Source organism: Flavobacterium sp. PS2 (genome assembly GCF_046250155.1).
Classification (GTDB): domain Bacteria; phylum Bacteroidota; class Bacteroidia; order Flavobacteriales; family Flavobacteriaceae; genus Flavobacterium.
Genome location: NZ_CP176426.1, coordinates 1,211,101 through 1,268,771, shown reverse-complemented (window position 1 = coordinate 1,268,771; position 57,671 = coordinate 1,211,101). Strand labels below are relative to the sequence as shown.

The window sequence follows — 57,671 nt, the reverse complement described above, 5'->3', positions numbered from 1 at the left end:
GAAAAGAACCCAAATATCAAAATTTGGGGAATAGATACATATGGTTCAGTTTTTAAAAAATACCATGAAACAGGTATTTTTGATGAAAACGAAATTTATTCATACATCACCGAAGGAATTGGAGAAGATATTTTACCTAAAAATGTTGACTTTTCATTGATAGATGGATTTACAAAAGTAACCGATAAAGATGCAGCTGTTTACACAAGAAAAATTGCACTCGAAGAAGGAATTTTTGTAGGGAATTCAGCAGGAGCTTGTATAAAAGGATTGTTGCAACTAAAAGAACATTTTACAAAAGATGATGTCGTTGTAGTGCTTTTTCATGACTCAGGAAGCCGTTATGTAGGTAAAATGTTTAATGATGATTGGATGCGTGAGCGTGGTTTTCTAGAAGAGAATGTTACAAAAGCTGAAGATGTTATAAAAGACCATTTAGACAAGCAATTAATAGTTGTACGTACCGAAGAATTGGTTTCGCACGCTATTGAAAGAATGCGTAAATATAAAATTTCGCAAATTCCTGTAGTAGATATTACTGGATTTGTAGGTTCGGTAGATGAGACAGACTTGTTTAGAAGCTATGTAGCCGATAAAAATGTAGCCGAAAAACCGATTAAAGAAGTAATGGGAAAACCATTCCCTATTGTGAAACTAGGGACTCCGATAGAAGAAGTTTCGAAATTGTTTACAAAAGAAAATGATGCAGTTTTAGTAGATTTAGAAAACGGAAACCATCATATTATAACAAAATACGATATTATAGGTTCTATAAAATAGAACATAATTCAAAACAAATTAAAATGCCACAAATCTAGCGAGAAAGCTCGTTGAGTTTGTGGCATTTTTAGCTTATAAATTTAGTATAATGACTTTTACCGCCATAGATTTTGAAACAGCTACAGGGTATCATCCTTGTTCAGTAGGTATAGTTACTGTAGAGAATGGAGTTATTGTAGACGAGTTTGTTACTTTAATCAAGCCGCCTAATAACGAATATTCACCATTTACAATTAGAGTGCATGGTATTTATCCTAGAGATACAGTAAATGCAAAATCATTTGCTCAAGTATATCCGGAAATCAAGAAACGTTTAGAAAATAGAATCGTTGTTGCCCATAATGAAAGCTTTGATCGCAATGTTTTAGCAAAGTCTATGGAATTATGCGGACTAAGCTATGAAGATTTAAATATCGCTTCACGCTGGGAATGCACAGTTAAGATATATAAAGCCAAAGGGCTAAAACCTGCCAAATTGAGCGATTGCTGTCGCAAAATGAAAATTCAGCTCAACCATCACGAAGCATTATCTGATGCTCGGGCATGTGCTAAATTATATTTATTGAAGTAATTTTCTTTCATTTTTAACTTTTTTTGAATTACATTAGTCAATCTTTAAATGGCTAAAAAAATGAAAGAAGATTTTTTGCATTACCTATGGAAGTATAAAAAGTTTGATACTTTAAATCTAAGAACGTATAATAATGAAGAACTTACCATTATTAATGTAGGACAGTATCTGGAATTGGCTGGTCCCGATTTTTTTAATGCCCAAGTTATAATAGGAAATCAAAAATGGGCAGGAAATATTGAAATACACCTAAAATCTTCTGATTGGTATTTGCATCATCATGAAAAAGATAAAGCGTACGAAAATGTAATTCTTCATGTAGTTTGGGAGCATGATAGTGAAATTTTTAATAGAAACAATCTAGAAATCCCTGTCTTGATTTTAAAAAACTACGTTTCAGAAGAAATTATTAAAAGCTATAAAACCTTAATTGCGCCTAAATCTTGGATTTTTTGCGAAAAAGAAATTAAAGATATTGATAGTTTTTCATTCATAAATTGGCAAGAACGTTTGTTTTTTGAAAGATTAGAGCGTAAATCACAGCCTATTTATGATTTGCTGGAATTAACAAATAATGATTGGGAAGCAGTAATGTTTTGCTTTTTAGCTAAAAACTTTGGCTTAAATATCAACGGAAACTCCTTTTTAGAGATAGCCCTATCTATTCCCTTTACAATAATCAGAAAAGAAAGCTTTGAAGTTGAAAATTTAGAAGCCTTGCTTTTTGGAAATGCAGGTTTGTTAGATGTTGAAAAAGAGGATAATTATTTTAAAGATTTAAAATTCAGATATTTTTATCTGTTACATAAATACCAACTAGAGAAAAATTACATTGAGCCTGTGCAGTTTTTTAAACTCAGACCAGATAATTTTCCAACGATTCGCCTTTCGCAATTAGCTAATTTATATCATAAACATCAGAATTTATTTTCTAAGATTATTACTTTAAAATCGGTTAAAGAAATTTATGATTTACTATTAGTTTCCGTTGCGCCATATTGGCAAAACCACTATCAGTTTGATAAAATAAGCCCTGTAAAGACGAAGAAAACGGCACAAACATTTGTTGATTTACTTATCGTAAATACAATTATTCCGATGCAATTTGCTTATGCTAAAAAACAAGGAGAGGCCGTTTCAGAAGACTTAATTGCACTTTTAAACGAAATTAAACCAGAAAAAAACACTGTTATAGATAAGTTTAAATTGTTTAAAATTAATGCTCAAAATGCTTTTGAAACTCAATCATTATTACAACTAAAAAATGAATACTGTAATAAAAGCAGATGTCTTGATTGTGTTGTAGGGATGGAATTGCTAAAGGGTAATTAGAAAGTTAGAGAATGAGATAATTGTAAAATTAGGTAATTGTTTTATTTTGTACTTTTGTCAATCAATTATCAAATATATGTCAGCAATTATTAAGCTTAAATTCTTTTTTGAAAAATACGGCTTTCATGTTTCTTCTAGGCTAGCCGATAAATTAGGAATGCGAGTTACAAGTGTTCGTTTGTTTTTTATATACATATCCTTTGTTACTGCTGGATTGTGGTTTGGAGTATATTTAACACTAGCATTCTGGATTAGATTAAAAGATTTAGTTCGTGCTAAAAGAACTTCTGTTTTTGATTTGTAAATTCATTTTATTCCATAAAAAAAGGGATTATAAAGTAACTTACTTTATAATCCCTTTTTTTGTATTGAGAGATATATTATTTATCAGGATTGTTTAATTTACTGTTTTTCTTACCGTAAGTAAAGTAAATAACAACACCTAGTGCCATCCAGATAACAAGTCTTATCCAGCTTTCATTTGGTAAAGAATACATCAATGCCAAACAAATTACAATTCCGGCAATTGGTACAAAAGGAACTAATGGAGTTCTGAAAGATCTAGGAGCATCCGGTAATTTTTTACGCATTACCATAACGCCAATACATACTAATACAAAGGCCAATAAAGTACCAATACTTACCATATGACCCAAGTCACTTACAGGAACAAATCCAGCAAATAAACTTACAAATACTAAGAAGAAAAGATTAGTTTTCCAAGGAGTACGGAATTTAGAGTGAATTTCACTAAAGAATTTAGGTAACAATCCGTCTTTGCTCATAGTATAAAACACACGGCTTTGTCCCATTAACATAACCAATATTACCGAAGTATATCCAGCTAAAATCGCAATGATTAAACCAGTTTGTAAAAAAGTATATCCCGTTTTTGCAAATGCAGTTGCAGCAGGTTTAGCATCACCAGCAAACTCATAATAAGGCACAAGACCAGTCATTACGTGAGCAAATAAAACATATAGTACAGTACAGATTACCAAAGAACCTAAAATACCAATTGGCATTCCTTTTTGAGGATTTTTAGCTTCTTGAGCAGCAGTAGATACAGCGTCAAAACCAATAAAAGCAAAAAATACAGTTCCAGCTCCAGCAGCAATACCAGACCAGCCAAATTCACCAAAAACACCAGTGTTTTTAGGGATATATGGAGTATAGTTAGCATTGTCAATAAAGCTCCATCCTAATACGATGAAAACAATTACAACCGCTACTTTTAAAATAACTAAGAAATTGTTTATAGATGCCGATTCTTTAGTACCTCTTATTAATAATAAAGAAAGTAATGAAACGATAATAATAGCAGGAAGGTTAATTATTCCTCCTTCAATAATAGTTCCGTCACTTAGTTTTAATGTTTCCCAGGGAGAACAAATTAAATTATGCGGAAGATGAATATTATATTTATTAAGTAATTCGAGTAAATAACGCGACCAACTTACACCGACCGTTGCGGCTCCTAATGCATATTCTAAAACTAAATCCCAACCTATAATCCATGCCATAAATTCACCCATAGTTGCATAAGAGTAAGTGTAAGCACTACCTGCAACAGGTATCATTGAAGCAAATTCTGCGTAACAAAGACCTGCAAAAGCACATCCTATAGCAGCTAGAATGAAGGATAATGTAACTGCTGGTCCAGCGTGTTCAGCTGCAGCAATTCCAGTTAATGAAAATAATCCGGCTCCAATAATTGCACCTACTCCTAGCGCCACTAATGACCCTGAAGATAAGGTTCTTTTTAAGCCTTTTTCAGATTCGGAAGCTTCATTAAGCAATACCGAAAGTGGTTTAGTTTTCCAAATTGACATATATTATTTTGGTTAATTGTTATTAAGCTCCAAATGTATTCTTTTTTATAAAAAATAAAAACAATTAGTGCATTTTAAGTTATAAAATAATTAAAACTCTGCGAAATTGTTTGTTAATCGGATATTTTGCTTTGCAAGATATTTAAATTGTTTTGTATTTGGCGATAAAATTTTAAATATTTTCCTACGAAAATAAAGTTTTTTGATATAACTTACAGCCCCAAGTTAAATTAAGCTTTAATCAAAAATGAATTCTAGAAAAATTGCTCCTTACTTTAAGTTTAGTCGAGAACAACGAATCGGTATTTTTTTTCTATTTGCAATCATCATCATTTTGCAGTTAGTTTACTTTTTTGCAGATTTTAGCTCCCCATCACAGTTTTTTCCCGAAAAAGAAAAATGGATGTCTTTACAAAGCGAAATAGATTCGATTAAAACTGCAGATAATAATAGAGAAGAAAAAGTTTATTTATTCAATCCTAATTTTATTACAGATTACAAAGGATATAAACTAGGCATGTCAGTAGAGGAAATAGATAGATTATTAGCTTTTCGTAAAGAGAATAAATATGTTAATTCTCCCAAGGAGTTTCAGGATGTAACAAAAATTTCAGATTCATTATTAAATGTAATGACTCCGTATTTTAAATTTCCAGATTGGGTAAACAATAAGAAAGAAACAAAAGAATATAAAAATTACCCCAATCAGAAGATATTCCCTAAAAAGGAAAAAATTATTCAGGTAGATATTAATAGTGCTACTCAAGAAGATTTGATTAAAGTCTCAGGGATAGGAGAAGTTCTTTCTTTGCGAATTTTAAAACAGAAAGAAAGTTATGGTTATTTTGTCTCTATGGAACAACTTGATGATATTTGGGGACTTTCGCCAGAAGTTATTTCAAATTTAAATAGTCATTTTAAAATTTCAGAACTCACTAATTTCAAGAAAATAGCCATAAATGATGCGTCTTTAAAAGAGCTGGCGCTCTTTCCTTATTTCCGATATGCGCTGGCAAAACAAATCGTCACCTATCGAAGTATGAACGGAAATATAAAGAATATTGAGGATTTGATAAAAATTAAGGGCTTTCCTGTTGAAAAAGCAAAAATAATTGGTTTATATTTGGAGTTCTAAAAATATACTAATGAATTTTGATTATAACGAAACGCAGTCTATGATTGCTCAGTCCATAAAAGAATTTGCTGAAAAAAACATCCGTCCATATATAATGGAGTGGGATGAAGCGCAAACATTTCCAATCTCCCTATTCAAAGAATTAGGAGCAATGGGTTTTATGGGAGTTCTGGTTCCAGAAGAATATGGAGGGTCAGGATTAGGTTATCATGAATATATAACCATTATTGAAGAAATTTCAAAAGTTGATCCATCTATAGGATTATCGGTTGCTGCTCATAATTCATTATGTACAAATCATATCTTGACATTTGGTAACGAAGAACAAAAGAAAAAATGGCTTCCTAAATTAGCCACAGCAGAACATATTGGTGCTTGGGGGTTAACTGAGCATAATACAGGTTCAGATGCTGGAGGAATGAATACAACTGCGGTAAAAGATGGAGATCATTGGGTAGTAAATGGAGCGAAGAACTTCATTACCCATGGTAAATCAGGAGATATTGCAGTAGTAATTGTACGTACAGGCGAAAAAGGAGATTCTCGCGGAATGACAGCTTTTGTATTCGAGAAAGGAATGCCAGGATTTACATCAGGAAAAAAAGAAAATAAATTAGGAATGCGTGCCAGCGAAACGGCAGAATTGGTTTTTGATAATTGCCGAATTCCAGACGCAAACCGTTTAGGAAATGTTGGAGAAGGATTTATACAATCTATGAAAATCCTTGACGGAGGACGAATCTCAATTGGAGCATTATCCCTAGGAATTGCAAAAGGGGCATATGAAGCAGCTTTAAAATATTCAAAAGAAAGATACCAGTTTGGGCAACCGATTAGTAGTTTTCAGGGAATTTCGTTTAAGTTGGCAGATATGGTAACCGAAATCGAAGCTTCAGAATTGTTATTGCACAAAGCAGCATTTTTAAAGCAACAACATAGACCAGTAACCACAATGGGAGCAATGGCTAAAATGTATGCTTCAGAGGTATGTGTGAAAGTGGCTAATGAAGCGGTTCAAATTCATGGAGGTTACGGATATACAAAAGATTTTCCAGTAGAGAAATTCTACAGAGATTCAAAGTTGTGTACTATCGGAGAAGGAACTACCGAAATTCAGAAATTAGTTATTTCAAGAAATATTCTAAAAGACTAATTATATAATATGGGCGTGCCCACAAAAAAAGAAGCCATTCACTTTACGTTGAGTGGCTTCTTTTTTTGAGGTCGGGCTTTCCGCTATAATCTTTTTTGTTCTAAAAGAAAGAACAAAAAAGGATTTCCGCTGCAATCCCTCACGCAACTCTCCATTGCGATTAAGATACGTAAAAAGAGATACGTAAAAAGAGATACGTAAAAAGAGATACGTGAAAAGAGATATGTGAAAAGAGATATGTGAAAAGGGATTCGTAAAATGTGAAAAGATTAAATTAAAGAATTGTATTGATGTTGTTACTCACGTCTTAATATGTTTCACGTTTTAGATTTTACATCTCGCTTCTCTCAATAAACATATTGTAAAAAAATAATTCGTAATTTATAACTCGTAATTGGAAATAATGTTTACTTTTGCACACTTAACGAAAGGGGGTGTCAATATTATGTTAATTATACCAATTAAAGACGGAGAAAATATCGATAGAGCATTAAAGCGCTATAAAAGAAAATTTGATAAAACAGGAACTGTTCGTCAGTTAAGAGCACGTACTGCTTTTATTAAGCCATCTGTAAAAAATAGAATCAAAATTCAAAAAGCTGCTTACATTCAAAACATGAAAGACAACTTGGAGAGTTAGATAAAATCTGTATTCAAATAAATGCCGTTAGTCATCAAAATTTTATAACTTTGATGCTAACGGTTTTTTTTATTTTATGAAAACAAATAAACAAGCATTTCAGGAATATCTTCAGTTGGAGAAAAAATACTCTCCGCATACCCTGAATGCTTATATGAACGATATCGTTTCTTTTGAGTCGTTTAATAAGCTTCATTTTGAACAGGAAAATATTGATCAGGTAAATTATAGTCAGATTAGGTCTTGGATTGTTTCGCTTGTAGATAGTAATGTGTCTAATGTTTCTGTTAATCGCAAAATGGCTTCTTTAAAAGCGTTTTATAAATTTCTTTTAAAAATCAAACAAATAGAAGTTAATCCAATGCTGAAACATAAAGCGTTGAAAACTCCTAAAACAATACAGATTCCTTTTTCTGAAAAAGAATTGATTGATTTGATGAGTCAAATGGGGAATTCTGTAGGTTTTGAAGAAGTGAGGAATAAATTGATAGTCGATTTGTTTTATACTACAGGTATACGTAGGGCAGAATTAATCGGGTTGCAGGTAAATAATGTCGATTCGTCGGCTTGTACTATTAAAGTGTTGGGTAAGCGTAATAAAGAGCGTGTTATTCCTGTTTTGCCTGTAATTACCGAACAGTTTTTGTTGTATGTAAAAGAGCGCGAAAGTGTTGAAAATATTATTGATAAAGATTATTTTTTTATTACTAAAAAAGGGTTAAAATTAAATGAAACCTTTGTGTATCGATTAATAAATTCATACTTTAGTAAAGTCTCCGAAAAAGTGAAAAAAAGTCCTCATGTTCTCCGCCATACATTTGCGACTCACTTATTAAATAACGGGGCCGATTTAAATTCAGTCAAGGAATTGTTAGGACATTCAAGTTTGGCATCTACACAAGTGTATACTCATAGCAGTTTAACTGCTCTTAAAAAAGTATATACCGATGCACATCCTAGGAATAAATAAGAATTCTGAAATGTTTAATTCTAAAATAATTATTATGAAGGTAGATGTTCATGCGGTTAACTTTACTGTTGACAGAAAATTAGTAGATTTCGTTCAAGAGAGAATGGATAAGTTAGAAAAGTATTACGACAGGGTAGTGTCGGCAGATGTTTTTTTAAAAGTTGAAAAAACCAGTGATAAAGAGAATAAAATTGCTGAGATAAAAATCAATGTTCCTGGTGATGATTTTTTGGTAAAAAAACAGTGTAAAACTTTTGAAGAGGCTGTTGAGCTTTCGGCGGAATCACTTGAACGATTGTTAGTAAAAAGGAAAGAAAAGGTAAGAACACATATTTAATGTAAATTTTTTTCAAAAAAAGTTTTGATACAAAGATAAAATAGCTACATTTGCAGTCCGTTAGAAATAGCGGACTTTTTTATTGAAATTGCCAGCGTAGCTCAGTTGGCTAGAGCAGCTGATTTGTAATCAGCAGGTCGTGGGTTCGAGTCCCTCCGCCGGCTCAAAATGTTTCAAATGCGATTTGAAATAGGTCATGCAAATGTTGATAAAAAAAATGGGGAGATACTCAAGCGGCCAACGAGGGCAGACTGTAAATCTGCTGTGTGAACTTCGCAGGTTCGAATCCTGCTCTCCCCACAATTTTGATTTCAGATTAATGATTTCAGAATTTAGATTTCTGAAAGAGAAAATGAATTTGATTCAGTTTTTGTTTTTAATCTAAAATCAAGAGTCTAAAATTAAAAATTGAAACTCTGCCGGTGTAGCTCAGGGGTAGAGTGCTTCCTTGGTAAGGAAGAGGTCTCGGGTTCAATTCCCGACATTGGCTCAAGTAAGTAGGAAATTGAAAATTAATATATAACTAAGATTAAAAATTAAGTAAAATGGCAAAGGAGAATTTTAATCGTTCCAAACCGCACTTAAACATAGGTACAATTGGACACGTGGATCACGGAAAAACTACATTAACTGCAGCAATCACTAAAGTATTGTCTGATGCAGGTTACTGTCAAGCAAAATCGTTTGATCAAATCGACAACGCTCCAGAGGAGAAAGAAAGAGGTATTACAATTAATACATCACACGTTGAGTACGAAACTGCTAACCGTCACTACGCTCACGTTGACTGTCCTGGTCACGCGGATTACGTAAAGAACATGGTTACTGGAGCTGCTCAAATGGATGGTGCTATTCTTGTTGTTGCTGCTACAGATGGTCCAATGCCACAAACTCGTGAGCATATCTTATTAGGTCGTCAGGTTGGTATTCCAAGAATCGTTGTTTTCATGAACAAAGTGGATATGGTTGATGATGCTGAGTTGTTAGAGCTAGTTGAAATGGAAATTAGAGATTTATTATCTTTCTACGAGTATGATGGAGATAATGGTCCTGTTGTTCAAGGTTCTGCTTTAGGAGGATTGAATAATGATCCTGCTTGGGTTCCTAAAATTCTTGAATTGATGGAAGCTGTTGATGCTTGGATCGAAGAGCCAATCAGAGACGTTGCAAAACCTTTCTTGATGCCAGTTGAAGATGTATTCTCTATTACAGGTCGTGGAACTGTTGCTACAGGTCGTATCGAAACTGGAGTTGCTAATACAGGAGATCCTGTTGAAATCATTGGTATGGGAGCTGAAAAATTAACTTCTACTATTACAGGAGTTGAGATGTTCCGTAAAATCCTTGATAGAGGTGAAGCTGGAGATAACGTAGGTATTCTTTTAAGAGGTATTCAAAAAGAAGACATCAAAAGAGGAATGGTTATTTGTAAGCCAGGTTCAGTTAAACCACACGCTAAATTTAAAGCTGAGGTTTATATCTTGAAAAAAGAAGAAGGTGGTCGTCACACACCATTCCACAATAACTACCGTCCACAATTTTATGTTCGTACAACAGATGTAACTGGAGTTATTATGTTGCCAACGGGTGTAGAGATGGTTATGCCAGGAGACAACTTAACTATTGATGTTACTTTGTTAAGCCCAATCGCATTAAACGTAGGTTTACGTTTTGCTATCCGTGAAGGTGGTAGAACTGTAGGTGCAGGTCAGGTAACTGAGATTGTAGAGTAATTCTATAAAACAAATATAAAACCAGTAGCGGCTTCGCTGCTACTGGTTTTTTTAAATAAACGGGCGTAGTTCAAGGGTAGAATAGCGGTCTCCAAAACCGTTGATGGGGGTTCGAATCCCTCCGCCCGTGCAATAATAAATATATCATGACAAAAGTTGTTAATTACATATCAGAAGCATTCGAGGAATTGAAGTCAAATGTGACTTGGCCAGCTTGGGCAGAAGTACAACGATTGACAATTGTAGTAGCTGTATTTTCAGTTTTATTCGCTTTGGCAACTTGGGGAGTAGATGAATTTTTTGCAAAAGCATTGGCTGGATTTTTTAACTGGATAAAAGCGTAATTTTTTTGTAATGGCAGATAATAATGTGAAAAAGTGGTATGTCGTTCGAGCAGTAAGCGGACAAGAGAATAAAGTCAAAGCTTACATCGAAACTGAAATTGCCAGATTAGGTATGGGTGATTATGTCTCTCAGGTTTTAGTTCCTACTGAAAAAGTTGTAACTGTAAAAGAGGGAAAAAAAATAGCTAAGGATAAAGTATATTTTCCTGGATATGTTATGATCGAAGCCAATTTAGTTGGTGAAATACCTCATATTATTAAATCAATAACTAGTGTAATTGGTTTTTTAGGCGAAATTAAAGGTGGTGAGCCTGTTCCGCTTAGATTATCAGAGGTAAATAGAATGTTAGGTAAGGTAGATGAGCTGGCTGTTAATACAGATACACGTTCAATTCCTTTTAACCTAGGAGAAACAATTAAGGTAATTGATGGACCTTTCAACGGTTTCAATGGAACAGTTGAAAAAATCAATGAAGAAAAGCGTAAACTAGAAGTAATGGTTAAGATTTTCGGAAGAAAAACTCCATTAGAGTTAAGTTTTATGCAAGTAGAAAAAGTATAATTTTTGTTACATCTATAATAACCACTACAATTGCTTCCAATAATTGCAGTGTTAAATTTTTTAAAAAATGGCTAAAGAAATTAGTAAGGTAGTTAAACTACAAGTTAAGGGAGGTGCTGCGAATCCGTCGCCACCGGTTGGACCTGCTTTAGGAGCTGCTGGGGTTAATATCATGGAGTTCTGTAAGCAATTTAATGCTAGAACACAAGATAAACCTGGCAAAATATGCCCAGTACAAATTACTGTGTATAAAGACAAATCATTTGATTTTGTTGTAAAAACTCCTCCAGCAGCAGTTCAGTTAATGGAAGCTGCAAAGCTAAAATCTGGTTCAGGAGAGCCTAATCGTAAAAAAGTAGCTAGTGTTACTTGGGAACAAATTAGAGCTATTGCTGAAGACAAGATGCCAGACTTAAATGCATTCACTATGGAGTCTGCAATGAGTATGGTCGCTGGAACAGCTAGATCTATGGGTATAACTGTATCAGGAGATTCTCCTTTTTAATTAAGAGAAAGACATGGCAAAATTGACAAAAAAGCAAAAAGAGGCTGCTTCAAAAATTGAAAAGAACAAACTATACTCTTTGAAAGATGCAGCTGCATTAATTAAAGTTATAGCTTCTGCAAAATTTGATGAGTCTGTTGATATCGCAGTGCGTTTGGGTGTAGATCCAAGAAAAGCGAATCAAATGGTTAGAGGTGTAGTAACATTACCTCACGGAACTGGTAAAGATGTAAAAGTATTAGCATTAGTTACTCCAGACAAAGAAGCGGAAGCTTTAGCAGCAGGAGCAGACTATGTAGGTCTTGATGATTATTTACAAAAAATAAAAGATGGTTGGACAGATGTTGATGTTATCATCACTATGCCAGCTGTAATGGGAAAATTAGGTCCATTAGGTCGTATTTTAGGACCTAGAGGTTTAATGCCAAACCCTAAAACAGGTACTGTAACTATGGATGTTGCAAAAGCTGTTCAAGAGGTTAAAGCTGGTAAAATTGACTTTAAAGTTGATAAAACTGGTATCGTGCACGCAGGAATTGGTAAAGTTTCTTTTGGAGCTGAACAAATTTATGACAACGCACACGAAATTATTCAAACATTAATCAAACTTAAACCAACTGCTGCTAAAGGTACCTACATTAAAGGTATTCACCTTACAAGCACTATGAGTCCTGCAATTGCATTGGACCCTAAAGCAGTATAATTGGTAGTTAATAATTTTTAGTATGACTAGAGAAGAAAAATCAATCGCGATTGAAGATTTAACTGCACAGTTAGCTGGTACAAATATTATTTATGTATCTGATATTTCTGGATTAAACGCAGAAACAACTTCAAACTTGAGAAGAGCTTGTTTTAAAGCAGGTATTAAATTAGAAGTTGTTAAAAATACTTTGCTTGCAAAAGCAATGGAAGCTTCTGCGAATGACTATGGTGATTTACCTTCAGTATTGACAGGAAATAGCGCTATATTTATTTCAGATGTTGCAAATGCACCTGGAAAAATTATCAAAGATTTCCGTAAGAAATCTGATAAACCAGTTTTAAAAGGAGCGTATATTAATTCAGAAGTTTACATTGGAGATGATCAATTAGATGCGTTAGCAACTATCAAATCTAAAGAAGAACTTCTTGGAGAACTTATTGGATTACTTCAATCTCCAGCTCAAAGAGTTATCTCTGCTTTACAAAACCAATTCGCAAACAGCGAAGAGGCAGAAGCATAATAACTATAAATGCGAGGGAGCTTATTTCCTTGCTGCTTAAATAGCGCACAATAAATAATTATATTTTACAAATCATTTTAAACGATAGAAAAAATGGCAGATTTGAAACAATTCGCAGAACAATTAGTTAACCTAACAGTTAAAGAAGTTAACGAATTAGCAACAATATTAAAAGACGAGTATGGTATTGAGCCTGCTGCTGCAGCTGTTGTAGTTGCTGCTGGTGGTGATGTAGCTGCTGAAGAAGCACAAACTGAATTTACAGTTGTATTAAAAGAAGCTGGTGCTTCTAAATTAGCTGTAGTTAAATTGGTAAAAGAACTTACAGGTTTAGGTCTTAAAGAAGCTAAAGATGTAGTTGATAGTGCTCCAAGTAACGTTAAAGAAGGTGTTTCTAAAGAAGAGGCTGAAGGTCTTAAAAAATCATTAGAAGAAGCTGGAGCTGTAGTTGAGCTTAAATAATTCAACTCAGTTTTAAGAACTAGGTTTAGGTCTTGAGTTATCTCAATGGCCTAAACCATTTTTCGTATAATAAAATATAACAAGTTTTATTATCAAATAGTTTAAAATACGAAAAAGTTTTTGATCAATACGAAGAAAAAAAATTAAACAGAATTGTGTCAGTTTATTTTTAAAGATGTATTGATTATAATAAGAAAGTATAGATTAAACAGTGTGTTTTTACACAAAAAATTACTTTTTTTTAATCAAAATTTTGTCCATTGATGATAACAAATCAGACTGAAAGATTGAATTTTGCCTCTACAAAAAATATTCCTGTATATCCAGATTTCCTAGATGTTCAGGTTAAATCTTTTAAAGATTTTTTTCAATTAGAAACTAAATCTGACGAAAGAGGCAACGAAGGGTTGTACAACACCTTCATGGAAAACTTTCCAATCACAGATACAAGAAATAACTTTGTATTGGAGTTCCTAGATTATTTTGTTGATCCACCACGTTATACAATTCAAGAATGTATAGAGAGAGGTCTTACTTATAGTGTGCCCTTAAAAGCTAGGTTAAAACTATATTGTACTGATCCAGAACACGAAGATTTTGAAACTATTGTACAAGATGTTTATCTTGGAACAATACCTTATATGACTCCAAGCGGTACTTTTGTTATCAATGGTGCTGAGCGTGTAGTAGTATCTCAATTACACCGTTCTCCAGGGGTTTTCTTTGGTCAATCATTCCACGCAAATGGAACAAAACTTTATTCTGCCAGAGTAATTCCTTTTAAAGGTTCTTGGATAGAATTTTCTACAGATATTAATAGCGTAATGTACGCTTATATCGATAGAAAGAAAAAATTACCTGTTACAACTTTATTCCGTGCAATTGGATTCGAAAGAGATAAGGATATCCTTGAAATTTTCGACCTTGCTGAAGAAATTAAAGTTTCTAAAACAGGAATTAAAAAATATATTGGAAGAAGACTTGCTGCACGTGTATTAAACACTTGGCACGAGGATTTCGTAGATGAAGATACTGGTGAGGTAGTTTCTATCGAACGTAACGAAATCATCCTTGATAGAGATACTATTATCGACAAAGATAATGTTGAAGAAATCATCGATTCTAACGTTAAATCTATTTTGTTACATAAAGAGGATAATAATCAAGCAGATTATGCTATTATCCACAATACATTACAAAAAGATCCAACAAACTCTGAAAAAGAAGCTGTTGAGCACATTTACCGTCAGTTGCGTAACGCAGAACCGCCTGATGAGGAAACTGCTCGTGGTATTATAGATAAATTGTTCTTCTCTGATCAACGTTATAACTTAGGTGAAGTTGGTCGTTATAGAATGAACAAAAAACTTGGTTTAGATATCCCAATGGAAAAGCAAGTGCTTACCAAAGAAGATATCATTACCATTGTAAAATATTTGATCGAGTTAATCAACTCTAAAGCAGAGATTGATGATATTGATCACTTATCAAACCGTCGTGTTAGAACAGTTGGAGAACAATTGTCTCAACAATTCGGTGTTGGTTTAGCGCGTATGGCTAGAACTATTCGTGAGAGAATGAACGTTAGAGATAACGAGGTGTTTACACCAATTGATTTGATTAATGCTAAAACATTATCATCAGTTATTAACTCTTTCTTTGGTACTAACCAGTTATCTCAATTTATGGATCAAACGAATCCACTAGCTGAGATTACGCACAAGAGAAGATTATCTGCACTTGGACCTGGTGGACTTTCTAGAGAAAGAGCTGGTTTTGAGGTACGTGACGTTCACTATACGCATTACGGACGTTTATGTCCAATTGAAACTCCAGAGGGACCAAACATTGGTTTGATTTCATCTCTTGGTGTCTATGCTAAAGTTAACGGAATGGGTTTCATCGAAACACCTTACCGTAAAGTAACTAACGGTGTTGTAGATCTTGAAACTACTCCTGTATATTTAAGTGCTGAAGAAGAAGAAGGAATGATGATTGCACAAGCAAACATCGAAATGGATGCAACAGGAAAAATTATTGCTGATAACGTAATTGCGCGTCAGGAAGGTGATTTCCCAGTAATCGAACCAACTCAGGTAGATTATACAGACGTTGCTCCAAATCAAATTGCTTCTATTTCTGCATCTTTGATTCCTTTCTTAGAGCATGATGATGCGAATAGAGCCTTGATGGGATCAAACATGATGCGTCAGGCAGTACCTTTAATTCGCCCTGAAGCTCCTATTGTAGGAACAGGTTTAGAGCGTCAGGTTGCGTCTGATTCTAGAGTATTGATTAATGCTGAAGGTGATGGAACAGTAGAATATGTTGATGCAAACATCATTACTATTAAATACGATCGTTCTGAAGAAGAAAGAATGGTTAGTTTTGAGTCTGATGAAAAAACATATAATCTAATTAAATTTAGAAAAACCAATCAAGGAACAAGTATTAACTTGAAACCAATCGTTAAGAAAGGTGATAGAGTTGCACTTGGTCAAGTATTGTCAGAAGGATATGCTACACAAAATGGAGAATTAGCTTTAGGTCGTAACCTAAAAGTTGCGTTCATGCCATGGAAAGGATATAACTTTGAGGATGCGATTGTAATTTCTGAAAAAGTAGTTCGTGATGATATCTTTACGTCAATTCACGTAGATGATTATTCATTAGAAGTTAGAGATACAAAATTAGGTAACGAAGAGTTAACTAATGATATTCCTAACGTTTCTGAAGAAGCTACTAAAGATTTAGATGAAAACGGTATGATTAGAATTGGAGCAGAGGTTAAACCTGGCGACATTCTTATCGGAAAAATTACTCCAAAAGGAGAATCAGATCCTACTCCTGAAGAGAAATTGCTTCGTGCAATCTTCGGTGATAAAGCAGGTGATGTTAAAGATGCTTCATTAAAAGCTTCTCCTTCTTTACATGGTGTAGTTCTTGACAAAAAATTATTTGCAAGAGCCGTAAAAGATAAACGTAAACGTACACAAGATAAAGATGCTTTAGGCGCTTTAGAAATGGAATTTGAAACTAAATTTGTTGAATTAAAAGACAGATTGGTTGAAAAATTATTCTTGATCGTTAACGGTAAAACATCTCAAGGTGTAATGAATGATTTGGGTGAAGAAGTTTTACCAAAAGGTAAAAAATATACTCAAAAAATGCTTTATGCTGTAGAAGATTTTGCTCACTTAAGTAAAGGTCAATGGGTTGCTGATGATGCTACTAATAAAATGGTTAATGATTTAATTCATAACTATAAAATTAAGCTGAATGACTTACAAGGATCTTTAAGAAGAGAGAAATTCACTATTACTGTTGGAGATGAATTACCAGCTGGAATCTTGAAATTAGCAAAAATTTATATTGCTAAAAAACGTAAGTTGAAAGTAGGGGATAAAATGGCAGGACGTCACGGTAACAAAGGTATTGTTGCAAGAATCGTTCGTCATGAAGATATGCCTTTCCTTGAAGACGGAACACCTGTAGATATCGTATTGAATCCACTTGGGGTACCATCTCGTATGAACATTGGTCAGATTTATGAAACGGTTTTAGGTTGGGCTGGACAAAATTTAGGTAGAAAATTTGCTACTCCAATTTTTGATGGTGCTACTTTAGATCAAATCAATGAATTGACTGACGAAGCGGGAATACCAAGATTCGGTCATACATATTTATATGATGGAGGAACTGGAGAACGTTTCCACCAAAGAGCAACTGTAGGTGTAATTTACATGTTGAAATTAGGACACATGGTAGATGATAAGATGCACGCACGTTCTATCGGACCATACTCGTTGATTACTCAACAACCACTTGGAGGTAAAGCTCAATTTGGAGGTCAGCGTTTTGGAGAGATGGAGGTTTGGGCACTTGAGGCTTATGGAGCATCAAGTACACTACGTGAAATCTTAACTGTTAAATCGGATGACGTTATTGGTAGAGCTAAAACTTACGAAGCAATCGTTAAGGGAGAGTCTATGCCAGAACCAGGTTTACCAGAATCATTCAATGTATTGATGCACGAATTGAAAGGTCTAGGACTTGATATTCGTCTAGAAGAATAAATATAAGTTATCAGTCACAGTCTCAGTATTCAGTTCAACGCTGAAAACTGGGACTGAAACTGTTTACCAGAATTAAAGTTTTTAAGATTTATACCCGTAACCCGTTCCGATTTTTTATAACAATGCAAGGCATTTTATAACTAGCGCTTCAAAAATTGAGTTTGAAGTTTAGAGAAGTAACCCGAGGTAGCAGCGTAATGATTTAACTCTTTTATAAGGTAACTTTTAAAAGATGTAGATTATAATCTAAAATCAATTTTTAATAGCAAATAAATCAATAGTAAAAACTATGATGAATAATAGAAATAATAATAAAGATAAAAATCCAGTTAAAAGATTTAATAAAATCTCTATTGGATTGGCTTCACCAGAATCTATCTTGAAAGAATCAAGAGGAGAGGTTTTAAAGCCAGAAACAATAAACTACAGAACTCACAAACCAGAACGTGACGGACTTTTTTGCGAAAGAATCTTCGGACCTGTTAAGGATTTTGAATGTGCTTGTGGTAAATACAAAAGAATTCGTTACAAAGGTATTATATGTGACCGTTGTGGTGTTGAAGTTACTGAGAAAAAAGTACGTCGTGATAGAGTAGGACATATCAACCTTGTTGTGCCTATTGCTCATATCTGGTACTTCCGTTCTCTTCCTAATAAAATTGGTTATATCCTTGGACTTCCTTCTAAGAAATTAGATATGATTATTTACTACGAAAGATACGTAGTAATTCAAGCAGGTATTGCTAAAAATGCAGATGGAGAATCTTTACAAAGATTAGACTTTTTAACTGAAGAAGAATATTTAAATATTTTAGATTCTCTTCCTCAGGACAATCAATATTTAGATGATTTTGATCCTAATAAATTTGTTGCCAAAATGGGAGCAGAGTGTATTATGGATTTATTAGCACGTATCGACTTAGATGAGTTATCTTACCAACTAAGACACAGTGCTAACAATGAAACATCTAAACAACGTAAAACAGAAGCGTTAAAAAGATTACAAGTAGTTGAGTCTTTCCGTGAGTCTAACTTAAACCGCGAAAACCGTCCAGAATGGATGATTATGAAAGTGGTTCCAGTTATTCCACCAGAATTACGTCCGCTTGTGCCACTTGATGGAGGTCGTTTTGCAACTTCAGATTTAAATGATTTATACCGTCGTGTAATTATACGTAACAACCGTTTGAAAAGATTAATGGAGATTAAAGCTCCAGAAGTTATCTTAAGAAACGAAAAGCGTATGTTACAAGAATCTGTAGATTCATTATTTGATAACACTCGTAAAGCTTCTGCAGTTAAAACAGAATCAAACAGACCATTAAAATCATTATCAGATTCATTAAAAGGTAAACAAGGACGCTTCCGTCAAAACCTTTTAGGAAAACGTGTGGATTATTCTGCTCGTTCGGTAATTGTTGTTGGACCGGAATTAAAATTGTTCGAATGTGGTATCCCTAAAGATATGGCATCTGAGCTTTACAAGCCTTTCGTTATCCGTAAATTGATAGAAAGAGGTATTGTTAAAACGGTAAAATCTGCTAAGAAAATTATAGACAAAAAAGAGCCTGTAGTTTGGGATATCCTTGAAAATGTAATTAAAGGTCACCCAATATTACTGAATCGTGCTCCTACGTTACACAGATTAGGTATCCAGGCATTCCAACCAAAATTAATTGAAGGAAAAGCAATCCAATTGCACCCGTTAGTTTGTACGGCATTTAATGCCGATTTTGATGGGGATCAAATGGCGGTACACTTACCATTAGGACCAGAGGCTATTTTGGAAGCTCAATTATTAATGTTGGCTTCTCACAATATCTTGAACCCTGCTAACGGTGCGCCAATTACTGTACCTTCTCAGGATATGGTCTTGGGTCTATACTATATGACCAAAGAGCGTCTTTCTACTCCAGATCATAAAATTTTAGGTGAAGGCTTAACTTTTTACTCTGCAGAAGAAGTGAATATTGCATTAAATGAAGGAAGATTAGAATTGAATGCTTCAGTGAGAATTAGAGCAAAAGATTTTAATGAAGCTGGAGAATTAGTGTATCAGATTATTAAAACTACCGCAGGTCGTGTATTGTTTAATGAAGTGGTACCAGAAGCTGCAGGATACATAAATGATGTATTGACTAAGAAAAACCTTAGAGATATTATTGGACACGTTTTAAGCGCTACCAATGTACCTATGACGGCTGCCTTCTTGGACAATATGAAAGATATGGGGTATAAATTCGCATTTAGAGGAGGTTTATCATTCTCTCTTGGTGATATTAGAATTCCAGAACAAAAAACAAAATTAATTGCAGATGCCAGAGAGCAAGTTGAAGGTATTTCTGTGAATTATAACATGGGTCTTATTACTAATAACGAACGTTACAACCAAGTTATTGACGTATGGACTTCTGCAAATGCTCAATTAACTGAGTTAGCAATGAAAAATATTAGAGAAGACCAACAAGGTTTCAACTCGGTATATATGATGCTTGACTCTGGGGCGAGGGGTTCTAAGGAACAGATTCGTCAGTTAACTGGTATGCGTGGTTTGATGGCTAAGCCTAAAAAATCTACTGCTGGTGGTGGTGAGATTATTGAAAACCCGATTCTTTCTAACTTTAAGGAAGGTCTTTCTATCCTTGAGTACTTTATCTCTACTCACGGTGCTCGTAAAGGTCTTGCGGATACGGCTCTTAAAACTGCCGATGCTGGTTACTTAACTAGAAGATTACATGACGTTTCTCAAGATGTTATTGTTAACATTGAGGATTGTGGTACTCTTAGAGGTGTTGAAGTTTCTGCATTGAAAAAGAATGAGGAGATTGTAGAATCATTAGGAGAAAGAATTTTAGGACGTGTTGCATTACAAGATGTAATTAATCCTTTAACTAGTGACTATTTAGTTAGATCTGGTGAGCAAATCACAGAAGCTATAATGAAAGCGATTGAAGCTTCTCCAGTAGAGAAAGTTGAAGTTCGTTCTCCATTAACTTGTGAAGCGCTTAAAGGTATTTGTGCTAAATGTTACGGTAGAAACTTAGCTACTGGTAAAATGACTCAAAGAGGAGAAGCAGTTGGAGTAATTGCTGCTCAATCTATTGGAGAGCCAGGTACACAGTTAACATTACGTACTTTCCACGTTGGAGGGGTTGCGGGTGGTATTTCTGAGGAGTCTAGCATCGTTACAAGATTTAACGGTAAACTAGAAATCGAAGATTTAAAAACTGTTAAAGGTGAGGATAACGAAGGTAACTCAGTTGATATTGTAGTTTCTCGTTCTACCGAATTAAAATTAATTGATGAAAGAACAGGTATCTTATTAAGTACAAACAACATTCCTTACGGTTCAAGTATCTTTGTTAAAGATGGTCAATCGGTTGTTAAAGGTGATGTAATTTGTAAATGGGATCCATATAATGGAGTTATCGTTTCTGAGTTTACTGGTAAAATTGCTTACGAAGATTTAGAGCAAGGACAATCGTTCATGGTTGAAATTGATGAGCAAACAGGATTCCAGGAAAAAGTAATTTCTGAATCTAGAGCTAAAAAATTAATCCCAACTTTATTGGTTTACGGTAAAGAAGGTGAATTGATTCGTTCTTATAACTTACCTGTTGGAGCCCACTTGATGGTTGAAAATGGTGAGAAAATTAAAGCTGGTAAAGTATTGGTAAAAATTCCACGTCGTTCTTCTAAATCAGGAGATATTACTGGAGGTTTACCAAGAATTACAGAGTTGTTAGAGGCTCGTAATCCTTCAAACCCAGCTGTAGTTTCTGAAATTGATGGAGTTGTTTCTTTTGGAAAAATCAAAAGAGGTAACCGTGAGATTGTTATCGAATCTAAATTTGGTGACATTAGAAAATACTTGGTTAAATTATCAAGCCAAATTCTAGTTCAGGAGAATGACTTCGTTAGAGCAGGTGTACCATTGTCAGACGGTGCTATTACTCCAGACGATATTTTAAGAATTCAAGGTCCAGCTGCTGTTCAACAGTACTTGGTAAATGAAATTCAAGAGGTATACCGTTTACAAGGGGTAAAAATCAATGACAAACACTTCGAGGTTGTTATTCGTCAGATGATGCGTAAAGTAAGAGTACAAGACCCAGGTGATACTTTATTCTTAGAAGATCAACTAATTCATACTAAAGATTTCATCGTTCAAAACGATAAATTATACGGAATGAAAGTTGTTGAAGATGCTGGAGATTCTAGTGTATTAAAAGCGGGTCAGATTATTTCTCCTCGTGATTTACGTGATGAAAATTCATTATTAAAACGTACAGATAAAAATCTAGTTGTAGCTAGAGATGTAATTACTGCAACTGCAACGCCAGTTTTACAAGGTATTACAAGAGCTTCGCTACAAACTAAATCATTTATTTCTGCTGCTTCTTTCCAAGAAACAACTAAAGTACTTAACGAAGCTGCAGTAGCAGGTAAAGTAGATTACTTAGAAGGATTGAAAGAAAATGTAATTGTTGGACATAGAATTCCTGCAGGAACAGGTATGAGAGAATACGATCATACAATTGTAGGTTCTAAAGATGATTACAATGAAATGATGGCTAATAAAGAAGAGTATATTTATTAATTTAGGAAACTATGAGTAATCCGAATCAACAACAAGAGCAAATTAATATTGAGTTAGATGAAAAAATCGCTGAAGGAATTTATTCTAATTTAGCAATTATCAATCATTCTTCTTCAGAATTTGTTTTAGATTTTGTAAGCATTATGCCAGGTATTCCTAAAGCCAAGGTAAAGTCAAGAATTGTCTTGACACCACAACATGCTAAACGATTGTTAAGAGCAATTGGTGAAAATATTCATCGCTTTGAAACCGCTCATGGCGAAATCAAAGAAACTGAACAAGCACCAATACCGCTTAACTTCGGTCCAGCAGGACAAGCATAATTTAAATAAAAAAGCTCCAGAAATGGAGCTTTTTTTATATAAGAGAATTTGTGATTTATGTTTTGATCAAAAAAAGGCTTCTTGAATTTATTCTAATAAGTACTTTATCCGATTTTAATTCGCTTTATCGATTAAATTTCGCCTAGAATGCACATTTTTTTATCTTGCAAGTTCCTAAAATTGAATACTCGAGGTTATTTTATTAATTCAGATTCAAAAAAAGCGCTACTTATATAAGTAGCGCTTTTTTTATATAACGTTGAATCGGATAATTATTCAAATTCAGAAGTGAAAAATAATTTTACACTTGGATATTTATTTTGAGTCATTTGTATTGTAAAGTCAGAATCTGCTAAAAATACTAATTGACCATATTTGTCTTTTGCTAAGAATTTTTGCTTGATACGTTTGAACTCTTTGAATTCATCATTTTTGGCATCATCAGGTTTTACCCAACAAGCTTTGTGAACAGGGAAATTTTCATACGTACATTTTGCACCATATTCATGTTCTAAACGGTATTGGATTACCTCATATTGTAGCGCTCCAACAGTTCCGATTACCTTACGGTTATTCATCTCAAGAGTAAATAACTGCGCAACACCTTCATCCATTAATTGGTCAACCCCTTTGTCTAATTGCTTAGCTTTCATTGGGTCGGCATTATTGATGTATCTAAAATGTTCTGGAGAGAAACTCGGAATTCCTTTGAAACTCATTATTTCACCCTCAGTTAAGGTATCACCAATTTTAAAATTTCCAGTATCATGTAAACCAACAATATCACCAGGATATGAAATGTCTACAATTTCTTTCTTCTCTGCAAAGAATGCATTCGGACTAGAAAATTTTAAGTTCTTTTTCTGGCGAACGTGGTAATATGGTTTGTTTCTTTCGAAAGTACCCGAAACAATTTTTATAAATGCTAAACGGTCTCTGTGTTTAGGATCCATATTGGCGTGTATTTTAAATACAAAACCAGTCATTTTTTCTTCAGTTGGATCAACTAAACGAGTTTCAGAATCTTTTGGTCTTGGTGAAGGTGCGATAGTAACAAAACAATCTAGTAATTCACGTACTCCAAAGTTATTTAAAGCGGAGCCAAAAAATACTGGTTGTAATTTTCCGTCTAAATAATCCTGACGATCAAATTTAGGATAAACTTCATCAATTAATTCTAATTCTTCACGTAGTTTATCAGCAGGTTTTTGACCAATAATTTTTTCTAGTTCAGGGTTTTGAACATCAGAGAAAGCTATAGTTTCTTCAATGTTTTTACGGCTATCTCCACTGAATAAGTTGATATTTTGCTCCCATAAGTTATAGATTCCCTGAAAATCATATCCCATACCAATAGGGAAACTTAATGGAGTTACAGTTAAGCCTAATTTTTGTTCAACTTCATCCATCAAATCAAATGCATCTTTACCTTCACGATCTAATTTGTTTATAAAAACAATTATCGGAATTTTACGCATTCTACATACTGCAACTAATTTTTCGGTTTGTTCCTCAACCCCTTTTGCAACGTCTATTACAACGATTACACTATCTACAGCGGTTAAAGTTCTAAAAGTATCTTCTGCAAAATCCTTGTGTCCAGGTGTATCAAGGATGTTAATTTTTTTATCTTTATAATTAAAGGCTAATACAGATGTAGAAACCGAAATTCCTCTCTGACGCTCGATTTCCATGAAATCACTCGTAGCTCCTTTTTTTATTTTATTGTTTTTTACAGCACCTGCTTCTTGGATAGCACCCCCAAATAACAATAGTTTTTCGGTTAATGTTGTTTTTCCAGCATCGGGATGCGAAATAATTCCAAATGTTCTTCTACGTTGTATTTCTTTTAAAAAGCTCATATTTAATATCAATAGTTTGCAAAAGTACTATTAATTACGGCTTAATAAAAATATTAGCTTCTTATTTAAGTCCGTTTAGTTTATAAAATTTGTTGCTATTATTTGATTGTTTGAATAAAAAAGAGGCTGATTTAAATAATCAGCCTCAAAATTAAATATGTTTTTTAGGTAATAATTAATTGTTAATCGACCAAACAGTGTATCCTTTTGGAGGACATTGAATTTTTACCCATTGATCAGCTTGTGTTGTAGGAAGCCAACTAGAACTTCCTGTAAAGTCTTTTATCTGAGTGGTTGCCCAGTTTGTTTGTATCCATCTTTCTTGCCATGTTGACGAATTATTGATGTATACCACTAATCCGGGGTTTCCGTTATATCCGTTTCTGCGGGCAATATATTCATCATTGTCTGCATATAAAATAGAAGTTGTTCCAGTCGCTTTATTGTTGTGAATCCAGATAAGGTTATTTAATTTGTTTTTATCAAGCCATTCTTCATAATCTCTATAAAAAATAGTTGGATATCCTTCGTGAGTTAAAATATAAGAATAGGCTAGTAATTTATTAGAAATTTCATCAGTATCATGATTTGACACAAATGTAACGGCTTTGTATGGGTTTCTTTTCCACATCATGTCGTCATTTAATAACGCAAGATTATTTCCGTCAAAAGCATCATTCATTTTATAATAACACGCAAAATCGAATACAGAGCTATTGGCATTATTTGCCCAATCATTTAATACGTTCACGTTCGAATCCCATAATTCCCCAACCGAAAAGCCGCCTACATTAGCATTCCAGGAATTTACAACCCAAGCACCAAATCCTTTTACATAATCAAATCTCCATCCATCAAATTTCATAGTGTTTTTATAATACTTACCAACTCCGTCAGCTCTTAGCCATAACCAATCTTGTACATGAGGATTTGCGTGGCATAAATCAGGGAAACCGCCAAAAGCACCTTCGTCATTATTACCGTAACTGTTTTTATAAAAATCATTATAATTACGAGTGAATTTTCCTGAAGCAACTCCGCTAAAGTTGGTCCAGGTATTAGTTCCTGTAAACGGATTCGCTTCTGATTGCCCGCCACTATTATGATTAATTACTATATCGGCATATACTTGCATATTTTCAGCATGTACTTTGCTGATTAAGCTCACAAGTTCTGTTTTTGATCCAAATCTGGTTTCTGTAGAGCCATTTTGATTATAATCTCCAAAATCAAAATAATCTGTAGGATCATAACCCATAGAAAAAGCACCATTTTGCGCTTTTGACGCAGGAGGTAACCAAATAGAGCCAATTCCGGCATTAGACCAATCGGTAATTTTGGTATTTAATGTATTCCACCAGTTACCGCCAGCAGGAACATCCCAATAAAATGCTTGCATCATTACGCCTCCGCCAGGATTGGCAACATATTTTCCTGTAGTAGGAGTTCCTGTGCTAAATGGACGCCCATCATGCTTTGTCACATTTATTACTTTGAACTGAGAATTTGCTGCTGCAATTTCAGATTCTGTATTTTCATTAGAGCTACAGGAGTAAAAAAAAGCTGTTAAAGCAGTAATTAAATAAAGTTTTACAATTTGTTTTTTCATAATTAAATGATTTTTAGGTTAATTAAGGATTTGGGTAATCAAATTGTGATTAATTAAATAATTAGCCAATTAATTGTTTAATTACTGTTTTTAAATGCTAAATTTTAATAATCACATATCGAATGTATGTAAAACTTATGTAGCTAATTGCTTTGAGATTTTATTTAATAAGCGAAAACGTTGTAGTGTTGAAAACTTTTGTTTATTTGGTTAAAAATGAACTGTTTGTACTTGCCTTTTTTGAGTTTTTTAGGATGGGGTTTAATCAAATATAGGCTAGTTGGGTTTTCTAAATAGTTTCAAAAATAAGATGTGATTAATTCTTGAATAAGAGAATTTTTTTAGTTGCATATAATTTTTTGTTAATAGTAATAAGTAAACTTGTATTATGTGATTGAATTGTTATTTTTGTTCGTTATAAGATAATTAAGCAATGTTTGTTAGATTTGTAAAGATTTTTATTTTCTGAACATTTAAAATATATATTGAAATATACGGTTTACTATATTTGTAAGCCATTAATGCTAAATAATAAAGCTTCTTTACATCAAATTAAATTTTTAACTAATGCTATTAAAAAAATTACGAATAAAAACTATCAATTGTCAATTTGTATTTACAATAAGTTTTTTGCTTCTTTTCAATTCGCTAACCAGAGCGCAAGAAATTATTAAGGATACGGTTATTGCAAAGCCAGTTGTAGTTAAAAGTAATCAGAAACAAAAAATTGATGGTATTATCGCTACTGTAGGTGATTACATTATTTTAGATTCAGATATCGATAAAGGATACTTAGAAATTAGTAGTCAAGGAGGATCTATAAAAGATGTTTCAAGATGTCAGATGCTAGGAAAACTTCTAGAAGATAAATTATATGCACATCAGGCTATTCAGGATAGTATCATTGTAAGTGATGCTGAAGTAAAAGGCATGATGGATGAACGATTAAATTATATGGTTCAGCAAATTGGAGATATAAACAAAGTTGTTCAGTATTACAAAAAGAATTCAGTTGAAGAATTCAAAACTTATTTTGCTGATATCTTAAAAGAGCAAAAGTTAGCATCAGAGATGCAAAAGAAGATCATCGATGGAGTAGAAATTACTCCTGAGGAAGTTCGTAATTTCTTCAAGAAAATACCAGAAAGTGAATTGCCAACATTTGGAGCAGAGATGGAAGTAGCACAAATTGTGGTGAATCCTAAAATTTCGGATGTAGAAAAGAAAAAGGTAATCGACCGTTTAAATGGTATTAAAAAAGATGTAGAAGACGGTGCTAGTTTTGCAACTAAGGCGGTTTTATATTCTCAAGATCCAGGTTCGAGTTCGAATGGAGGATATTATAAGATGACGAGAAAAACACCTTTTGTAAAAGAATTTAAGGATATTGCTTTTAGTCTTCAGGAAGGAGAAATTTCTGCCCCTTTTGAAACTACCTTCGGATTTCATATCATAAAAGTAGATAAAATTAAAGGACAAGAAGTTGAGTTGCGTCATATCTTGATTGCTCCTGTAGTTTCTGAAGATGCTTTGAAAGAAGCAAAAGAAAGAATTACTGGAATTAGAGAGAAAATAATAGATAAGAAAGTAACTTTTGCAGAAGCAGCCAGAGCAGATTCTGATGAAAAAGAGACACGTGCAAACGGTGGAGCCTTGATTAATCCGAATACACAAGACACACGTTTTGAATTAACAAAAATGGATCCTACGTTATATGCTCAGGTTTCTAATTTAAAAGATAACGAAGTTTCGCAACCAGTTTTAGATACAGATCCACAAGGGAAAAAAAGTTACAAACTAATTACTGTAACTAAAAGAATTGAATCGCATACTGCTGATTACGCTAAAGATTATATCAAGATTAAAGATTTAGCTTTAAAAGAAAAACAAATTAAAGCTATTGCAAAATGGTTTGATGAAAAAATAAAAGAAACTTATATTAAAATTCTTGGTGAGTACAGAGATTGTACTTTTACAAATAATTGGTTGAAAAAATAATTTTTATATAATAAATAAAAAGAGTTAGTTTTATGTATTCATAGAACTAACTCTTTTTAATTTAAAATACATTCACAAATGTCTGATGTAACAGCAATTCATAACTTAGTTCAAAAACGTAATGAATTAAAAACCGAAATCGCAAAAATTATTGTAGGTCAGGATGCAGTGGTAGATCAAATTTTGATTTGCATTTTTTCTGGCGGACATGCTCTTTTAATAGGTGTGCCAGGATTGGCAAAAACATTATTGATAAATACACTGTCTCAGGCTTTAGGGCTTGATTTTAAGAGAATTCAATTTACTCCAGATTTAATGCCTTCTGATATTTTGGGAAGCGAAATCTTAGATGAAAACAGACGGTTTAAGTTTATAAAAGGACCGGTTTTTTCTAATATCATTTTGGCAGATGAGATTAATAGAACGCCACCAAAAACACAAGCAGCTTTGCTAGAGGCAATGCAGGAACGTTCGGTGACGATTGCTGGTGAAAACCATAAATTAGACTTGCCTTACTTTGTGTTAGCTACACAAAACCCTATTGAGCAAGAGGGAACTTATCCTTTGCCAGAAGCGCAATTGGATCGTTTTATGTTTGCCATAAAATTAGAATATCCAAGTTTTGAAGAAGAAGTACAAGTTGTTAAACGTACAACTTCAGACAATACAAGTACGATCAACCCTTTGTTTACGGCTCAGGAAATTATAGATTTTCAGCATTTAATTCGCCGAATTCCTGTTGCTGATAATGTAATAGAGTATGCGGTAACTTTGGTTAGTAAAACACGACCAGATAATAGCCTGACGAATGAGTTTGTTAAAAATTATTTAGATTGGGGAGCAGGGCCAAGAGCTTCACAAAATTTAATTTTAGCTGCTAAAGCTCATGCAGCATTCAATGGTAAATTTTCACCAGATATTGAAGATGTAAAAGCTGTAGCAACGGGTATTTTAAGACATCGAATCATTAAAAATTATAAAGCCGATGCCGAAGGAATTACAGAAGAAATTATAATTCAGAAGCTACTATAACGATATAAAAAAGCTTATTTAGAAAGGTTCTTTGCTTAAAACATAGCAAAGAACCTTTTTCTTTATAACAAAGAATTTCGACTTTGTCAAAGAAAGGATTTTATATTATTAATAATTTAATATTTTGACGTTAAAATGCAATTTTGCTAATTTTACGCAATGTAAATCGTTATTTTTTAATAATAACTTTTGAAAAGGCGACTTCTGTTATATTTTTTTTAATTCTCGGCTTTAATTTTTAAATTTGCGTACAAAAAAATAAGATACCTAGAAAAGACTTCAATTATGAATATTTATAACGATTACATTAAAGAGATTGCAGAACGAAAAGACCAAGGACTTCATCCGAAGCCAATTGATGGTGCTGAGTTGTTAAGCGTGATTATTGCACAGATTAAAGATCTGGATAACGAGTATCGAGAAGAATCGATTAAACACTTTATTTATAACACTATACCAGGAACTACAAGTGCTGCGGGTGTAAAAGCTAAGTTTTTAAAAGAGATTATTCTTGGAGAATCTGCTGTAAAAGAAATAACACCAGCTTTTGCATTTGAGTTATTATCACATATGAAGGGTGGACCTTCTATTGAGGTATTGTTAGATTTAGCTTTGGGTGATGATGCTGCTATTGCAAAAGAAGCAGGAAATGTACTTAAGACACAAGTTTACCTTTATGAGGCAGACACAGATCGTTTAAAAGAAGCGTTTAAAAAAGGCAACCCAATTGCTATAGATATTATTAAAAGCTATGCGCAGGCAGAGTTTTTTACAAAATTACCAGAAGTAGTTGAAGAAATTAAAGTGGTTACTTTTATTGCTGGTGAGGGTGATATTTCTACAGATTTGTTATCTCCAGGTAATCAGGCTCACTCACGTTCAGACCGTGAACTTCATGGTCAATGTATGATTACGCCTAAAGCACAAGAAGAAATTAAAGCATTACAAGCACAACATCCAGACAAAAGTGTGATGTTGATTGCAGAGAAAGGTACAATGGGAGTTGGTTCATCAAGAATGTCAGGTGTAAACAACGTGGCACTTTGGACAGGAAAACAAGCAAGCCCATATATTCCATTCGTTAATATCGCTCCAATTGTAGGAGGAACAAATGGTATTTCTCCAATTTTCCTAACAACGGTTGATGTTACTGGTGGTATTGGTTTGGATCTTAAAAACTGGGTTAAAAAGCTTGACGCAGATGGTAATATTATTCGTAATGAAAATAATGAGCCAATTCTGGAAGAAGCATACTCTGTAGCTACAGGAACTGTACTTACAATAAACACAAAGACGAAAAAATTATATAATGGAGACAAAGAACTAATTGATATTTCTAAAGCTTTTACTCCTCAAAAAATGGAATTTATCAAAGCTGGAGGATCATATGCAATTGTATTTGGTAAAAAACTTCAGACATTGGCAGCGAAAATTCTAGAAATTGAAGCTCCTCTTGTATTTGCTCCATCAAAAGAGATCTCTCTTGAAGGACAAGGACTTACAGCGGTAGAGAAAATTTTTAACAAAAACGCTGTTGGTATAGCTCCAGGTAAAGTATTACATGCTGGTTCAGATGTTCGTGTAGAAGTTAATATCGTAGGTTCACAAGATACGACTGGTCTTATGACGGCTCAGGAATTAGAATCTATGGCGGCTACAGTAATTTCGCCAATCGTTGATGGTGCATACCAATCTGGTTGTCACACAGCTTCAGTATGGGATAAAAAAGCTCAGGCAAATATTCCAAAATTGATGAAATTTATGAACGATTTCGGTTTAATCACAGCACGTGACCCGAAAGGAGTTTATCATGCAATGACAGATGTAATTCATAAAGTTCTTAATGATATTACAATAGATGAGTGGGCTATCATTATTGGTGGTGACTCTCATACAAGAATGTCTAAAGGTGTAGCATTTGGTGCTGACTCAGGAACAGTTGCTCTTGCACTTGCTACAGGTGAGGCTTCAATGCCAATTCCTGAATCTGTTAAGGTAACATTTAAAGGTGAGATGAAAGACTATATGGACTTCCGTGATGTAGTTCATTCAACACAAGCTCAAATGCTTAAGAAATTTGGTGGTGAAAATGTTTTCCAGGGCAGAATTATCGAGGTTCATCTTGGAACTCTTACTGCTGACCAGGCATTTACATTTACAGACTGGACTGCAGAGATGAAAGCAAAAGCTTCTATCTGTATTTCTGAAGATGATACCTTAATCGAATCATTGGAGATTGCAAAAAGCAGAATCCAGATCATGATCGACAAAGGAATGGATAATGAAAAACAAGTTCTTCAGGGATTGATTAACAAAGCAGATAAGAGAATTGCAGAGATTAAATCAGCAGAGAAACCTGCTTTAACTCCAGATGCAAATGCTAAATATTATGCAGAAGTTGTTGTAGATCTTGATCAGATTATCGAGCCAATGATTGCGGATCCAGACGTTAATAACGCAGATGTTTCTAAGAGATATACTCACGATACAATCCGACCATTATCTTTTTACGGAGGAGATAAAAAAGTCGATTTAGGATTTATCGGTTCCTGTATGGTTCACAAAGGAGATATGAAGATTCTAGCTCAAATGCTTAAAAATATAGAACAACAATACGGTAAGGTTGAGTTTAAGGCTCCGCTAGTAGTAGCGCCACCTACTTATAATATCGTAGATGAACTTAAGGCTGAAGGAGATTGGGAAGTTTTACAAAAATACTCTGGTTTCGAATTTAACGATAGCGCTCCTAAAGGTGCTGCACGTACAGAATACGAGAACATGTTGTATTTAGAGCGTCCAGGATGTAACCTTTGTATGGGTAACCAGGAAAAAGCAGCAAAAGGAGATACTGTAATGGCAACTTCTACGCGTCTTTTCCAAGGAAGAGTTGTAGAAGATACAGAAGGTAAAAAAGGAGAGTCATTACTTTCTTCTACGCCAGTTGTAGTCTTGTCTACAATTCTAGGTAGAACACCTACATTAGATGAATATATAGCAGCAGTAGATGGTATTAGCTTAACTAGGTTTGCACCTTCTCATAAACTGTTAGTAATGTAATCGTACGATTAGTTATAATCATTATATATAAAAAGCCTGAGTTGATAAACTCAGGCTTTTTCTTTTCTGGCTCTTCTATTTTTTGTAACTTGTGATGTTCAAAAAACAAAAACAAACAAAAACAATTATACTTATGGCTTTTGATATTGAAATGATTAAAAAAGTGTATGAGAACATGCCAGGTCGTGTTGATAAAGCACGCGAGATTGTTGGTCGTCCACTTACTTTAACGGAGAAAATTTTGTACAATCACCTTTGGGATGGAAATCCAACTAAGGCGTTTGGCAGAGGAGTCGATTATGTTGATTTTGCACCCGATCGTGTAGCATGTCAGGATGCAACTGCACAAATGGCATTATTGCAATTTATGCACGCAGGTAAGGCTAAAGTGGCTGTGCCTACAACAGTTCATTGCGATCACTTAATTCAAGCTAAAGTAGATGCTGTAACCGATTTGGCTAGAGCAAAAACTCAAAGTAATGAAGTTTTCGACTTCTTGTCGTCAGTTTCTAATAAATACGGAATTGGTTTCTGGAAACCAGGAGCAGGTATTATTCACCAGGTAGTACTAGAAAATTATGCTTTCCCAGGAGGAATGATGATTGGTACAGATTCACATACCGTAAATGCAGGAGGTTTAGGAATGGTAGCTATTGGTGTTGGTGGAGCCGATGCTGTAGATGTTATGTCAGGAATGGCATGGGAATTAAAATTCCCTAAATTAATTGGAGTAAAATTAACTGGTAAATTATCAGGATGGACTGCTCCTAAAGATGTTATCCTTAAAGTTGCTGGTATTCTTACTGTAAAAGGTGGAACAGGAGCAATTGTAGAATATTTTGGAGAAGGTGCAACTTCTATGTCATGTACAGGTAAAGGTACTATTTGTAATATGGGTGCAGAGATTGGAGCGACAACTTCAACTTTTGGATATGATGATTCTATGGGGCGTTATTTGCGTTCTACAAATAGAGCCGATGTTGCCGATGCTGCAGATAAAATAGCTCCTTACTTAACTGGAGATCCAGAAGTTTACGCTAACCCAGAACAATATTTTGACCAGGTTATCGAAATTAACTTAACGGAATTAGAGCCACACTTAAACGGACCTTTTACGCCAGATTTAGCTACTCCAATTTCTAAAATGAAAGAAGCAGCAATCAAAAATAACTGGCCATTACAAATTCAGGTTGGTTTAATTGGTTCATGTACCAACTCATCTTACGAAGATATTGCGCGTGCAGCATCTTTGGCAAGACAAGTTTCTGCCAAAAAATTAAAAACAAAATCACAGTTTACAATTACTCCAGGTTCAGAGGTAGTTCGTTATACAATCGAACGTGATGGTTTTATCGATACATTCCATAAAATTGGAGCAACAGTTTTTGCTAACGCTTGCGGGCCATGTATTGGTATGTGGGATAGAGAAGGAGCAGAGAAAGAAGAAAGAAATACAATCGTTCACTCTTTTAACCGTAACTTTTCTAAACGTGCCGATGGTAACCCAAATACACTAGCTTTCGTAGGTTCGCCAGAATTAGTGACAGCTATGGCTATCGCAGGAGATTTAAGTTTCAATCCATTAACAGATACTTTAATCAATGAAGATGGAGAAGAAGTAATGTTAGATGAACCTACAGGAGATGAATTGCCTCCAAAAGGATTTGATGTTAAAGATCCAGGATTCCAAGTTCCGGCAGAAGACGGTTCAGGAGTTCAGGTAGCTGTAAGCCCAACATCAGAGCGTTTACAATTATTAGCTCCGTTTGATGCCTGGGATGGTAAGAATATTACAGGTGCAAAATTATTAATCAAAGCATTTGGAAAATGTACGACAGATCACATCTCTATGGCAGGACCATGGTTACGTTTCCGTGGACATTTAGATAATATTTCTAATAATATGTTGATTGGTGCAGTAAATGCATATAACCAAAAAACAAATTCAGTTAAAAATCAATTAACAGGAACGTATGATGCAGTTCCTGCAGTTGCACGTGCGTACAAAGCAGCTGGAGTTCCATCTATTGTTGTGGGGGATCATAACTATGGCGAAGGATCTTCTCGTGAGCACGCAGCAATGGAGCCACGTTTCTTAGGAGTTAAAGCGGTATTAGTGAAATCTTTTGCTCGTATCCACGAAACAAACCTTAAAAAACAAGGGCTTTTAGGATTAACATTTGCTAACGAAGCAGATTATGATAAAATCCAAGAAGATGATACAATCAATTTCCTTGATTTAGTAGAATTTGCTCCAGGAAAACCATTAACGCTAGAATTCGTTCACGCAGATGGAACTAAAGACATAATCTTAGCAAATCATACTTATAATGCAGGGCAAATTGGCTGGTTTGTAGCCGGTTCAGCATTAAACTTAATTGCTGCTGGAAAAGCATAATTAAAGTTTTAAATCATATTAAAAACTCTCAAGGCAACTTGGGAGTTTTTTTATTTGAAGCTATTTCCAGCTATCCGCTATATCTTTTCTTTTTTAAAGGAAAAAAGAAAAGGATGCCGCTTTTATCTGGGCTAGGAAATCTATTTAAAAAAGAAATTTAGTATAAAGATTTTTACCTGTTAAGTATTATAATTTCGCAGATAATAACTCTGATATTAAAACTAACCCTGTATTTTTGCTAGAGTTGTTTCTTGAGATAAGTTTTTAATCTTATTCGGATTTGTTAATTTAAATTCATCTAAATCTATGCTAAAAATTTTTGCAGAAGGGATTTTAGAATAACTATTGTCAATACGTCCGCCCAAAATGTATAATTTATTATTGTTATAATACATAGCTGAATACTTCAGAGGGAGGTTGATTTCGTATTCTTTTAATACTTTTAATTTAAAATTGTAAGTGTACATTTTTTCATCCTCAAAAAAATAAATAATATCGTCATTGTAAGTAATAGCAGGTCTTTCTAATCCCGAAAATAGTTCACCTTCAGTTAGCCATTTTTCTGTTACTAAATCAAAGGTTTCTATTTTAGATATTGGTTTTCCGTTGTTTCCGCCAATAAGATAAATTTTATCGTCTATCAGTATTCCGGTAGTTTCTTCTGCCGTTGGCATACTCGTAAGTTCATACCAATATCCGGAAGTAATATTATACAAATGTACTTTGTTTGAAAAATCTTTCACACCACTTTCAGTTGCTTTTATAGAACCTCCCATTACAATAATATTATCTTTATAAGTAAAAGAAGCAAAGTCAGCAGCCTGATGTGGATTTGTTTTGTCGACTTTAATGGTGAGTTTTTCAAAATCTAAAACTTCAATTTGATCTTGTAAATATTCCCAACTACTTATTTTATTTACGAACATTTTTTTTCCGCCCAAAATATAAATCAAATTGTTATAGAAATGAATGTTATGATACGCTCTAACCTGTAGTTTTAAATCTGGAAATTCCCAAGAGTTGGTTTTGATATTGTAAATAGAAAGATACTTTTTATAATGTCGTTTTGTTGTTGTTATTCCTTCATTAAAAAAATCCTGAAAGGTAGGATCGGCTATTTTTGCCCGCATTTTGGCCATATGATCGATTTCGGGATAAGCGTCACCGCCACTAATATAAATTTTATCGTCTTTTAAAAAAGATCCAAATGAAAAAACAGGATGTTTTAAATTAGTTATTTCTGTAAAAGCAAGTTTTGTTTTCAGTTTAGTATTGGCAACAATTGTAACACCTGATAAATTTTGTGCCTCTTCTTCAAGAAAAACTTTGTAGTTATTTTTTGCCAGATAGCTTAAGGAAACATTTTTAGTGATGTAACCAATGTGAGAAAATTGTAATGTCTCATCCTCTTTAAATTCAGGAAAAACTTTTAAATAAAATTCACCATTTTCATCAGTTATAGTTCCAACTTTACTAGACAATGCAAATACATTGGTGTTTTCAACCGGAAGATTGTCTTTCTGGGAAATTACATTACCTTTTATATTTTGAGCAATCAATAATGTAGGAAAAAATACAAAAATCAGAATTAGCTTTTTCAAGGGTATTTTTTTTGTCAGTTATTCTTTGTTTAAAAGTAGTATTATTTTTTCAAGAAAAATAATTGAATTAATATAGAATGATTATTTTTTATGCGGAATTTGTTAATTTGAATATAAAGAGTTGTTAAAAAATAGCAATTTTTAGTTTAATAAGTTAAATTAGCTTTTTAAGTAATTGGATTGTTGTTTTTTGATTTTTTTTAAATGAATTAAATGTAATCTGCGAATGTAATTTGAATAAGAATGAAAAGTTTTGGACTGATATTAGCGTTGTTTTTTTTTAGTTTTAATGTTTTTTCACAGGAAAAATATATTAAGCATAAAATTTCTAAAGGGGAGAATGTTAGTGTTATAGCCAAAAAATATCATGTAAAAGTAAAGGAGATTCTTGATTTAAATCCTAATGCGGGTAAATTATTAAAACTAAATTCAATTTTACTAATTCCAAGTTCAGAGAAAAATGTTGCCAATAAAGATAAAGCAACAAAAGCGAAGACAAAAGAAAAAGAAGTAATTGCAAGTAATAAAAGCAATTCAAACAATTCGAATACTACAGCAAGTAATCAAGAAACTACTACTCATGAAATTCTAGCAAAAGAAACATTGTACGGAATTTCAAAACAATACCAACTTACTGTCGAGGAATTAAAAAAAGCCAATCCAAAATTAGAAAGTGAAGGGCTTAGAATAGGACAACAAATTATAATTCCGGGTAACGCTAAACCAATTATAAAAGAAACTGCAATAGCTGCTACTACGATTGTTACTACACCTGAGCCAGAGATAATCGAAAAGCCTGTAGAAACCGAAATTGTTCGTGAAGTTTTGCCTAAAGAAACTAAATATGCAATTGCTAAAGAATACGGACTTACGGTTAAAGAATTAGAAAGGCAAAATCCATTTATAAAAGGAAAATTACCAGTAGGTTATGTTCTTAAAATAAATCCTTCAAAATCATATGTAAAGAAAGAAGGAGTACAAGAGGGAGTAGATGCTGCAACAGCAGTAGCGACAACAGCAATTAAAGATACAGCAACGACAAATAATGTAAAGTTTACCCATGACTCAGATTTGTTAAATCAATTGGTATTAAACGCTACAGAGAACGTAGGAGTCCGGTATCGTTCAGGAGGAACTTCGAGAGCAGGTTTTGATTGTTCAGGATTAATGGTTACTACATTTGGAAGTTTTGATATTAAGTTACCTAGAAGTTCTATCGAGCAATCTCGTATTGGAGTTAAAATTGCATCGGAAGATGCGCAAAAAGGAGATTTAATTTTCTTTAAAACTAATGGAAGACGTCAGATAAACCATGTGGGAATGGTAGTCGAGGTATTAGATGGCGAAATTAAATTTGTTCACTCATCTGTTCATGGTGGTGTAATTGTTTCTTCAACAAAAGAGGCATACTACGAAAGAAATTTTACTCAGGTAAATCGTATTTTAGAATAAAATATTTAATTCTAAAAACGTAATATAAGTTTAAGCTTTTAGACTTACTCAGTTAAATAAATTTTACTTCTTTATTTTCTCTAAATTTTCTTTTACTCGAAAATTTACAATCTTCGTTATTAAATCCAAAGGCATAGGTTTGTCTAATGGAAACTGAATAGAGCCCTTTCCTGATTTATAAACAGAAAGTTCTTCTTGAAAAGCTTCATTTCCTGAAGGCAACGCATAAAAGCCAATATGGTTTTTGAAAGCTGCAAAATGCACTAAGTTACCATTAAGCGTAAAAGTAGGGATAGCGTAACTTATTTTCTCTTCGGCATTTGGAGCAGCCTTTCTAATTGTTTGGCGCACTTGTTCTAATACTGCCTGAATGGCTGCAGGAAAACCAGCAATATATTCATCAATAGTTTTAGGTTTTGAAGTTATCATAGCTTTTAATTTTATAAAACCAAAACCGCAATTTTGTCAAATTGCGGCAGTTTTGATTGAGTTTATCAAAGTTGTTATTTAGAGATTTCGTCTAATACTTTCTTTGCATTTTCATTTTTTGGGTCAAACTGTAATGATTTTTTATAGTTTACAATGGCAAGTTTTTTATCTCCATCTTTTAAATAAGCCTCGCCTAAACTATCATATGCATTTCCTGATTTAGGAAAGGTGTCAACATTTATTTTAAAAACGGCTATGGATTCTTTTGTCTTTCCTGATTGTAGTAATTGATAACCAACATCGTTTATTTCACTTTCCTTAATAGCGTATTCATCAGATTTTTTGAACTCCTCAAGTTTCTTCAACCCAGTTTCTAATCCTTGAGATTTAATAATACCAAATAGAGTATAAGCGGTAGACCTTTTGGCAACATCATATGGCATATCGTATAAAATTGCTCGTATCGCTTCAGACATTTGATTAAGACCAGTTCCTCCGGTATTGTTTAATAATACAATTAAATCGTTGGATGATGGAATACGGGAGATTAGAGTATTGAAACCATTTATTCCACCACCATGTTCAATAATTTGTACTTTCTTATCTGTTTTGTCAATATTGGCTTCTTCAATAAACCACCCGTATCCATAATAGGATGTTGCAGAGAACCTTGTATTTATGTATTTGTTAAATAATAATTCTTTGTATTTAGCCGATAATAATTTTTCAGTATAAAGAGCCTGATCCCATAAGTATAAATCCTCTACGGTAGAATATAGAGATCCTGCAGCATAAGGAAGAGACATATCAATGTAACTTGAATTTACATAGTCAGAACTGCCTTTTTCTTTTCTTTCATATCCTGTGGCTCTATTAGCTAAAATCACATCGTGATGGTCGTATCCAGAATTATTCATGTTAAGCGGGGTAAAAATCTTTTCTTGTAAACACTGCTCATACGTTTTTCCTGTAACTTTCTCTATGATATAACCCAATAGAAAATAGCCTGAGTTGCTATAGGAAAATTTTTCTCCAGGCTTGAATTGAAGAGGCAAATCAGCAAATGTTTTTACAAAAGCTTCTGGTGTATAGGGATTACGACTAATATCTGAGAAAAAATTAGGGAATGAAGTATAATTAGGTATTCCAGATGTATGAGTGAGTAATTGATGAATGGTAATTTTATCACCATTGGTTTTGGAATAATCAGGAAGATAGGTAGAAATTGGAACATCTAATTTAAGCTTTCCTTGCTCCACCAATTGAAGAATTAATAATGCTGTGAATTGTTTGGTAATAGAGCCTAATCTAAACTTTGTGTTGGGTTCATTAGGGATTTTCCATTCCATATTGGCTAATCCAAAGCCTTTTTTATAGATAACCTTTCCGTTTTCAGTTACAAGAGCAGTTCCGTTAAACTGGTTGTATTTAGAATATAAGCTTAGCAATTCATTAATTTTATCGGCCTTGGAAGTTTGGCCAATACATACATTAACTAAAATTAATTGAAAAGCAAGACTAAAAAGGAGCACTTTTAATAAAGAGCTATTTGATTTTTTTTTCATGATGGTTGATGATTTTTGGTTATTATATTTTAAGCGTTCATTAATAATAGACGACTAAAATTTAATAAAGTTACTAAAAATCATCACTTTGTTTAGTATAATGCTATAATTGTTGAAGTAGTTGTAACTCGAAGTGATAAGTTATGACTAATCATGTATGCTATGATTTTTGTAGATTTAAGAATAGAAGTTTTATTAGTATCTATAGCTATGCTATGATTATAATATGGCTCATATTTTTTTTGCTCAGTAATCGAGAATAAACCAACTGTAGGAGTTTGTACAGAGCTTGCTAAATGCATGATTCCAGAATCAGCACCAATGAAAGCTTCAGTATTTGCGATTAATGCGCCAATTTCACGTATGTCTTTACTGTAAAAATGTGTGGCTTTAAAGCCAATTTGAGAGACATTTTCAATAGGTAAAATTTCAATAATATTATGATTAGGATATTGAGTTTTTAGCCTTTTATAAAACTTTCCCCACCATGATTCTGAATAACATTTGTCGCCAGTTGCATAAGTATAAATACAAATCGTTTTTTTATCATTATTGACTAATTTGTCTAGTATTTTTTTTCCTTCAATGATTTCAGAATTACTCAATTTAAGATTTAATGCAGCGATTGATTTGTTATTGGGGGTAAAGCCTAGTTCGCTTAAATAACTCCTGAAGTTGTATACAGGATATTTTGCGATATGTTCATAATCAAGATATTTTGATTGAATATCTTCGACTGTAGAATCTCCGAAGAATTTGAATTTTGAATTTGAAAATTTAACCGAAAGCCTTCCAGATGAAGAATTTTTGTCAACATTAATTGCAATATCATATTGTTGTTTTCTAAGCGATACCCATACCTTAATGTATTGAAGTAAGTTCTTAAAAGGTTTTTTAGGTAGCTCAATAATCTTATCGACATTGTCGTAGTTTTCGAATAATATAGGCGCTAGATTGCCTTTTACAAATAAGTCTATTTTGCATCCCGGAAACGTAGTAATGACTTCTTCTAATAAAGGTGTAATTAATAATAAGTTCCCTAATCGGGCATTTGGACGTGAAATTAAAACTCTTTTAATCTCAGGTTTAATGGTTAAATGTTTTTTATTCGCATTTGTAGAGTGGCCAATGTTTTTAGTTAAGCTATGCATTAACTTTCGTCTTACTACGTTTATGTTTTTTAAGATTTTCATAGTGTAAATATTATTTATTAAACTTACTTCAGTTAAAAAAGAATAAATGGCAACTCAAAAAAACAGAAAGAATTAAAAGCAAATTGTTAAAACTTATTATGAGTCTTTTTGTAATGATAACTAAATGAGATTGTTATGTTTGTTGCTTTAAGTAAAGTTAGCAAAATCATTTATAAGCTGATTACATAATTTTCTGTTTTTTTTATATGATGAATCAAAATTGGTTTTTTTTAAATGATTGATGGTTAAGTCTTAGTTAATTTATAATTAGGTTTTTAGGTCTTGTGACATAGTGAGAAGAGTTGTGACTCCGTTTCGTTTGATAACACGACTGAAAGTAAAAATGACAACTGCTATATAATCTAAAATCAGCAATCTAAAAACCAAAATTTATAAAAAAAGTATATCTTTAACCAACCAAAAACCAAAAAAAATGCAAGAAAACAAACCAGAAGATTTTAAAAGAGAACTCGGATTGCTAGACGGAACCATGCTTGTGGTAGGGTCTATGATTGGTTCAGGAATATTTATTGTAAGTGCCGATATTGCCCGACAAGTAGGTTCTGCGGGTTGGCTAATCTTAATATGGCTAATCTCAGGATTAATTACAGTTATTGCAGCTGTAAGTTATGGAGAATTAAGTGCCATGTTTCCAAAAGCTGGTGGGCAGTATGTTTACTTAAAAGAAGCTTACAATAAGTTGATAGCGTTTTTGTACGGATGGAGCTTTTTTGCAGTAATCCAAACGGGTACAATTGCTGCTGTAGGTGTCGCTTTTGCCAAATTTGCAGCTTATCTCTATGAGCCTTTAAGTGATGAAAACATTCTTTTTGAGATAGGTTCTTTCGACTTAAATGCAGCTCAATTGGTTTCTATTGTTACGATTATTTTATTAACGTATATAAATAGCCGTGGGGTTAAAAACAGTAAAATTCTACAAACGGTTTTAACTATTATCAAAATTTTATCACTTTTAGGATTAATCGTTTTCGGGTTAACACTTGGAGCAAAAGCTTCTATTTGGGATGCCAATTGGGTAGATGGTTGGTCTACACGTGCTTTTGATGCAGATACTAAATCTTGGTTTCCAATAGGAGGTACAGCATTGCTTACAGGTATTTCGGCAGCTATGGTTGGTTCTTTATTTTCTAGTGATGCTTGGAATGGAGTAACTTTTATTGCGGGAGAAATTAAAAATCCGAAACGTAATGTAGGGTTTAGTCTATTCTTGGGAACTTTTATAGTTACGATTATTTATGTTTTAACAAACCTGATGTACTTGGCAGTAGTACCTTTTGATGAAATTGCTACAGCAAAATCAGATAGGGTAGCGGTAGTGGCATCACAATATATTTTTGGTAATATCGGAACGTTAATCATTGCAATTATGATTATGATTTCGACTTTTGCTTGTAATAATGGACTAATAATGGCTGGAGCAAGGGTATATTATACAATGGCAAAAGATGGTTTGTTTTTTAAGAAAGCAGCGATATTAAATGAGTCTAGTGTTCCGGCTTGGGCATTATGGGCACAATGTGTTTGGGCTTCGGCTTTATGTTTGACAGGGAAATATGGGGATTTATTAGACTTTGTTATTATCATAGTTCTGATTTTTTACATTTTGACTATTTATGGTATTTTTATTCTGCGTAAGAAAATGCCAGATGCCGAGAGACCTTATAAGGCTTTTGGATATCCATTTCTGCCATTCTTATATATTGTAGTAGCATCGGCAATTTGTATTTGCTTATTGCTTACTAAATTTTCTACTTGTGGATGGGGAGTTTTAATTATGTTAACAGGAATTCCTGTTTACTATTTAACTAAACCGAAAGAATAAGCGAGATAATTTAAAGATATCTATTATCAGTGGCTAAAAATAGTCATATAGATTGAGTAGAAAATAGAATAGCCACAGATTAAAAGGATTAAAAAATCTGCGAGAATCTGTGGCAAAATGATAAAGTATTTAGTAGCTAAAAACAGAAAACCCGTCCTAAAGACGGGTTTTTCTAGTGTAGTAAGCACTTATATAATGCTAGCAATTATTTTGCTAACACTAATTCTTCGTTGAAAGGAAGATTCCAAGCTTCTGCAACTCCTTTGTAAAGGATTTTTCCATTAGCAATATTCAATCCTTTTTTCAATTCTTCGTTTTCAGCACAAGCTTTTTCCCATCCTTTGTTTGCTAATTGTAAAGCGTAAGGTAAAGTAGCGTTTGTTAAAGCAAGTGTAGATGTGTAAGGTACAGCTCCAGGCATATTAGCCACACAGTAGTGTACAATATCATCGATAATGAAAGTTGGGTTTTCGTGAGTTGTTGGTGTACATGTTTCGATACATCCACCTTGATCAACAGCAACGTCTACAACAACAGTTCCTGGACGCATTAGTTTAAGCATATCACGAGTAACTAAGTGAGGTGCTTTTGCTCCCGGAATTAATACTGCTCCAACTACTAAATCTGCATCAGCGATTGCTTTTGTAATGTTATAGTGGTTTGACATTTGAGTGTTTACGTTTGCAGGCATAATATCATCTAAATGACGAAGACGCGCTAAGCTTACATCCATAATAGTAACTTGAGCTCCTAAACCAGCAGCCATTTTTGCAGCTTGAGTACCAACGATTCCACCACCAAGTACTAATACTTTAGCAGGAGGAACACCTGGAACACCACCTAAAAGAATTCCTCTTCCTTTTAATGGTTTCTCAAGATATTTAGCTCCTTGTTGAATAGACATACGTCCAGCAACTTCAGACATTGGAACTAATAATGGTAAACTACGGTCAGCTTTTTCAACAGTTTCGTAAGCTAAACATACAGCTCCTTTTTCGATCATTGCGTGTGTTAACGGCTCTGATGAAGCAAAGTGAAAGTATGTAAATAATAATTGATCTTTTTTGATTAAATCATATTCAGATGCAATAGGTTCTTTAACTTTAATAATCATTTCAGCTATAGCATATACCTCTTCAATAGTTGCTAATACCTGAGCACCAGCATTAGTATACTCCTCATCGCTAAATCCACTTCCTAAACCGGCAGTTGCTTGAACGTAAACAACATGTCCGTGTTTTTTCATTTCCGAAACTCCAGCTGGTGTAACAGCTACACGGTTTTCGTTATTCTTGATTTCTTTTGGAACACCTATTATCATTTTTTATATTTTTTTTGTTTTTGTTAATTTTGTTTTACAAAGCTACATATAGAGAATATATTATCGATATTATGGGTATAATAAAGAAAATATTGTTTTTATTTAATATTTTTACCAAAAAATATTCTTTTTAATGAGCTTTTATCGTCTATAAAAAGAAAAAATGACTGATTTGTAATAATTTTTGAAACACTTTTTACCATGATTTTAGACGAAACTGACAAAAAAATCCTACGCCTTTTACAAGAAGATGCGCATTATACCTTAAAAGACATTGCAAACAAAATAAATTTGTCACTTACACCTGTCCATGATAGAGTCAAACGACTTGAGAGAGAGGGAGTTATTGAGAAATATGTGTCTATTTTGAACAAGAAAAAATTAGGGAATAATCTTACTGTTTATTGCCAGGTAACGCTCACAAAACAGACATATGATACGTCGGAAGGGTTTAATCAATCTATTTTGAATTTACCCGAAGTTGTAGAATGTAATTATGTATCAGGAAATTTTGATTACATGCTTAAAATTATCATTCCAGATATGGAAACGTATCATCATTTTCATCAAAAAAAATTATCAATTTTACCCGAAGTTTCTTTAATCAATACTGTCTTTGTAATGTCCGAAGTAAAAAGTACGACAGTTTTACCAATAATATAATGTGAAGTACAACTGTTGTGAATTGAAATTGATCGAGTTATAAGTTCAATTACATAAAATTATTAGTGTAATAAAAAGTTAACCATGTAAGTGATTTAAGTAAATATAAGTGTGACTATCTGTATAAAGCTTAAATGAACTTAAATCACTTATATGGTAAAAAAACTCAACTGGTTGATTTAAAAGTAAAAACCATCAAGAAATCTTGATGGTTTTGAGAAAAAGTTGGTTTGGTTGGTGTATATGCTAGTAGTAAGTAAAACGTCTTACTTTCGCAATATATTTTGCTAATCGAATAACCTGGTGACTATAGCCATATTCATTATCGTACCAAATATATAATACAATGCTTTTTCCGTCTTTGGAAACTATTGTAGCATTACTATCATAAATTGATGGTGCCGAAGTACCAATTATGTCAGAAGAAACCAATTCTGTATTCAAAGAATATTTTATCTGTTCTACTAATTCGCCTTCAAGGGCATATTTTTTCATTATTTTGTTAATTCCAGCAATCGAAGTTGCTTTTTTAACATCAAGATTCAATACAACAAGAGAACCGTTAGGAACTGGAACACGTATTGCATTTGATGTTAATTTCCCTTCAAGCGTGGGTAATGCTTTTGCAACAGCACTTCCTGCACCAGTTTCAGTAATTACCATATTTAATGCAGCAGCTCTACCACGACGGTATTTTTTGTGCATATTATCAACCAGATTCTGATCATTAGTATATGCGTGTATAGTTTCTAAGTGTCCTTTTACAACACCTAGTGTATCTTCAATTGCTTTTAAAACAGGCGTTATAGCATTTGTAGTACAAGAAGCAGCCGAGAAAATATCATTTTCATCAGGATTATACTCGTTATGATTTACTCCGTGTACAATATTAGGAATGCCTTTTCCAGGTGCAGTAAGTAAGACTTTGCTAACCCCTTTAGAAACTAAGTGTCTGCTTAATGCTTCCTGAGTTGTAAAAGCACCAGTATTATCAATAACTAGAGCATCATTAATACCATATAGCGTATAATCTATTTCTTCAGGAGAATTTGCCGAAATAATATGTACCGTAGTTCCATTTATCAAAAGTGCATTATTCTTTGGGTCAGCAACCACAGAACCCTGAAAATCTCCATGAATAGAGTCATATCTTAATAAAGAAGCTCTTTTTTCAAGATTTGCCAGTTCGCTTTTATCACGAATAACAATTGCTCTTAATCTCAGCTGATTTCCTTTTCCTGTTTTAGACATTAATTCTCTGGCCAATAAGCGACCAATTCGGCCAAAGCCATAAAGAACAACATCTTTAGGTTGAATTTCTTCAGATGATTTAGCTTCTTTTAGTTTTTCGATTACAAAATGACGAGCATCTGGATATTTTTCATCCTCCAAACGATATTCATAAGTTAGTTTTCCAATGTCTATTTTGGAAGGAGGTAATTTTAAAGATAAAACAACTCTCGCAATTTCAACAGAGTCAAAAATAGTAATTGGTTTACCTACAAATTCTCCAGCGTATTGATGTAAATTAATAATGTCGCTTACATTCTTATCTAGTAATTGATTTTTGAATAAAACCATTTCGATAGATTTATCATACCATAAATCGCTTATGATTTTAATCAATTCTACTCCGGCTTTTCGTCTGTCGACTTGAAATGATACTTCTTTTTGGTACAAAGATTTTTTGCTCATAGTTGAAAATTTGTAAAAATAAAACTGCTTGTTTTTTTAAATTTGGCGCAAAAGTACCCATTTCAATCGATTTCGTAAACTATTTTATGATTTATTTTGGAAACGTGTGAAAATAAATTTTTATCAATAAAATGAAAATTGGCTTCTCCTAAAACAAAAAAATAAATTCTATATCAGAAGGAAATAAAAAAGCCATCCTAATTTTTGCAGGATGGCTTTGAATTTGGGAAATAAAATGATTTAGATGATAACTCGAATAACTTCTCCGTTTCTATTAATCATTTCAATTCGTATACTTTGGTTTTCGTCTTTTTGATTTAAAAGTTTCGAAACCGTTTCAATATCTGTTGCTTTTATATTGTCAATACTTAAAATAATGTTGCCTTGTAATTCATTATTATACTGTTTAAGATTTTCGTTTGTAAGTGCTTTAATTTTTACACCATAGTTTATACCGAATCTCTTTTTATCGGTTGCATCGATATTTTCTAATTCGATTCCTTTATATTCAGTACTAAAAAATTCATTTTTACTTAAAGTAACAGGAACTACTTTATTTTTTCCGTCACGTATATAAGTTACCTGAACTACATCATTAGGTCTTTTGGTATTAATATATCCAGAAAAATCAGCATAAGTAGCTATATCTCGATTATCTAATTTTACAATGATATCACCTTTTTGAAGACCAGATTTTTCAGCACCTGATTTTTGAGTTACTTTATTGATGTAAAAACCTTGAGTTTGAGAAATACCCAGCTCTTTAGAAGCGGCATTGTTAAGTTCTCCCCCTTCTACACCTAAAATAGCTCTTTGTACATTACCAAACTCCATAATATCTTCTATTATTTTTCTGGCAATATTAGACGGAACTGCAAATGAGTATCCAACATAAGAACCGGTTGTAGAGGATATCATGGTATTAATACCAATTAAATCTCCTCTGGTGTTTACCAATGCACCACCACTATTACCAGGGTTTACCGCAGCATCTGTCTGGATAAACGATTGAATTCCGTTTGTATCTAAGTTTCTGGCTTTCGCCGAAACAATCCCCGCAGTTACTGTAGAAGTTAGATTATACGGATTTCCAACTGCCAAAACCCATTCACCGACTTTTACAGCATCAGAATCTGCAAAAGGAGTATAAGGTAATTTTTCGTCGGCATCGATTTTTAATAAAGCAATATCCATTTTAGAATCAGTTCCAATGAGTTTTGCCGTATAAGATTTTTTATTGTTTAAAGTAATTTCAATTTCAGTGGCGTTTTTTATCACGTGATTATTAGTTACGATATATCCGTCAGCAGAAATAATTACACCCGAACCAGTACCAACTTGTTCTTGTGTTTGCTGGCCTCCATAACCATAAAAATATTCTAACATAGGGTTAGTAACAGTTCTGCGAGATACATTTTTTACGTGCACTACTGTATGAATGGTTTTATCTGCTGCAGCTGTAAAATCAACAGTTTCGGGACCTAATCCTACTGTTTTAGAGTATGAATTTGGAGCAAGAGTTACTATCGATTTCTTTTCGCCAAAAAGAGAACCGTTATTATCAAATAATAACTTGTATGCACCAAGCGTAGTAGCACCGCTTAATAAGGATACTAAAAATAAGGTTGAAAATCGTTTCATAGTTTTGATTAGTGTTTAAGTTATCTATGTATAAAATTATATCAAAAAAAAACTGAAGTAAAGTGGTTTAACGCTCTTTAACAATGATTAACATTTCATTAATAGTTCGTACTTTTGTATTTCTCAATTCAATAACAATGCAAGTAGAATTTTATAAATATCAGGGTACAGGAAATGATTTTGTAATGATTGATAATCGTTCTGGTTTTTTTCCAAAGAAAGATACGAAATTAATTGAACGTTTGTGCGACAGGCGATTCGGAATTGGTGCTGATGGACTGATTTTGTTAGAAAATGATTCTGAAACCGATTTTAGAATGGTTTACTATAATGCCGACGGAAACCAAAGTTCGATGTGCGGAAACGGTGGTAGATGTTTGGTGGCATTTGCTAAAAAACTAGATGTAATAGAAAATGAAACAACCTTTATAGCTACAGATGGTTTGCATCATGCTACAATCGCACCAGACTCTATTGTTTCTTTACAAATGATAGATGTTGATGCTATAAATAAATATGATAATTATACGTTCTTAAATACAGGATCTCCACATCATGTACAAATAGTAGATGATTTAGAACATTATAATGTAAAAGAAAACGGAGCAGCTATACGTTACGGAGAATTGTATGGAAAACCAGGGAGTAATATCAACTTTGTAAAAAAAGTAGATGATAAAACATTTTCACTACGCACTTATGAAAGAGGTGTAGAAGATGAAACTCTTGCTTGCGGAACAGGCGCTACAGCGGTTGCAATAGCTATGAATGCAATAGGAGAAACTAATGAAACAGATATCAACTTAAATGTTGAAGGAGGTAAACTAGTTGTTTCTTTTGATAAAGTAGGGGAGCACTTTACAAATGTGTTCTTAAAAGGACCAGCAGAATTTGTATTTAAAGGAACAATCGAGATTTAATGTTTTCGGTCTGAAATCTATCCTATCCCGACGTTTTGGGATCGGGGCTAAATTCTAAAATTAAAAATGATCACATTAAAAGGCGATACTATATATATACGAGCATTAGAACCCAATGATCTGGAGTTTATTTATGCAGTCGAAAATGACCTTAGTATTTGGGAAGTAAGCAATACTCAAACACCTTACAGCCGATTCTTAATAAAACAATATCTGGAAAATGCCCATCAGGACATTTATGAAGCCAAACAATTACGACTTGCTATTTGTCAAGATCAGGATTTTCCTGCCATTGGCCTAGTTGATTTATTCGATTTTGACCCTAAAAATAATAGGGCAGGTATTGGGATTGTAATTCAGGATAATGAAAGAAGGAATCAAAATATTGGTTCTGAAGCTTTAACATTATTAATTAAATATTCTTTTTATCATCTTAATTTACATCAATTATATGCAAATATTGGTGTTAAAAACGAAGCAAGTAATGCACTTTTTACTAAATTTGGCTTTGAAAAAATTGGAACAAAAAAAGATTGGCTTTTAGTTAATGGAGTTTATCAGGACGAAGCCCTTTTTCAATTAATTAATAAGGAGTTTTAAAAGTTTAGTTTTTAAATTGTTATAATTAAAAAAAAATACTAGCAAGTAATGCAACCACATATGAATATAAAGAAAATTATAACAATAAGTGCCGTAATAGTAATTTCGGTTTTGATGGTTTATGGGTTTATTTTGATAAGCCAAATTTTTAGTGCTAATACTAAATTTTCTGAGAAAGAAGTTTACGTTTATGTACCTACGGGATCTAATTATGAAGATGTAAAAAAGATATTAGAACCCTTTGTAAAAGATTTAAAGAACTTTGAGATGGTTGCTAGTAAAAGAGGTTATCCTGATAATGTAAAACCAGGACGCTTTTTATTAACCAAGGATATGAATAATATGGATTTGGTTAGAGCAATGCGATCTAATGTTCCGGTAAAATTAGCTTTTAACAATCAAGAACGTCTAGAGGATTTTGCAGGACGTGTTGCTTCTCAAATAGAAGCTGATAGCACATCATTGCTAAAAGTATTTAAAGATTCTATTTTCATGAAAGAAAATGGTTTTAACGAAGATAATGTGTTTGCAATGTTTATCCCGAATACGTATGAAGTGTATTGGAATACTTCGGCTCTTAAGTTTCGTGATAAAATGATTAAAGAATATCATAATTTCTGGACTAAAGAGAGAATAGATCAAGCTGCTGCACAAGGATTAACTCCAGTAGAAGCTACAATTTTGGCTTCAATCGTACATAAAGAATCTGTAAAAAAAGATGAGCGACCTAGAATTGCAGGAGTTTATTTAAACAGATTGCGTCTGGAAATGCCATTACAAGCTGATCCAACGGTTATTTACGCAATCAAAAAGAAATCAAATGACTTTGAGCAAGTAATAAAAAGAGTTTTTTATAAAGACTTAACAATGTCGTCTCCATATAATACCTATATGAATACGGGACTTCCTCCAGGACCAATTGCAATGCCAGATATTACAGCATTAGAAGCGGTTTTAAAGCCTGAGAAAAATGATTACATCTATTTCTGTGCAAGTATAGATCGTTTTGGATATCATGAGTTTGCATCGACATTAGCACAGCATAATGTAAATGCAAAAAAATACTCAGACTGGATTAATAGTCAAGGAGTGGTAAGATAGTCCCGAAAGTAAAATATAATCTATAAAAAGATGCCGAAGTTAATTATTGACTTCGGCATCTTTTTTTTTATAAATATTGATTTTATAAATAGATTTTTGAGAAGTATGATTTGTTTAATTATTGATAGTTGAAATTGTTCAAATAATTGAATTTATTTTTCGACAAAAGAGAGAATTGTTTTTATTGAAAATATCAAAAAAAACGACCCTAATTTGACGATTTAGAATTTTAAAATAGATTGGTAGTCTTATCCCGTCTCGACGTTTTTCTTACAAAAATTGACGAAAAAGCAGTTTTTTTGAAAACGTTTTCATTGGGATTCCACGTTATTGAGAGATAAAATTGATTTTTGGAACGCACTCCTAACTAGGCGGTTACGGGGCGTATTTTGGGTTTTTTGAAAAGTTTAACTGGTTGATTTATAGCTTTGTAAATTTTGTTGTATCTTTGTGGGCAGAAATTTTTGAATGGGACAGCGTTCAAAAGAAAAACAATCTATGATAAAGAAATGGTATTTTTACACAACATTAACCGTTATTATTGGGTTTTTAAGCTCAGGTTTTAAGTCCTTTAATTTAGACACCACTCCTTGGTTTCTTACAGAAAAAACAGATGGAACCGACTACTTACTTCCATCTAAAGAAAAGAAAGATTATCCTGTTTCAGACAGTATTCCTTTCACCGGAAACCACCTAATTGGTTTCAAAGAAGCAATCGCTTTAAGAGAATCTCAAGGCAAATACAGAAAAGTTAATACACTTGGTTACATGGGAAAATATCAATTCGGAACCCAGGCTTTAAGAGCAATTGGAGTACGAAATGATGAAGCGTTCCTAAGAAACCCTGCGTTACAAGAAAAAGCATTTATTGCTTTGTTGTCTAAAAATAAATGGATTTTAAGGAAGGAAATCGAGAAGTATGAAGGAAAGCTTATCAGCGGAATTTATATTACCGAATCAGGAATATTAGCAGCGGCTCATTTAGGAGGTGCTGGGTCTGTTAAAAACTTTTTTAAGAATAATGGACAAAAATATTTCAGAGATGCTTATGGAACGTCTATTAGAAGTTACATGAAGGCTTTTGGAGGTTACAATGTCTCTTCAATCGAAGCAGATAATGATGCCACAGTTCACTCGATATAATTCATTACGAATTAAGAATATAAAAAAACCTGCAAGAGATTGCAGGTTTTTTACTTTTTAGTCAATTAGGATTTCCAGAATTGTAATTGCGGCTTCACTAATTTTTGTTCCAGGTCCAAAAACGGCTACAGCACCAGCATCAAATAAATACTGATAATCTTGAGCAGGTATTACACCACCCACAATAACCATGATATCTTCACGACCATGTTTTTTTAGTTCTTCTATAACTTGAGGTACAAGTGTTTTATGTCCCGCAGCAAGTGAGGAAACACCTAGAATATGAACGTCATTTTCTACAGCTTGTTTGGCAGCTTCTGCCGGAGTCTGGAAAAGAGGACCTATATCTACATCAAAGCCCACATCGGCATAACCAGTGGCAACTACTTTTGCACCCCTGTCATGACCGTCTTGCCCCATTTTGGCAATCATAATTCTTGGGCGACGACCTTCCTGTTTGGCAAAGGTATCGGCCAATTGTTTTGCTTTCTCAAAGCTCTTGTCGTCTTTTATCGCTGCACTGTACACGCCACTAAAGGATTTAATTTGCGCTTTGTATCTTCCGAAAACAGTTTCTAAAGCATCGCTTATTTCGCCTAGAGTAGCACGATTTCTAGCTGCATCAATAGCTATTTCCAGTAAATTACCGTCGCCGGTTTTAGCACAATGAATTAATTTTTCGAGTATTGCTTTTACTTTTTCAGAATCTCTGGTTGCTTTTATATGTTCTAGTTGAGCAACTTGTTGTTTACGCACCATTTGGTTATCAACATCAAGAATCTGTAAAGGATCTTCTTTTTCTAGTCGGTATTTATTAACACCCACAATAATATCTTGTCCGCTGTCTATTCGGGCTTGTTTTCTTGCAGCAGCTTCTTCTATTCGTAATTTAGGAATTCCAGCTTCAATAGCTTTAGTCATTCCGCCTAGTTCTTCAACTTCTTCAATAAGTTTCCAAGCATTGGCAACAATTTCATTTGTTAAGCTCTCTACATAATAACTACCAGCCCAAGGGTCAACGGTTTTGGTTATTTTGGTTTCTTCCTGCAAGAAGATTTGAGTATTACGAGCAATTCTTGCCGAAAAATCTGTTGGCAATGCAATGGCTTCATCCAGAGCATTTGTATGTAACGATTGTGTTCCGCCAAAAGCAGCTGCTGTAGCCTCAATACAAGTACGAGCCACATTATTAAATGGATCTTGCTCGGTTAAACTCCAGCCACTTGTCTGACAATGCGTTCTCAAAGCCAGAGATTTATCGCTTTTAGGATTAAATTGTTGAACCAGTTTTGCCCAAATCATTCTTCCTGCACGCATTTTGGCAATTTCCATAAAGTGATTCATTCCTATTGCCCAGAAAAAAGACAATCGTGGAGCAAACTCATCTATAGGCATTCCCGTTGCCAATCCTGTTCGTATATATTCTAATCCATCGGCTAGAGTATAAGCCAATTCTATATCGGCTGTAGCACCTGCTTCTTGCATATGATATCCAGAAATGGAGATAGAATTGAATTTCGGCATTTTTTTGCTTGTAAATTCAAAAATATCAGCAATAATCTTCATCGAAGGAGTTGGCGGATAAATATAAGTGTTACGCACCATGAACTCTTTCAGGATATCATTTTGTATAGTTCCGGAAAGTTTTACAGGAGGAACACCTTGTTCTTCGGCAGCAACGATATAAAAAGCCATAATTGGTAAAACCGCACCATTCATTGTCATAGAAACCGACATCTCTTCAAGCGGGATTTGATCAAATAAAACCTTCATGTCTTCGACTGTGTCAATAGCAACTCCAGCTTTCCCGACATCACCAACAACACGCTCGTGATCAGAGTCGTATCCGCGATGCGTAGGTAAATCAAATGCAATTGATAAACCCTTTTGCCCTGCAGCTAGATTACGTCTGTAAAAAGCATTGCTTTCTTCGGCAGTCGAAAATCCTGCATATTGCCTGATTGTCCAAGGGCGTCTTACATGCATAGTTGCATAAGGACCTCTTAAATTTGGAGCAAATCCTGCTCCAAAATCAAGATGTTCTATATTCTCAATATCTTGTTTTGTATAGGTTGCTTTTAGGTCAATTCCTTCGGCTGTTTCAAAGTAATCAGTTGTTAGTTGTTTATCTTGAGGATTAACACTATCTACCTGTTCGCTTTCAACTTTTAATTTAATATGTTTAAGGTCTTTTCTCAATTGTAAAAAAGGTATTTAAAAGAAGTTTAATTCACTATCTCTGGATGTGTGAAAAATGGATTTTATAACGATACAATTTTCGTAAATTGAATAATGTATGGCATATGGAAAAGTTTTTAAAAATAATATTCTGATATTGTCATATCTAATTTGAAATAGTAATGGGTCTTTTTTAATAATTGCTATACTTTTTTTAAAGGAATCATTAAATCTAATAGCTAATTTTGGATGTATGTTTTTATACCAAAGCAAAGATTCTTTATAATCTATTTTCGCTTCGTCAATAATTACTATTTTATAGATCATCTTCAATTTCTTTTAAAAAATCATCTATGTCAGTAACATTCGTTGGATTTTTTAAATAATTTTCTGTTCTTTCTCTAACTTGATCAATTTGCCATTGGGGGATTTTATAATTGTCATTTTGTATAGGTAAAATAATTACTTCTACTTCATCTGCTATAAAATCATCGGGTAAAATAACTGTTATAGAATGATTTTTAACCGATATTATTTGTCGAATTGCTTCCATAATTAGTTGTGTTAGATTCAAATATAGCTATTTTAAATCAGTTTTATTCAAGTTCTAATCGTTCTTGCTCCAGTTTTTCGGCCAACCGTTTTTCTATTATTGGTGTAATTAATGTTTTTCTTGGTTTTATTTTTACAAAAGGAAAGAGTTCTAAATCATGCTTCATTTTGTCGTCTTTGTTCGGGTACTTATTAGTTCCGAGTAAAACTTCTTTCTTTGTATCAAATAATTCTTGTTCCTTATCGGCGCTTTCCTGAATTTTTCTTTTGATAATTCCTTCGTTTAATAGTTTTAAGAAACCTCCGTTGGCTTCGATATCTTTAAATAAGGTCAATGATTTCTCAGCAAGTTGGTTGGTCAGACTTTCGATATAATAACTTCCGTCGGCTGGATTATTGACTTTGTCAAAATAGCTTTCGTTTTTAAGAATCAATAATTGATTGCGTGCAATTCTGTCCCCAAATTCATTGTCTTTGTGGTATAAAGCATCGTATGGTAAATTAGCAATGGCATCTGCACCACCAATTATTGCCGACATACATTCGGTTGTGGTACGTAGCATGTTTACATTGTAATCATACAAGGTTTTATTTCGCTTTGTAGGCGTAACAAGTAAATGACATTTTAGGTTTGGATTGTATTCGGGTGCTATTAAATTAAAAAGCAATCGTAAGGCACGAAGTTTAGCAATTTCAAAAAAGTAATTGGTTCCTACTGATACTTGTAATACGATGGTTCCGTTTATTGAGGGAATTCGATTAAAATATTCGTTTGCGTGTGCTACTGTATATGCAATTTGCTGTACCATATTGGCGCCAGCATTTTGATATAAACTTGCATTAATACTTATTAAGGATGCATTTGGAATTTCCTTTGAAAGTATTTCAAGGGTTTCGAAATTGTTTTTTTCTTTGGTTGTAAAGGAAAACCAATTGCCTTCTTTTGCCAATTGCCCAAGGGGATCAATATTATAGTAAAAATTCGCTTTTTTCTGTATTGAAATTGCGTTTAGTTTTTTTACGAAATCGATTGAAATAAAATTCAAATTAAAGTAAACATTTCTGTTTTCTAAAGGTAATTTTTCGAATAATTTATCAACGGCAACGGTGTCATTTTCGATTGTAAAATACAAACTTTCAGCACCTCTTTTTAGGGAATCTAAAGCCCTTTCAACTGATTTTGAAACGTCATGAACAAAAATGTTCTGACATATTTTAAAATCAGTTGCTTTGGTTGTTACTTCAACGGGCTTGATGTTTTCATCACTATGATAAAATGGTTTTACCTGAATGTCTTCTGGCGAATTCCAAATCAGGGTTTCGTTATAATCGGCACCATCCAATTCAAATTGAATTTTTTGTTTCCATTGTTTGGATGATACTGGACTAAAATTATCGAAAAGGGGAGTAGCCATTTTTATCTTTTTATGATTCTGAATTTATTTTTTTTCGATAGTGTCACCTTCAAACTCGATGATGTAAATGTCTTCACTATCTTTTTTCATAAAATACTTTTCCCGTGCATATTTCTCAATTTGCTCTGGGTTTTTAAGTTCTTTTATTTGTTCCTGGTCTTTTTTTATCTCTTCTTGATAATAGGTTTTGTTGTCTTTTAACTCATTTATTTGGTTATCTAGAAAACGATGATCAAAATAGGAGTAATTATCTAGAAAAACCATCCAGATTATAAAAAACAACAATACCCAAACATACTTGTTGCTCAGGAATTTAAACCAGGATTTATCTTTATATGGATTTGTCATTTTTTATTTTTTAGCCCCGATAAAGCCGATATCCTTTGAGAGGAACGAACAAAGATAAAGGTGAAAGCGGGAATAGCTCCTAATTTTTAATGCAATAAATTTACAATAAAATTATAGAATACGTTGATTAATTACTGCACGAACTACATCTATTGCTACGGTATTGTATTTATCGTTTGGTATGATAATATCAGCAAAAGCCTTTGTTGGTTCGATAAACTGCTCATGCATAGGTTTTAAAGTGTTTTGGTACCGTGTTAAAACCTCGTCTAAGTCACGACCACGTTCGGCGATATCACGCTTTAAACGTCTGATAAGTCTTTCATCAGAATCGGCGTGAACGTATACTTTAATATCAAAAAGATCTCTTAGTTCTGGATTTGTCAGGATTAAAATCCCTTCTACAATCATTACTTTTCTAGGATGTGTGCTAATTGTATCGTCGGTTCTGTTATGTGTGATAAAAGAATAAACAGGTTGATCGATAGTTTTTCCTTCTTTAAGTTCTTTTAAGTGGGTAACTAATAAATCAAAATCAATCGCACGTGGATGATCAAAATTTATTAAGGCTCTTTCATCAAAAGATAGATTTTTATTTTCTCTGTAGTATGAATCCTGAGAAATCACGCCCACTTCGGCATGGGGTAATTCATTCATGATTTGATGTACTACGGTTGTTTTCCCGCTTCCTGTTCCGCCTGCAATTCCAATGATGAGCATAAAAATATTGTTATAATTTGAAGCCGCAAAAATAAGAATTAATACGGATTTGTCATTAGATAAAATTCCTAAAATTCCTTGTAGCTTTTATCTTGTTTTAAAATTTTTCTGATTCAATTTTTAACTCAATAGTTGCCCTTGTAATAAGGGAAAAGTTAAACGTAAATTAAGTTTTTTTGCCACTCCCGATAGCTATCGGGATAAAAAGATTAGGAGAATTAGAAACTGTTGCAATAAAAAGTTGACCACAAATTACACAAATTACACGAATTTAGGTTAGCTTTAAAATACATGCAAATTAAAGTCTTGCGTCCTTTGCGGTTAAACTTTAGGTCACAGATTAATTCTGTTTTTCAATCGTTCTTGATATATAGGGAGTAAAAAAGAAAAGACCTCGATTACTTAGTAATCGAGGCCTTTGGTGCAATCAGTGATTTGTTTAAATACTTGACTTTAGTAAGTACTTATTATTTGTTTTTCTTTGCTTTTATCATCATTTCAAGCTGATCCCAAAGTTCTTCTGGAATTGCTTCTAATAAATTAAATTGTCCAGCTCCTTTTAACCATTCGCCACCATCGATAACAATTACTTCACCATTAACATAGGCTGAAAAATCAGAAACTAAATAAGCAGCTAAATTGGCTAATTCCTGGTGATCACCTACACGTTTTAATGGTACTTTTTTAGCCATGTCAAATTTCTCTGCAAGATCTCCCGGAAGTAATCTGTCCCAAGCGCCTTTTGTAGGGAATG

Annotated in this window: 47 protein-coding genes and 4 tRNA genes (2 of these 51 only partly in view); 34 read left to right on the top strand and 17 right to left on the bottom strand. The window is 33.4% G+C overall.

The window, feature by feature from the left end; genetic code table 11:
- From ACJ6WR_RS05435 to ACJ6WR_RS05420, 4 genes are all read left to right on the top strand, one after another.
- Positions 1-780 carry the 3' portion of a pyridoxal-phosphate dependent enzyme gene (locus ACJ6WR_RS05435; protein WP_039111390.1) on the top strand. 582 nt of this gene lie to the left of the window's left edge, so 780 of the gene's 1,362 nt are visible here — the last part of the coding sequence; its start codon lies off the left edge, out of view; it ends in the stop codon at positions 778-780.
- A gap of 88 nt (positions 781-868) precedes the next feature.
- On the top strand, positions 869-1,351 hold the full coding sequence (locus ACJ6WR_RS05430; protein WP_409417262.1) for a 3'-5' exonuclease: 483 nt from the start codon (positions 869-871) through the stop codon (positions 1,349-1,351).
- A 60-nt stretch (positions 1,352-1,411) separates the two neighbouring features.
- Positions 1,412-2,683: a DUF2851 family protein gene (locus tag ACJ6WR_RS05425; RefSeq protein WP_409417261.1), complete on the top strand. Its 1,272-nt coding sequence runs from the start codon at positions 1,412-1,414 to the stop codon at positions 2,681-2,683.
- A 76-nt stretch (positions 2,684-2,759) separates the two neighbouring features.
- Positions 2,760-2,987 carry a hypothetical protein gene (locus ACJ6WR_RS05420; protein WP_035619202.1) on the top strand — a complete coding sequence of 76 codons (228 nt, stop codon included), beginning with the start codon at positions 2,760-2,762 and terminating at the stop codon, positions 2,985-2,987.
- 76 nt (positions 2,988-3,063) lie between these two features.
- On the opposite strand, the gene ACJ6WR_RS05415 is transcribed toward ACJ6WR_RS05420, so the two are convergent.
- Positions 3,064-4,515, bottom strand: coding sequence for an amino acid permease (locus ACJ6WR_RS05415; protein WP_039111388.1), 1,452 nt, complete (start codon positions 4,513-4,515; stop codon positions 3,064-3,066).
- A 247-nt stretch (positions 4,516-4,762) separates the two neighbouring features.
- On the opposite strand from ACJ6WR_RS05415, the gene ACJ6WR_RS05410 reads away from it, so the two are divergent.
- From ACJ6WR_RS05410 to ACJ6WR_RS05320, 19 genes are all read left to right on the top strand, one after another.
- Positions 4,763-5,650, top strand: a complete 888-nt coding sequence (locus tag ACJ6WR_RS05410; protein WP_039111385.1) for a ComEA family DNA-binding protein — start codon at positions 4,763-4,765, stop codon at positions 5,648-5,650.
- Between the two features lie 10 nt (positions 5,651-5,660).
- Positions 5,661-6,803 (top strand): acyl-CoA dehydrogenase family protein, encoded by a 1,143-nt coding sequence (locus tag ACJ6WR_RS05405; RefSeq protein WP_039111384.1) that lies wholly within the window; start codon positions 5,661-5,663, stop codon positions 6,801-6,803.
- Between the two features lie 445 nt (positions 6,804-7,248).
- A complete protein-coding gene (gene rpsU / locus ACJ6WR_RS05400) occupies positions 7,249-7,443 on the top strand; it encodes a 30S ribosomal protein S21 (RefSeq protein WP_039111382.1) in 195 nt (64 codons plus the stop codon).
- 76 nt (positions 7,444-7,519) lie between these two features.
- Positions 7,520-8,413 carry a tyrosine-type recombinase/integrase gene (locus tag ACJ6WR_RS05395; protein WP_039111381.1) on the top strand — a complete coding sequence of 298 codons (894 nt, stop codon included), beginning with the start codon at positions 7,520-7,522 and terminating at the stop codon, positions 8,411-8,413.
- 34 nt (positions 8,414-8,447) lie between these two features.
- Positions 8,448-8,750: a ribosome hibernation-promoting factor, HPF/YfiA family gene (gene hpf / locus ACJ6WR_RS05390; protein ID WP_035619362.1), complete on the top strand. Its 303-nt coding sequence runs from the start codon at positions 8,448-8,450 to the stop codon at positions 8,748-8,750.
- Between the two features lie 90 nt (positions 8,751-8,840).
- Positions 8,841-8,914 (top strand) — tRNA-Thr (locus ACJ6WR_RS05385).
- Between the two features lie 55 nt (positions 8,915-8,969).
- Positions 8,970-9,050, top strand: a tRNA-Tyr gene (locus tag ACJ6WR_RS05380).
- A gap of 118 nt (positions 9,051-9,168) precedes the next feature.
- A tRNA-Thr gene (locus ACJ6WR_RS05375) sits at positions 9,169-9,240 on the top strand.
- A gap of 55 nt (positions 9,241-9,295) precedes the next feature.
- Positions 9,296-10,483, top strand: coding sequence for an elongation factor Tu (tuf, locus tag ACJ6WR_RS05370; RefSeq protein WP_039111379.1), 1,188 nt, complete (start codon positions 9,296-9,298; stop codon positions 10,481-10,483).
- A 59-nt stretch (positions 10,484-10,542) separates the two neighbouring features.
- Positions 10,543-10,613 (top strand) — tRNA-Trp (locus ACJ6WR_RS05365).
- Between the two features lie 16 nt (positions 10,614-10,629).
- On the top strand, positions 10,630-10,827 hold the full coding sequence (secE, locus tag ACJ6WR_RS05360; protein WP_035619188.1) for a preprotein translocase subunit SecE: 198 nt from the start codon (positions 10,630-10,632) through the stop codon (positions 10,825-10,827).
- 10 nt (positions 10,828-10,837) lie between these two features.
- On the top strand, positions 10,838-11,389 hold the full coding sequence (gene nusG / locus ACJ6WR_RS05355; protein WP_039111377.1) for a transcription termination/antitermination protein NusG: 552 nt from the start codon (positions 10,838-10,840) through the stop codon (positions 11,387-11,389).
- A 67-nt stretch (positions 11,390-11,456) separates the two neighbouring features.
- Positions 11,457-11,894, top strand: a complete 438-nt coding sequence (rplK, locus tag ACJ6WR_RS05350) for a 50S ribosomal protein L11 (protein ID WP_035619182.1) — start codon at positions 11,457-11,459, stop codon at positions 11,892-11,894.
- Between the two features lie 13 nt (positions 11,895-11,907).
- Positions 11,908-12,597, top strand: coding sequence for a 50S ribosomal protein L1 (gene rplA / locus ACJ6WR_RS05345; protein ID WP_039111376.1), 690 nt, complete (start codon positions 11,908-11,910; stop codon positions 12,595-12,597).
- A 22-nt stretch (positions 12,598-12,619) separates the two neighbouring features.
- The gene (gene rplJ, locus ACJ6WR_RS05340) at positions 12,620-13,120 is read left to right on the top strand and encodes a 50S ribosomal protein L10 (protein WP_039111374.1); all 501 of its coding nucleotides are present in this window, start codon (positions 12,620-12,622) and stop codon (positions 13,118-13,120) included.
- A 93-nt stretch (positions 13,121-13,213) separates the two neighbouring features.
- Positions 13,214-13,582, top strand: coding sequence for a 50S ribosomal protein L7/L12 (rplL, locus tag ACJ6WR_RS05335; protein WP_039111372.1), 369 nt, complete (start codon positions 13,214-13,216; stop codon positions 13,580-13,582).
- A 263-nt stretch (positions 13,583-13,845) separates the two neighbouring features.
- Entirely contained in the window at positions 13,846-17,658 is a 3,813-nt protein-coding gene (gene rpoB, locus ACJ6WR_RS05330) for a DNA-directed RNA polymerase subunit beta (protein WP_039111370.1), read from the top strand.
- A 289-nt stretch (positions 17,659-17,947) separates the two neighbouring features.
- On the top strand, positions 17,948-22,258 hold the full coding sequence (gene rpoC, locus ACJ6WR_RS05325) for a DNA-directed RNA polymerase subunit beta' (RefSeq protein ID WP_039111369.1): 4,311 nt from the start codon (positions 17,948-17,950) through the stop codon (positions 22,256-22,258).
- Between the two features lie 11 nt (positions 22,259-22,269).
- Positions 22,270-22,581, top strand: coding sequence for a DUF3467 domain-containing protein (locus tag ACJ6WR_RS05320; protein ID WP_039117576.1), 312 nt, complete (start codon positions 22,270-22,272; stop codon positions 22,579-22,581).
- A 272-nt stretch (positions 22,582-22,853) separates the two neighbouring features.
- On the opposite strand, the gene ACJ6WR_RS05315 is transcribed toward ACJ6WR_RS05320, so the two are convergent.
- Together ACJ6WR_RS05315 and ACJ6WR_RS05310 are read right to left on the bottom strand one after the other, a co-directional pair.
- Positions 22,854-24,443, bottom strand: a complete 1,590-nt coding sequence (locus ACJ6WR_RS05315; RefSeq protein WP_039111367.1) for a peptide chain release factor 3 — start codon at positions 24,441-24,443, stop codon at positions 22,854-22,856.
- Positions 24,444-24,618: 175 nt separating this feature from the next.
- Positions 24,619-26,052 (bottom strand): alpha-amylase, encoded by a 1,434-nt coding sequence (locus ACJ6WR_RS05310; protein WP_409417260.1) that lies wholly within the window; start codon positions 26,050-26,052, stop codon positions 24,619-24,621.
- Positions 26,053-26,619: 567 nt separating this feature from the next.
- Between ACJ6WR_RS05310 and ACJ6WR_RS05305 the strand changes: the two genes are divergently transcribed.
- The 4 genes from ACJ6WR_RS05305 (at position 26,620) to ACJ6WR_RS05290 (ending at position 34,537) form a co-directional block, all read left to right on the top strand.
- On the top strand, positions 26,620-28,050 hold the full coding sequence (locus tag ACJ6WR_RS05305) for a peptidylprolyl isomerase (RefSeq protein ID WP_039120388.1): 1,431 nt from the start codon (positions 26,620-26,622) through the stop codon (positions 28,048-28,050).
- Positions 28,051-28,128: 78 nt separating this feature from the next.
- Positions 28,129-29,082: an AAA family ATPase gene (locus ACJ6WR_RS05300; protein ID WP_409417259.1), complete on the top strand. Its 954-nt coding sequence runs from the start codon at positions 28,129-28,131 to the stop codon at positions 29,080-29,082.
- A gap of 285 nt (positions 29,083-29,367) precedes the next feature.
- Positions 29,368-32,139, top strand: a complete 2,772-nt coding sequence (locus ACJ6WR_RS05295; protein ID WP_409417258.1) for a bifunctional aconitate hydratase 2/2-methylisocitrate dehydratase — start codon at positions 29,368-29,370, stop codon at positions 32,137-32,139.
- A 133-nt stretch (positions 32,140-32,272) separates the two neighbouring features.
- Positions 32,273-34,537, top strand: a complete 2,265-nt coding sequence (locus ACJ6WR_RS05290; RefSeq protein ID WP_409417257.1) for an aconitate hydratase — start codon at positions 32,273-32,275, stop codon at positions 34,535-34,537.
- A 221-nt stretch (positions 34,538-34,758) separates the two neighbouring features.
- Here ACJ6WR_RS05290 and ACJ6WR_RS05285 read toward each other — a convergent pair whose 3' ends face one another.
- Positions 34,759-36,138 carry a carboxypeptidase-like regulatory domain-containing protein gene (locus tag ACJ6WR_RS05285; protein WP_409417256.1) on the bottom strand — a complete coding sequence of 460 codons (1,380 nt, stop codon included), beginning with the start codon at positions 36,136-36,138 and terminating at the stop codon, positions 34,759-34,761.
- Between the two features lie 243 nt (positions 36,139-36,381).
- Between ACJ6WR_RS05285 and ACJ6WR_RS05280 the strand changes: the two genes are divergently transcribed.
- Positions 36,382-37,590, top strand: a complete 1,209-nt coding sequence (locus ACJ6WR_RS05280; RefSeq protein ID WP_409417255.1) for an NlpC/P60 family protein — start codon at positions 36,382-36,384, stop codon at positions 37,588-37,590.
- A gap of 63 nt (positions 37,591-37,653) precedes the next feature.
- Here ACJ6WR_RS05280 and ACJ6WR_RS05275 read toward each other — a convergent pair whose 3' ends face one another.
- The 3 genes from ACJ6WR_RS05275 to ACJ6WR_RS05265 all read right to left on the bottom strand — a co-directional run bounded on the left by ACJ6WR_RS05275 (position 37,654) and on the right by ACJ6WR_RS05265 (position 40,777).
- On the bottom strand, positions 37,654-38,019 hold the full coding sequence (locus ACJ6WR_RS05275; protein ID WP_409417254.1) for an iron chaperone: 366 nt from the start codon (positions 38,017-38,019) through the stop codon (positions 37,654-37,656).
- Positions 38,020-38,093: 74 nt separating this feature from the next.
- Complete coding sequence (locus ACJ6WR_RS05270) at positions 38,094-39,584, bottom strand: serine hydrolase (protein ID WP_409417253.1); 1,491 nt, start codon at positions 39,582-39,584, stop codon at positions 38,094-38,096.
- 92 nt (positions 39,585-39,676) lie between these two features.
- Complete coding sequence (locus ACJ6WR_RS05265; RefSeq protein WP_409417252.1) at positions 39,677-40,777, bottom strand: glycosyltransferase family 9 protein; 1,101 nt, start codon at positions 40,775-40,777, stop codon at positions 39,677-39,679.
- Positions 40,778-41,210: 433 nt separating this feature from the next.
- Here ACJ6WR_RS05265 and ACJ6WR_RS05260 point away from each other — a divergent pair, with 433 nt between their 5' ends.
- Complete coding sequence (locus ACJ6WR_RS05260) at positions 41,211-42,620, top strand: APC family permease (protein WP_039111357.1); 1,410 nt, start codon at positions 41,211-41,213, stop codon at positions 42,618-42,620.
- A 205-nt stretch (positions 42,621-42,825) separates the two neighbouring features.
- On the opposite strand, the gene ald is transcribed toward ACJ6WR_RS05260, so the two are convergent.
- Positions 42,826-43,941, bottom strand: coding sequence for an alanine dehydrogenase (gene ald, locus ACJ6WR_RS05255; RefSeq protein ID WP_039111355.1), 1,116 nt, complete (start codon positions 43,939-43,941; stop codon positions 42,826-42,828).
- 201 nt (positions 43,942-44,142) lie between these two features.
- On the opposite strand from ald, the gene ACJ6WR_RS05250 reads away from it, so the two are divergent.
- Positions 44,143-44,604, top strand: coding sequence for an Lrp/AsnC family transcriptional regulator (locus ACJ6WR_RS05250; RefSeq protein WP_039111354.1), 462 nt, complete (start codon positions 44,143-44,145; stop codon positions 44,602-44,604).
- A gap of 246 nt (positions 44,605-44,850) precedes the next feature.
- Here ACJ6WR_RS05250 and ACJ6WR_RS05245 read toward each other — a convergent pair whose 3' ends face one another.
- Both ACJ6WR_RS05245 and ACJ6WR_RS05240 read right to left on the bottom strand, forming a co-directional pair.
- Positions 44,851-46,299, bottom strand: coding sequence for a glyceraldehyde-3-phosphate dehydrogenase (locus ACJ6WR_RS05245; RefSeq protein ID WP_409417251.1), 1,449 nt, complete (start codon positions 46,297-46,299; stop codon positions 44,851-44,853).
- Between the two features lie 240 nt (positions 46,300-46,539).
- Complete coding sequence (locus tag ACJ6WR_RS05240) at positions 46,540-47,940, bottom strand: trypsin-like peptidase domain-containing protein (protein WP_039111346.1); 1,401 nt, start codon at positions 47,938-47,940, stop codon at positions 46,540-46,542.
- 137 nt (positions 47,941-48,077) lie between these two features.
- Here ACJ6WR_RS05240 and dapF point away from each other — a divergent pair, with 137 nt between their 5' ends.
- From dapF to ACJ6WR_RS05220, 4 genes are all read left to right on the top strand, one after another.
- Positions 48,078-48,860: a diaminopimelate epimerase gene (gene dapF, locus ACJ6WR_RS05235; protein WP_409417919.1), complete on the top strand. Its 783-nt coding sequence runs from the start codon at positions 48,078-48,080 to the stop codon at positions 48,858-48,860.
- Positions 48,861-48,926: 66 nt separating this feature from the next.
- Entirely contained in the window at positions 48,927-49,460 is a 534-nt protein-coding gene (locus ACJ6WR_RS05230; RefSeq protein ID WP_039111342.1) for a GNAT family N-acetyltransferase, read from the top strand.
- Positions 49,461-49,520: 60 nt separating this feature from the next.
- Complete coding sequence (mltG, locus tag ACJ6WR_RS05225; protein ID WP_039111583.1) at positions 49,521-50,561, top strand: endolytic transglycosylase MltG; 1,041 nt, start codon at positions 49,521-49,523, stop codon at positions 50,559-50,561.
- 498 nt (positions 50,562-51,059) lie between these two features.
- Positions 51,060-51,704, top strand: a complete 645-nt coding sequence (locus ACJ6WR_RS05220; protein WP_086895416.1) for a peptidoglycan-binding protein LysM — start codon at positions 51,060-51,062, stop codon at positions 51,702-51,704.
- A gap of 57 nt (positions 51,705-51,761) precedes the next feature.
- On the opposite strand, the gene scpA is transcribed toward ACJ6WR_RS05220, so the two are convergent.
- From scpA to ACJ6WR_RS05185, 7 genes are all read right to left on the bottom strand, one after another.
- Positions 51,762-53,903: a methylmalonyl-CoA mutase gene (gene scpA / locus ACJ6WR_RS05215; protein WP_409417250.1), complete on the bottom strand. Its 2,142-nt coding sequence runs from the start codon at positions 53,901-53,903 to the stop codon at positions 51,762-51,764.
- Between the two features lie 15 nt (positions 53,904-53,918).
- Complete coding sequence (locus ACJ6WR_RS05210) at positions 53,919-54,209, bottom strand: type II toxin-antitoxin system RelE/ParE family toxin (RefSeq protein ID WP_409417249.1); 291 nt, start codon at positions 54,207-54,209, stop codon at positions 53,919-53,921.
- Positions 54,199-54,435 carry a hypothetical protein gene (locus ACJ6WR_RS05205; protein WP_409417248.1) on the bottom strand — a complete coding sequence of 79 codons (237 nt, stop codon included), beginning with the start codon at positions 54,433-54,435 and terminating at the stop codon, positions 54,199-54,201. Before ACJ6WR_RS05205 ends, ACJ6WR_RS05210 begins: the two co-directional genes overlap by 11 nt.
- Positions 54,436-54,478: 43 nt before the next feature.
- Positions 54,479-55,849: a methylmalonyl-CoA mutase subunit beta gene (locus ACJ6WR_RS05200; RefSeq protein WP_409417247.1), complete on the bottom strand. Its 1,371-nt coding sequence runs from the start codon at positions 55,847-55,849 to the stop codon at positions 54,479-54,481.
- Positions 55,850-55,873: 24 nt separating this feature from the next.
- A complete protein-coding gene (locus ACJ6WR_RS05195) occupies positions 55,874-56,197 on the bottom strand; it encodes a septum formation initiator family protein (protein WP_039111330.1) in 324 nt (107 codons plus the stop codon).
- 111 nt (positions 56,198-56,308) lie between these two features.
- Positions 56,309-56,917, bottom strand: coding sequence for a uridine kinase (gene udk / locus ACJ6WR_RS05190; RefSeq protein ID WP_039111328.1), 609 nt, complete (start codon positions 56,915-56,917; stop codon positions 56,309-56,311).
- 467 nt (positions 56,918-57,384) lie between these two features.
- A protein-coding gene (locus tag ACJ6WR_RS05185; RefSeq protein ID WP_039111326.1) for an SDR family oxidoreductase crosses the window boundary here: on the bottom strand, positions 57,385-57,671 show its 3' end. Its footprint extends 595 nt past the window's final position; only the last 287 of its 882 coding nucleotides appear in the window; its start codon lies beyond the right edge, outside the window; it ends in the stop codon at positions 57,385-57,387.

What these genes read in the sequence shown, in the direction of transcription:
- hpf (WP_035619362.1), top strand. Translation starts at nt 8,448, where the DNA reads ATGAAGGTAGATGTTCATGCGGTTAACTTTACTGTTGACAGAAAATTA.
- rplJ (WP_039111374.1), top strand. Translation starts at nt 12,620, where the DNA reads ATGACTAGAGAAGAAAAATCAATCGCGATTGAAGATTTAACTGCACAG.
- ACJ6WR_RS05320 (WP_039117576.1), top strand. Translation starts at nt 22,270, where the DNA reads ATGAGTAATCCGAATCAACAACAAGAGCAAATTAATATTGAGTTAGAT.
- ACJ6WR_RS05275 (WP_409417254.1), bottom strand. Translation starts at nt 38,019, where the DNA reads ATGATAACTTCAAAACCTAAAACTATTGATGAATATATTGCTGGTTTT.
- rplK (WP_035619182.1), top strand. Translation starts at nt 11,457, where the DNA reads ATGGCTAAAGAAATTAGTAAGGTAGTTAAACTACAAGTTAAGGGAGGT.
- ACJ6WR_RS05200 (WP_409417247.1), bottom strand. Translation starts at nt 55,849, where the DNA reads ATGGCTACTCCCCTTTTCGATAATTTTAGTCCAGTATCATCCAAACAA.
- ACJ6WR_RS05420 (WP_035619202.1), top strand. Translation starts at nt 2,760, where the DNA reads ATGTCAGCAATTATTAAGCTTAAATTCTTTTTTGAAAAATACGGCTTT.
- ACJ6WR_RS05265 (WP_409417252.1), bottom strand. Translation starts at nt 40,777, where the DNA reads ATGAAAATCTTAAAAAACATAAACGTAGTAAGACGAAAGTTAATGCAT.
- mltG (WP_039111583.1), top strand. Translation starts at nt 49,521, where the DNA reads ATGAATATAAAGAAAATTATAACAATAAGTGCCGTAATAGTAATTTCG.
- rplA (WP_039111376.1), top strand. Translation starts at nt 11,908, where the DNA reads ATGGCAAAATTGACAAAAAAGCAAAAAGAGGCTGCTTCAAAAATTGAA.
- ACJ6WR_RS05240 (WP_039111346.1), bottom strand. Translation starts at nt 47,940, where the DNA reads ATGAAACGATTTTCAACCTTATTTTTAGTATCCTTATTAAGCGGTGCT.
- ACJ6WR_RS05300 (WP_409417259.1), top strand. Translation starts at nt 28,129, where the DNA reads ATGTCTGATGTAACAGCAATTCATAACTTAGTTCAAAAACGTAATGAA.
- ACJ6WR_RS05220 (WP_086895416.1), top strand. Translation starts at nt 51,060, where the DNA reads ATGATAAAGAAATGGTATTTTTACACAACATTAACCGTTATTATTGGG.
- ACJ6WR_RS05290 (WP_409417257.1), top strand. Translation starts at nt 32,273, where the DNA reads ATGGCTTTTGATATTGAAATGATTAAAAAAGTGTATGAGAACATGCCA.
- ACJ6WR_RS05205 (WP_409417248.1), bottom strand. Translation starts at nt 54,435, where the DNA reads ATGGAAGCAATTCGACAAATAATATCGGTTAAAAATCATTCTATAACA.
- ACJ6WR_RS05295 (WP_409417258.1), top strand. Translation starts at nt 29,368, where the DNA reads ATGAATATTTATAACGATTACATTAAAGAGATTGCAGAACGAAAAGAC.
- udk (WP_039111328.1), bottom strand. Translation starts at nt 56,917, where the DNA reads ATGCTCATCATTGGAATTGCAGGCGGAACAGGAAGCGGGAAAACAACC.
- dapF (WP_409417919.1), top strand. Translation starts at nt 48,078, where the DNA reads ATGCAAGTAGAATTTTATAAATATCAGGGTACAGGAAATGATTTTGTA.
- rpoB (WP_039111370.1), top strand. Translation starts at nt 13,846, where the DNA reads ATGATAACAAATCAGACTGAAAGATTGAATTTTGCCTCTACAAAAAAT.
- ACJ6WR_RS05250 (WP_039111354.1), top strand. Translation starts at nt 44,143, where the DNA reads ATGATTTTAGACGAAACTGACAAAAAAATCCTACGCCTTTTACAAGAA.
- rplL (WP_039111372.1), top strand. Translation starts at nt 13,214, where the DNA reads ATGGCAGATTTGAAACAATTCGCAGAACAATTAGTTAACCTAACAGTT.
- ACJ6WR_RS05230 (WP_039111342.1), top strand. Translation starts at nt 48,927, where the DNA reads ATGATCACATTAAAAGGCGATACTATATATATACGAGCATTAGAACCC.
- ACJ6WR_RS05410 (WP_039111385.1), top strand. Translation starts at nt 4,763, where the DNA reads ATGAATTCTAGAAAAATTGCTCCTTACTTTAAGTTTAGTCGAGAACAA.
- ACJ6WR_RS05270 (WP_409417253.1), bottom strand. Translation starts at nt 39,584, where the DNA reads ATGAAAAAAAAATCAAATAGCTCTTTATTAAAAGTGCTCCTTTTTAGT.
- ACJ6WR_RS05195 (WP_039111330.1), bottom strand. Translation starts at nt 56,197, where the DNA reads ATGACAAATCCATATAAAGATAAATCCTGGTTTAAATTCCTGAGCAAC.
- ACJ6WR_RS05415 (WP_039111388.1), bottom strand. Translation starts at nt 4,515, where the DNA reads ATGTCAATTTGGAAAACTAAACCACTTTCGGTATTGCTTAATGAAGCT.
- rpsU (WP_039111382.1), top strand. Translation starts at nt 7,249, where the DNA reads ATGTTAATTATACCAATTAAAGACGGAGAAAATATCGATAGAGCATTA.
- ald (WP_039111355.1), bottom strand. Translation starts at nt 43,941, where the DNA reads ATGATAATAGGTGTTCCAAAAGAAATCAAGAATAACGAAAACCGTGTA.
- tuf (WP_039111379.1), top strand. Translation starts at nt 9,296, where the DNA reads ATGGCAAAGGAGAATTTTAATCGTTCCAAACCGCACTTAAACATAGGT.
- ACJ6WR_RS05305 (WP_039120388.1), top strand. Translation starts at nt 26,620, where the DNA reads ATGCTATTAAAAAAATTACGAATAAAAACTATCAATTGTCAATTTGTA.
- nusG (WP_039111377.1), top strand. Translation starts at nt 10,838, where the DNA reads ATGGCAGATAATAATGTGAAAAAGTGGTATGTCGTTCGAGCAGTAAGC.
- ACJ6WR_RS05425 (WP_409417261.1), top strand. Translation starts at nt 1,412, where the DNA reads ATGAAAGAAGATTTTTTGCATTACCTATGGAAGTATAAAAAGTTTGAT.
- ACJ6WR_RS05280 (WP_409417255.1), top strand. Translation starts at nt 36,382, where the DNA reads ATGAAAAGTTTTGGACTGATATTAGCGTTGTTTTTTTTTAGTTTTAAT.
- ACJ6WR_RS05245 (WP_409417251.1), bottom strand. Translation starts at nt 46,299, where the DNA reads ATGAGCAAAAAATCTTTGTACCAAAAAGAAGTATCATTTCAAGTCGAC.
- ACJ6WR_RS05260 (WP_039111357.1), top strand. Translation starts at nt 41,211, where the DNA reads ATGCAAGAAAACAAACCAGAAGATTTTAAAAGAGAACTCGGATTGCTA.
- ACJ6WR_RS05405 (WP_039111384.1), top strand. Translation starts at nt 5,661, where the DNA reads ATGAATTTTGATTATAACGAAACGCAGTCTATGATTGCTCAGTCCATA.
- ACJ6WR_RS05430 (WP_409417262.1), top strand. Translation starts at nt 869, where the DNA reads ATGACTTTTACCGCCATAGATTTTGAAACAGCTACAGGGTATCATCCT.
- ACJ6WR_RS05310 (WP_409417260.1), bottom strand. Translation starts at nt 26,052, where the DNA reads ATGAAAAAACAAATTGTAAAACTTTATTTAATTACTGCTTTAACAGCT.
- ACJ6WR_RS05210 (WP_409417249.1), bottom strand. Translation starts at nt 54,209, where the DNA reads ATGATCTATAAAATAGTAATTATTGACGAAGCGAAAATAGATTATAAA.
- ACJ6WR_RS05315 (WP_039111367.1), bottom strand. Translation starts at nt 24,443, where the DNA reads ATGAGCTTTTTAAAAGAAATACAACGTAGAAGAACATTTGGAATTATT.
- secE (WP_035619188.1), top strand. Translation starts at nt 10,630, where the DNA reads ATGACAAAAGTTGTTAATTACATATCAGAAGCATTCGAGGAATTGAAG.
- rpoC (WP_039111369.1), top strand. Translation starts at nt 17,948, where the DNA reads ATGATGAATAATAGAAATAATAATAAAGATAAAAATCCAGTTAAAAGA.
- ACJ6WR_RS05395 (WP_039111381.1), top strand. Translation starts at nt 7,520, where the DNA reads ATGAAAACAAATAAACAAGCATTTCAGGAATATCTTCAGTTGGAGAAA.